The sequence below is a fragment of the Actinoplanes sp. NPDC051537 genome (assembly GCF_055586105.1).
The window spans coordinates 279,743-337,413 of the sequence record NZ_JBVJIU010000003.1; the positions used below are offsets into that span (position 1 = coordinate 279,743).

A 57,671-nucleotide genomic window follows, 5' to 3' on the forward strand; every position below is an offset into this window, starting at 1 on the left:
ACGGGATGTCGCGCAGGGCCGGGTCGAGGCGCACCCGGCGGATCACGGTGGCGCCGTCGATGCCGGGCATCACGCCGTCCACGATGATCGCCTGCGGCCGCCGGTCGGCCGCCGTGCGCAGGCCCTCCTCGCCCGAGGGCGCGGTCAGCACGGCGTAGCCCTCGCTCTCCAGCAGCTCGCGCAGCTCCTCCCGGAACGTCATGCTGTCGTCGATCACCAGGATCATGGTGCGGTCGGCGCCGGCCGGGCCCTCGCCGAGCAGCTGCCGCACCCGGGCCACCACGTAGCCGGCGTCGTACGGCTTGCCCACGTACTCGTCGGCGCCGGTGCGCAGCCCGGCCAGGCGGTCGGCGACATCGTCCTCACTGGACAGCAGCACGGTGACCACGCCGTCCCGGCCCGGCGTCCGGCGCAGCTCGGTGAGCAGCTCGAGCCCGTCGGCGTCGGGCAGCATCACGTCGAGCACGGCGGCGTCGAAGCTCGCGCCCGCGAACGCCTCGCGCGCCTCGTCGCCGGTCGCGCAGAGCAGCGTGACGAAGCCGTCCGCGGTGAACGCGTCGTGCAGGTCCATCCGCACGGTCAGGCTGTCGTCGACGATCAGCACCCGGTAGCTCATCGGCGGCTCCCGGCCGGGTGCAGCTCGGCCAGGCGGGCCGCGATCCGGGCCGGCGGCAGCACGTAGGCGGCCGCCCCGAGCAGCGCCGCCTCCCGCGGCATGCCGTAGACCACGCAGCTCGCCTCGTCCTGGGCGAACGTCACGCCGCCGTGGCCGCGCATCTTGAGCAGCCCGTCGGCGCCGTCCCGGCCCATCCCGGTGAGCAGGCAGCCGGCCGCGAGCGGGCCGAACTCGGTGGCCACCGACTCGAACAGCACGTCCACCGACGGGCGGCAGGAATATCGCGGCGGCTCGTCGGAGAGCCGCAGCACCCCGTCGCGGACGAGCAGGTGCCGGTCCGGCGGCGCGAGCACCACCCGGCCGGTCAGGGTCTCGATCGGCGTCCAGTCGCGGGCGTAGGAGACGTCGCGGCCGGTCTGCCCGGCCAGCCAGTCGGAGAAGGCCTCGGCGAACGGCTCGCTGGCCGCGATGTGCTGCACGCACAGCACCGGCGGGCGGAACCCGGCCGGCAGCGTGCGCAGCAGGTCGGTCAGCGCCCGCGGCCCGCCGGTCGAGGCGCCGACCGCGACCAGCCGCAGCGTGTCGGCGGGCGGCAGGTGACCGACGAGGGCCGGGACCTCGGCCGCGCGGCGGCCGTCGAGCCGGGCCCGCGGGTGCGTGATCACCCGGATGCGGGAGACCATCCGCACGGCCGAGCGCAGCCGGCGTCCCCAGTCGGCGTCCGAGGCGTCGCCGCGCGGCTTCTCCAGCACGTCGACCGCGCCCGCGGCCAGCGCGTTGTAGGTGCTGAACAGCTCCTGCCGGTCGGCCGAGGAGACCACCAGGATCGGGGTCGGGTGCTCGGCCATGATGTGCTCGGTCGCGACCAGGCCGCTCATCGTCGGCAGCATCATGTCCATGGTCACGACGTCGGGGCGCAGCCGCCCGACCATCTCGACCGCCGGGCCCCCGTCGGTCGCCTCGCCGACGACCTCCAGCTCCGGGTCGGCGGCCAGGGACTCGCGCAGGTGGCCGCGCATCGTCGCCGAGTCCTCGACCAGCAGCACGCGAATCATCGGACGACCAGCCTCCGGATGTGCGCGAGCAGGTCCTCCTGGTTGAACTCGCCCTTGACCACGTACGCCGAGGCGCCGGCCTCCTCGCCGCGGCGTCGGTCCTCGGCCGAGGACCGGGAGCTGACCAGGATCGCGGGGACGGACGCGAGCGCCGGGTCGGCCCGGGTGGCGGCCACGAACTCGAAGCCGTTCATGCCCGGCATGTCGATGTCGGTGAGGAACAGCCCGTACTCGCGGGCGGCCGCCTTCTCCAGGCCCTCCTCGGCCGAGGCGGCCAGGTCGACCTCGTAGCCGGCCGACTCGAGGATGCTGCGCTCGAGCATCCGGGTGGTGAGCGAGTCGTCGACGACCAGGATCGGCCGGCGCGGCCCGGGCGGCTCGGGCGGCGCGGCGATGGTCACCGGGTCGTGGCCGGTCGCGGCGACCAGGCCGTGCGCGTCCAGCACCAGGCGCGGGTTGCCGTCCAGGTCGATGGCGACCCCGCCGATCACCGCGGCGGCCGGGGCCAGGTCGGGCAGCGGGCGGGCGACCAGCGTGGCGGTGCCGGCCAGCCGGTCCACGCCGATCGCGACCGTGCGCTCGTCGGCGGTGACCACCACCGCCACCCGGGCGGTCTGGTTGTCGCCGGCCGACTCCAGGGTGCGGGCCAGCGGCAGAAACGGCACGACCTGGCCCTCGTGGGCGAGCCGGCCGCTGGCGACGGCCGCGGCGGCGTCCTCCCCGGCCAGTCGCACGCAGCGCCGGACGGCTTCCATCGGCATCGTCACCACCGCGCCACCCGCCTCCACGACCAGCCCGTTCATGCTGAGCAGGGTCAGCGGCAGGATCAGCTCCACGGTCGCGCCCCGGCCCGGCCGGTTGCGGATCAGCACCTCGCCGCCGTTGGTGGCGGCCACGTCCCGGGCCACGTCCATGCCGATGCCCCGGCCGGCGACCTCGGTGACCGCGCCCGAGGTGCTGATCCCGCCGTGCAGCACGAGCTGGATCAGCTCGTCCGGGTCGGGCTCGCGGCCGGGCGGGAGCAGGCCGCGCGCCTCGGCGACCCGCCGCAGCGCCGTCAGGTCGAAGCCGCGGCCGTCGTCCGTACAGCGGAAATGGGCGAACCGGCCGCGCCGCTCGACCTCGACGGTGACCGTTCCCTCGGCCGGCTTGCCGGCCGCGGCCCGCGCGGCCGCCGGCTCGATGCCGTGCACCACCGCGTTCCGCACCACGTGCAGCAGCGCGTTGTTGGCCTGGTTGAGCCGGCCCGGGCCCATCCGCACCTCGGCGCCCCGGGAGACGAACCGGATCCGCTTGCCCTCGGCGTCGGCGGCGTCGTGCACGGCCCGGTGCAGGCCGGTGAAGATGGTTCCGGCCGGCACCAGGCGCAGACCCTCGGCCCGGCCGCGCACCTCGTCCATCTCCCGCTCGACCTGGTCGACGGCGTCGCCGAAGCGGCGGCCGAGCGCGCCGAGCTCGGCCGCCAGGCGCTGCACCGAGGCGCGGGTGTCGGCGGGACCCTGCTGGGTGGTGCGCAGCCGGTCGGCGAGGGTCTCGACGCCGCGCTGCAGGCGGGTCAGGGTGCGGGTGCCGTCGCGCAGCGGGGCGATCCGGGCGTTGGCCTCGCCGATCGCGTCGAGCAGCTCGTCGAGGTCGGCGGTCGCCGCGCGCGGGGGCGGATCGTCCCCCGGCGCCTGGTGCGCCGTCCCGGCCGGCGGCCCGTCCTCCGCCACCGGCCCGGGCGGCCCGGCCGGTCCGGGCGGTCCGGGTGGGCCGGCCGGTCCGGGCGGCCCCGCCGATCCGGTCTCGCCCACCGGCCCGGCCTGTCCCACGGGTCCGGTCGGTCCCGCCGCCGGCGGGCGCTCCAGGATCTCGACGAACCCGGCGATCTCGTCGTTCAGCCGCAGCAGCTCGCGCATCTCGCCGGCCGCGATCGGGCCCGGCTCGCCGCGGTACGGGACCAGGACCTCCTCGAACTCGTGGGCGCGGTCGGCGATGTCGGTCTGCTTCACCACCCGGGCCGCGCCCTTGAGCGTGTGCGCGAACCGCAGCAGCCGCGCCACCAGCTCGGGGCCCGGCTGCTGATCCAGGTCGAGGACGGCGGCGCTGATCTGGTCGACCAGCTCGCGCGCCTCGATCCGGAAGTAGCGCAGCGGGTCCCGGGCCTCGCTCATCAATGCTTCCCGGTCCCCACCAGGTCGAGCAGGTCGCCGGAGAGCGTGCTCAGGTGCGCGGCCGTCTGCTTGGTCTGCACCGCGCTGGCCTCGGTCTCGCGGCTGGCCCGGGCCGTGTCCGAGGCGGCCGAGTTGACCTGCTCCACGGCCGTGGTCTGCTGCTTGGTGGAGAGCTCGATCTCCCGGGTGGCGTCGCTGGTGGTCGCCACGAGCTGGGCGATCCGGCGGAACGAGCTGGTGGCGTCGTCGAACTGCCGGGAGCCGGTGTCGACCGCCTTGGCCCCGATCTCGGTCGCCATCACGGTGGTGTTCACCGCTCCGCGCACATCGTCGATGAGCGCCCTGATCTCCTTGGCCGACCCGGCCGTCCGGTCGGCGAGCTTGCGGATCTCCTCGGCCACCACCGCGAACCGCCGGCCCCACTCGCCGGCGCCGCTCGCCTCGATGGTCGCGTTGATCGCCAGGATGTTGGTCTGCTCGGCCAGCTCCGACACCAGGTCGACGACCACGCCGATCTGCTGCGACTTCTCGCCGAGCGCCAGCATGTGCTGGACGATCTGGTCGACCTGGGTGCGGATCGCCGTGATCGAGGCCCGGGTCTGGTCGATCGTGGCGTCGCCGGTGCGGGCCGCGTCGGCGGTGTCCTCGGCGACCTTCGACACCCGCTGGGCGCTGTCCGCGATCTGCCGCGAGGTGATCAGCAGCTCGCTGATCGTCGTGGTTATCTCGTTCATCGCGCTGGCCTGGTCGCGCCCGCCCGACGCCTGCTGGGCCGCCGCCGCCTCGAGCTGGGCCGACGAGCTCTGGATGTGCCCGACCGCGGCGCCCACCTCGCGGCGCAGGTCGCGGCTGAGCCGCCAGGCCACCGCGGCGGCGCCGAAGATCAGCACGAAGCCGATGCCGATGATGAAGATGATCGCGGCCGTCGCCCGGGCCGAGGACGCCTTGCGCGCGCTGTCGACCCGCTTGCTCACCTGGGCGATCAGCGCGTCGATCGAGGCCAGCAGGGCGTCGCGGGTCGGCTTGATCTTGGCGTTGCTGAGCTGCGCCACGTCGGTCAGGCTGGTGATCTTCTGGCGCTGGGCGATCAGATCCTCGAGGGCGGCCGAGTTCGCGGCCTGGTTCTGTGCCACCGTCTCCAGCAGCTTCAGGGCGGTCGGATCGTCGAGTGTGGACCGCAGCTGGACGACCCGGGCGTTGAACTCGTCGCGGTCGGCATTGGTCGCGTTCAGCCATTCGGGCGACTTGGTCAGCATGTACGCGCGGTAGTCGCCGATCCGCCGCTCCATGGTCTTGCTGAGCTGCTCGGACCCGACCAGCGCCAGGGATGCCGACTTGATCACGGAGTCCTTGGAGGTCAGCACGTAGCGCAACGCCCCGACCGAGGTCGCGGTCATCAGCAGCGTCAGCAGCAGGGTCAGCCCGAACCCGGCCGCCAGCTTGAAGCCGAACGTCCGTCCCGTCATCATCGTGCCGCCTCCTCGTGTGCTTGGGCGTGTCCGGCCAGCGCATGCACGGCGGCGCGGGTCGCGGGCACGTCGATGATGGGCCGGTTGAGGCCGTCGAGCTCGACCATGCCGCGCAGGACGCCGCGCCGGCCGTCCGTCGCGCCCTCGGCCACGATCACCCCGGCCGCCACCCGCACGTGCCCGTCCAGCTCGTGGAAGGCGAGCCCGAGGTGCGGCGTGCCGGCGGCGAGCACCAGCCATCGTGGACGCTCGGCCACCGGGTGGCCGAGCAGCGCGGCGAGGTCGTAGACCGGGACCACGGTCCCGGCGAAGGCGGAGAGGCCGAGCAGCGCCGGGAGCGGTCCGGGCAGGGGGGTGACCGGGCGGTCGGGGTGCAGGCCGGCGGTCTGGGCGAGCCTTATCGCGTACGGGCGCCCGCCGGCCCGGATCGAGAGCAGCTCGGCGTGCGGCTCGTCGTGGTCGCGGACCGGCTCGGTGAAGGACCGGTCGAACTCGGAGCGCAGCTGCTCGATCCGCGCCTCGACGCCGGGCCCTCTGGTGTTCCAGAGCTCGATCCGGGGCAGTCCCGTGAGCTCCTCCACCGGCGCCGTCACGGCCGCACCTCGCAGGCGTCCAGCTCCGCGCGGCACAGCACGGTCAGCGCGATCCGGCCGAAGCCGCCGCCGAACAGCAGGATCCGGGTGTCGTCCTCGCCGGCCAGCAGTTGCAGGGCCCGGTCGAGCTCGCCGGCCGCGGCCCGCCCGTCGCCGTGCCGCCGGGCGAGCTGACCCAGCCGCAGCCGGGGGAGCGCGAACCCGTGGTCGAGGAAGGCGGCCAGCCGGTACTGGGCAAGGGCCTCCTCGGTCGACGAGAGGCCCTCGAGACAGAGCCCGAGCAGCTGGTGCGCGTCGGCGTTGAGCCCGTCGTCGTCGATCAGCCGGCGGGCCGCGTCGGCGGCCTCGGCCAGCCGGCCGGACTGGGCCAGCAGCACCCCGCGCAGCAGCCGGTCGCGGCTCAGCTCCGGGCCCGGCGCGCGGATCAGCAGGTCCAGCCCGTCGGCGAAACGCTCCTGGCCGAGCAGCACCAGGGCCTTGTGGTAGAAGTCGTCCTGCAGCTCGCGGGTGTCCCGGGCCTCCTGGGCGAGGCGTTCCGCCGCCGGGGGCCGCTGCGCCGGGGCGGCGCCGGTCACCGGCCGCCGGTAGTAGAACGCCTGGTGGGTCTGCCGCAGCTCGAGCCCGGCCGGGGTGGCGCCGAGCGAGTCGGTGTGCCCGAGGAAGAGGTAGCCGCCCGGGGCGAGCGCCGCGGTCATCCGCTCCACCAGCGACGACGCGACGGGCGGGGTCAGGTACATCAGCAGGTTCCGGCAGAAGATCACGTCGTACTGCTCGGGGCGCCAGAGGTCGGGGTCCTGGTCGGCGACGTTGTAGCGGCGGAACTGCGTCAGGCGTACGGCCTCCTCGGTGATCTGATAGCCACCGGTCTCCTGATGGAACCATCTGCGGCGTACGGCGTCCGAAGTCTCCCGGAGCGACCAGCCGGAGTAGCAACCCGCGGCAGCCTGCGCGAGCATCGCCGGGTTGGCGTCCAGCCCGATCACGCTGACCAGCCAGTCCCGGCTCACCGCCTCGCGCGCCGTGATCGCCAGGCTGTACGCCTCCTCGCCCGACGAACAGGCCACCGACAGCAGCCGCAGCGCGCGCTGCACCGACCGGGCCGCGACCCGCTCCGGCAGCGCCACCTCGCGCAGGGCCCGGAACTGCTCGCCGTGCCGGAAGAAGTAGGTCTCGGTGATGCTCAGCCGCTCGATCAGCGTGGTGATCTCGTCCGCCCACGGGCGCGCGGCCAGCCGGTGCAGATAGTCGTCCCGGCTCATCCGCTGGGCCCGGGCCCGCTCGTCCAGCAGCGGGCCGAGCTGACCCGCGTCGCGGTCGCTGAAGGTCCAGCCCAGCAGGCGGGCGAGCTGGTCGCGGAACCGGCCGAGCTCCTCGCCCGGCGTCACGGAACGCCCGCCGCGGCGGCGGCTTCCCAGACCTCGTCCGGGACCGCGCGCATGCTCTGCAACAGCAGCAGCGGCTCGGACCCGATGGTGCCCACGCCCGCCACGAGCCGGCTGGACCGGGTGCCGAGGAGGGCCGGGTGGCCGCCGGTGGCGCTCGCGTCGACGTTGCGGATGCCGATGACGAGCCCGGTGGCCAGCGCGACGACGCCGCGTTCGGTGCGGACCGCGAGGTAGCGGTGGACCTTCCCGCCGTCGGTGGTCCCACCGAGCAGCCGCGCCACGTCGATCACCGGGGTCGGCACGCCGCGCAGCACACTGATGCCGAGAACGAACGAGGGCGTCCCGGCCAGCGGCTGCGTCTCGAGCGGGCGCATGGTCTCGACGACCTCCTCCAGCCGCAGCGCGCAGAGCAGCGGACCGGCACGGAAGACGAGCGCCGCCATGGCAGCGCCGATCTCCGGTGCCAGTCCGTATTGCCGCACAAGCACAGATTAGCGAGACTTCATGGTATTTCCTCGTGTTTCGGGGGATCGACCGGGGCCACTAAAGTGACCGCTGGTACGGGGGGAGTGCTTGGTACATGAAACGCAGACTGATCGGGATCGCCGGCGGCCTGATCGTGCTGGCGCTGCTCGTCGTGGGCGTCGCGGGCGCGACCGGAGCCTGGAGCTTCCGGGCGGCGGCCGACCCCGGCCCGATCGTGGTCGACCCGTCGGCGCCCGAGCACGACCTGCTGCAGGACGCGCTGCGCATCGACGCCGAGTGGCAGAGGGGCGGCATCCGCCACTTCGCCTACCTGCCCGAGTCCCGGCCGCCCGACCTGCGCCGCCTGATCGCGCTGGACGACCTCGAGGACCTCTACCAGCTGGGCGACCCGACGGTCCGCACGGTCGTCACGTTCACGACGGAGAAGACCGGCGACTGCGCCACCCCGCTCTGCGTCTTCGACGGCACCCCCGACGGCTCGGCGCCGTCGATCCCGAGCTTCCGCTACGCAAAGGCCCGCCTGACCGCCGGTGCGAAGCCCGGAACACCGGTGACCGACCGGGCGATCGCCTTCTGGCAGACCACCGGTCTGGTCCCGATCGAGCGCGCCGCGTGGTTCCACGAGCTGGTGGCCGAGGCAAAGATCGCGGCGGGCCGCTTCTGACCCTGATCGCGGCCGCGGTCGCCTGATCGGGCTTTGTTGGCGGCCGATCCGCCGAGCCCGTGGTGCGGGCCGGTGCGGAAGTGTCGGGGCATGTCGTTCGAGAATCTGCCGCCCGCGGAGCAGGCGCGGTACTGCCGGGAGAAGCTGGCGCGCATCGATCAGCTCGAGGCGCAGGTGCGGCGCATGCCGAGTACCCGGCAGAACCGGGAGACGCTGCGCGACCTCGGGAACGCCCGCCGCGACTACAGCAAGGCCCTCGAGCGCCTGGAGAGGCCGACGCTCTGGCAGCGCACGAACCGCTGGGTCAACGATTGGGCGGCGGCCGACCGGGCCAAGGAGGAGGAGCGCAAGCGGCGGCGGGGGTGCCCGGTCTGCCACGGGTACGGGAAGGTGCAGGGGGCGGGAAACTACTTCGTGGCCTGCGGGTCCTGCAACGGGAGCGGCCGGTACACCTAGGGTCACTCGGTGCGGAGGGCCACCACGGGGTCGAGACGGCCGGCGCGCTGGGCCGGGATCACGCCGAAGATGATGCCGACCGCGGCCGAGACGCCGAAGGCCAGGGCCAGGGACCACCACGTGATGGCGGCGGGCACGGGAGTGAGGCGGTCGACCAGGAGGGCCGCCGTGATGCCCAGGGCCATGCCGAGCACGCCGCCGATGGTGGTGAGCAGGACGGCCTCGAGCAGGAACTGGGTGCCGATGTCGCGCGGGCGGGCGCCCACCGCCTTGCGCAGGCCGATCTCCTTCGTGCGTTCGCGGACCGAGACCAGCATGATGTTGGAGACGCCCACGCCGCCGACCAGCAGGCTGATGCCGGCGATGGCGGCCAGCACGCCGGTCAGGACGCCGAGGATGTCGCCGAGGACGCCGAGGATCTGTTCCTGGGTCACCGCGCTGAAGTCGGTCTCGGGGTGGCGCTTGACCAGCGTGGCGACGACCGAGGCGCCGAGCTTGTCGATCGTCTCGCGGTCCGGGGCGCGGATGGCCAGGCCGTCGATGCGGTCGGTGCCGAGCAGGCGCTGGGCCGCGGTCACCGGGATGTGGACCTCGCTGTCCCGGTCCACGCCCAGGCTCTGGCCCAGGCGCTCGAAGGTGCCGATCACCCGGAACCGGACGCCGCCGATGGTGATCTGACGGCCGATCGGGTCGCGGTCGCCGAACAGCTGGGTGGCGACGCCGGCGCCGAGCACCGCCACGCGGCGGCCGGTGGTCACGTCCGTACGCGTGAGGTATGACCCGCGGTCGAGATGGCGCACGAAGACGCTGGGCGTGGTCTCGAGGACGCCCTGCATGCTGGCGTAGGCCGAGCGCGACCCGGCCCGGATCGTCTCGCCCGAGCTGATCGTGACGGCCACCCGCGAGCGGTCGCCGACCACGCGGGTGACGGCGTCGACGTCGTCGAGCGTCATCGTGGAGGCGGTCGGCGCGGCGCCGGGGTCGAGGCGGCCGGGCACGACGATCAGCAGGTTGGAGCCGAGGCCCTCGACCTGCTGCTCGATCTGGCGCTTGGTGCCGGTGCCGATGGAGACCAGCGCGACCACGGCGCCGACGCCGATCACGACGCCGAGCATGGTGAGGATGCTGCGCAGGCGGTTGGCGCGCAGGGCGTCGATGGCGACCCGCCAGGCCTCGGCGATCCTCATGCGCCCGACAAATCGGAAATGTCCGGCGAGGGGGAGCTGAGGGTGGGTGAGGGCTCGGCGGAGACGATCAGGCCGTCCTTCATGACGATCTGGCGATGGGCGCGGGCGGCCACGTCCCGGTCGTGGGTGACCAGCACGATGGCGACCCCGTCGCCGTTCAGGGACTCCAGCAGCGTCAGGACCGACTCGCCGGTGGTGGAGTCGAGGTTTCCGGTCGGTTCGTCGGCCAGCAGCACCGATGGGTCGGTGACCAGGGCCCGGGCGATCGCCACCCGCTGCTGCTCGCCGCCGGACATCTGGTTGGGCTTGTGGTGCAGGCGATGGCCGAGGCCGACGCGGGTGAGCATCGCGTCGGCCCGGGCCCGGCGCTCCCGGCGGCCGACGCCGCGGTAGACCAGCGGCAACGCCACGTTGTCGCGGGCCGAGGTGCGCGCCAGCAGGTGGAACGACTGGAAGACGAAACCGATCGTCTCGTTGCGCAGCTTGGCCATCTCGGCCGGGCCGAGCGTCGCCACGTCGCGGCCGCCGATCAGCAGGGTGCCGCTCGTCGGGCGGTCCAGGGCGCCGAGCAGGTGCATCAGCGTCGACTTGCCCGAGCCCGACGTCCCGACGATCGCGACGTAGTCGGTCGGCGCCACGGTCAGCGACACCCCGCGCAGCGCCTGCACCGACACCCCATCCAGCTCATAGGTACGGGTGACGTCCGTCGCCACGATCGCATCGGTCATGAAGACGCTTTGTCGCCCGCGTGCACCACGTCCGCCCCGCCCACGACGACCCGCTCGCCGGCCGTCAGGCCGTCCGTCACCTGCACCACGTCCTCGCCCTGCACGCCGAGCGTCACGGCGGTCCGCTGATAGCGCCCGTCCCGCACCGCCCAGACCGTGTCCTTGCCGTCCACGTTGACGATCGCCGACGCCGGCACGGTCACGGCGCCGGACGCCTGGCGCACCTGCAACCGCACGACCGCGCTCATGCCGGGCCGGGGTGCGGGACTTCCGGCGGTCAGGTCGAGGCGCACCCGGTAGGACACGCCGCCGCGCGCCGACGTCGTCGGGAGCAGATCTATCGCGCGTACGGCCGCCTTGTATGTCACGCCGGGGGCGGCATCCAGCTCGACCGTCGCCGCGACGCCCGGCTTGACCAGCAGCACGTCCGTCTCGTCGACCTCGGCCACCAGCCCGAGCCGGCTCACGTCCACGATCGTCACGATCGGCGTGCCGGCCGCCACGTAGGCGCCCTCGGGCAGCGCCGAGTCGACGCCCGGGAGCGACGACGAGTCGCCGGCGGCCGCGGTCGGCACCGTTCCCGAGGAGAGCAGCGAGCTCAGCGACGACGTGCTCCCGCCGCCGGACGGCCCGCCGAGCTGCACGATCCCGGCGACCGGCGCCCGCAGGGTCAGCGCGTCCACGGCGGCATCGGCCAGCTCGTACGCCTGCTGGGCCTGAAGCCGCTGCGCGGCCGACAGCTGGCCGACCGCGTCGGAGAGCGAGGCCACCCCGCGCTGCACCGAGCGAAGGGCCGCGGCCGCGGCCGACGAGGCCGCCTCGTACTGCTTCTCGGCCGAGTCGACCTGTTTGAGCAGCACGGCCCGCAGCTGGGCGTCGGTGACCTTGGCGGCGGCGTCGCGGGCGTCGTCGAACGCCGTGGCCGCCTGCTTGTCGGTGCGCCGCCGCACCGCGTTGTAACCGGAGAGCCCGACCGACGGCGTGCCGCCGCCCCGGGACGCCTGGTCGAGGGCCTCGGCCGCCGAGTCGCGCCGGGCGGTGACGTCGGGGGCGTCGATGATCGCCACGACGTCGCCCTTGCGCACCTGGTCGCCGGCCTCGACCCGCAGGTCGGCCAGGGTGCCGGTGGCGGGGGCGCTGAGCGTGGCCGCGGCCCGGGCCGACACCGAGCCGGGCGCCTCGACGATCTCGTCGACCGTGCCGCGGGCCGCCGTGCCCACGGTGACGCCCTTGTCGTCGTCGTCGCAGGAGGCGGCGGTGAGCGAGACCAGCATGACGATCCCGAGCGCGAGAACGCCCGGCCGGAGCCGGGCGCGGACGGGCCGGGTGGTGGAGCGGTGCACGGACGCCACTCTATGCCCGCGATCGATGCGAGGGTCGGACCCCCGACACGCCGGGTGGACATAACGGTCATGTCGGTATCCCGCCTTGACCACCTGGCACACCCTGAGTGAACCGTCCCCACGGCCCCCTCCGTATCTCTCGAGGCAAGTCGAAGCGTGAAGGACGTGAGTAGCGATGCAGCGAGCCGACGAGCTGACCGTGGTGCACCACGACGACACCGAGAGCCGGTTCCTCGACGTGACCTACACCCTGGGCCGGGAGGGTCTCCGCCTGGTCACCGCGGGTGGCCGCGAGCGCTGTTTCTCCCGGCACGAGGTGCTGACGACGCACGCGCGGCGCCGGGCATAGACAAAAGAAACGGCGCCCGAGGGCGCCGTTTCCAAGAAACCGGGGATCAGGTTCCCGGGCGACGCCCGAACACCTTCACCGTCGAGCCGATCTTGCCGATGCCGTAGTACGCCTTCGCGTCCTGCGGCAGCAGGTTGACGCAGCCGTGCGAACCACGCCACTTGTCGTGGATGTAGGTGGTGGTCTGGTGGAAGCCGCGCCCACCGATGAACCGCTGCCAGTAGGGCAGCCAGACCTTGTACGGGTCCGACCATTCCTTCTTGGTCCGCTTGTTGATCTTGAAGGTGCCGGCCGGCGTGCGGTAGCCCTTCATGCCGGTCCGGGTGACCGTCGGCTTGACGTAGACCTTGCCGTTCTTCATCACCCACGTCGTCTGGTGGGTGAGGTCGACGCAGAAGGTGATCCCGGACTTCTTCGCCTTGCAGGCCGCCGTGTTCGTCGCCGCGAGCCGCTGGGCCACGTCGTTCGTCGTCGGACCGGCCAGCCCCTGGGCCGGCTTGATGCCGAACCGGGTCTGGAACTTCTTGATCGCCGCGCAGTCGGCGGCGGACTGCTTGCCGTCGACCGTGACGGCGCCGAAGCCACCGATCTTCTTGAGGTAACCCTCGACCTGTTTCTGATATTTACCCGTGGCGCAGCCCGCGGCCGCCGCCTTCGTGACCACCGTGGTGGTCACGACCTTGGCAACCGGGGTGGTGCGCGCCGCGGCGCCGGCGCCCGCAGGCGACAGCGCCAACGCGCCGAGACCGCCGCCCACCAGGGTCGCCAAAGCGGCCCCGGCGAGGCGGGCGGAAACCCGTCTCACTCGCAACTTGGTCCTCCCCAGGACATGTGTTCGCACATCGAAGCACAACCGCGCTCGCCGCGGTGCAAGGGGAACGACCGTGGCGCGAATCCGGGAGGAGAATCGGCTCGCGCCCTATGAAGTTGAGAGAGAGTAGTGGTGCAAATCAGGTCATCGGCGTGGCGAAGTCCTGAACCCAGTACGGAGTGTCGTCGGAGATGGCCAGCCCGACGCCCATCTGGTGCAGCCGGCAATCCATGATGTTCTCCCGGTGCTCGGGGCTGTGCATCCAGCCGTCGACCACCTCATAGGGGCTGTCGGCGCCTCGCGCGATGTTCTCGCCGTAGCGCTTCCATCGATAACCATTTTCCCGTACGCGGTCCCCGGCCCGATCTCCGTTGGGCGACTCGTGGGCGAAGTAGTGGCGCCGGGCCATGTCGGCGGCGTGCTCGTTGGCGGCGTCGATCAACCGGCGGTCCAGCGACACCGAGTCGCAGCCGCCGTCGCGCCGGTTCTGGTTGATCAGCGCGAGGATCTGCTGCTGGAAGCGCGCGCCCGGGCTCTCCGAGACATCGGCCGAGGTCACGTCCCGCTTGGCCGCGGTGACCAGGCCGGCGCCGGGGCGCTGGGCGGAGAAGCCGGGGGAGTCCTGCGCGTCGTCGGCGACCAGGGCCGGGCGGCGCACGGGCGCCGGCCGCTCCTGAGCCGGGCCGGCGGCGTGAGCCGGGGCGGCTGGGTCGGCGGCCTGAGCCGGGTCGGCGGCCTGGGCCGGGTCGGCCACTTGAGCCGGGTCGGCTACGTGGGCCGGGTCGACGGCATGGGCCGGGGCCTCGTGGGCAGTCGCGGCGGGATCCCCGTGCCCGGCGGCCGCCGGGCGAGCGCCGTCATCACCGGTGACCGGCTTTTCCGCCGTACCGGAAATGTCGCTTGAATCGTCCCCGGAATCTCCGTCCGCCCAGGCCGAGCCGTCGTCCGCGGAATCGCCGGAAGCGGAATCCCCGGAAGGGGAGTCCGCCGACCCCCACCCGAAGAACGGAAGCGAAAAACCCGGAAAACCGGGAATGTCGGGTGTCTCCTCGGCATCGGCCGTCGTGGCCGCCAGACCTCCCGCGAGCAACAGGGCCGACGCCGCCGCCCCGACCACCACCCACCGCTTCCGCATACCCCTCATCCCTGTCCGTCGCCGACGCCGTCCCGTTCGGTTCGCCTCCATGCCAGGGGTCAACGTCACAGACCGGCCACGGTCACCATGGAAGTCGCACAACCGCACAGACAAAACGGACAGTTCATCCCTTCGGGGTAAGCCTGCGAGGCGTTCTTGCCGACCGCCCGGACGGTCCCGCCGGGGCGGAAGCCGCCGCTACCGTTCCCCGGTGCGAAACCGATACCTGGACATGCTCCGTGCCGCGGCGATCGTCCGGGTGATCGTCTACCACCTGTTCGGATGGCCCTGGCTGTCCATCGTGCTGCCCGCGATGGGCATCATGTTCGCGCTGGCCGGCTCCCTCACCGCCGCCTCGCTCGAGAAGCGCGCCGCGACCAAGGTGGTCACCTCCCGCCTGCGCCGGCTGCTGCCTCCCCTGTGGCTGCTCGGCCTCGTCGCCGTGCCGGTCATGCTGGTCGCCGGCTGGCAGCACGAGGTGGACGGCGAGCACCCGTTCAGCCTGCCGCGGCTGGCGTTCTGGCTCTTCCCGATCGGCGACCCGCCGGGCAGCGACGCCGGCGTCGACGCGTGGGAGCCGCTCTGGTACATCCGGGCGTACCTCTGGTTCATCCTGCTTTCGCCGCTGATGTACGCGTTCTACCGCCGCCTCGGCTGGGTCGCGGTGGCCGCGCCGCTCGCGCTGCTGGCCGTCCTCGACGTGACCGGGCTGACCCTGCCCGACACCGCCGACGCCGCGGTGTGGGACTTCGTCACCTACGGCGCGTGCTGGATCGCCGGCTTCGCCCACCACGACGGCCGCCTGCGCCGGCTCAAGGCCTGGATCGCCTGGCCGATCGCGATCGCGATGGGCGCCGCCGCGCTCTACTGGCTGCGCGGCCACCAGGGCGAGGACCCGTGGGACCTCAACGACGTCTCCGAGTCGCAGGCGCTGTGGTCGATCGCGTTCGTGCTGATCGTGCTGCGCTGGCAGCCGTCGATGGCCTGGCTGGCCCGGGTGCGGCCGCTGGACAAGCTGGTCACGGTGCTCAACGCCCGCGCGGTGACGGTCTATCTGTGGCACAACCTGGCGATCGCCGCGGTCTGGCCGGTGCTGACCGTGGTGGCGCTCGACGACCTGGCCGGCGACCTCGGCGCGGTGGCCGACCTGGCCACGGCGCTGGTGCTCACGCTGGTGGCGGTGCTGCTGTTCGGCTGGGTCGAAGACCTGGCGGCCCGGCGGGCGCCGCGGCTGTGGCCGACCGGGGAGCGCGCGCTGCGTCCCGAGGAGCCGGTCGCGCCGCCGCCCGCCGCGCCGATCGTGCCGGCCACGCGGACCGACGCCCGCTCCTACAGCGCCGCGGCCGCGATGAACCGGATGCCGACGTCGTGGCCGCCGCCGGCGCCGCGGGTCGCCGAGCCGTTCACCGGCCGGCACGCGGCGGCGCCCCCGGACGAGACGCTGCCGGGAGCGCCGATCAGCGGCGAGGTGCTGCCGCCGCACCGGGAGGCGCCCGACTGGTTCCAGTCCCGGCGGGGCGACGTCTAGTTTCCGGTCAGGTGGCGGGCCAGGCGCAGGCTGAGCGCGGCCAGCGTGAGCGTCGGGTTCGCCGCCGGCGACGTCGGGAAGACCGAGTTGTCGCAGGCATAGAGATTCTCGTACGCGAGGAACCGCAGATCGGAGTCGACCACCCCGCCACCGCCGGCCGTCATCCGCAGGGTGCCCACCTCGTGCGCGACCCCGCCCAGCTTGGCCGTGGTCAACTCCAGGTTCTCCCCGGTGATCGCCTCGGCGCCGAAGCCGTCGAGCACCTGCTTGCCGACGGCGCGCACCTCGTCCTGGACCGCGCCGCCGAGCGGGGCCGGCCGCACGTCGACGCCGACCGGCAGGTGCGGCGGCCCGGTCAGCTCGACCCGGTTGCCGTCGACCAGCGGCGTGTGGAAGAGGAACACCACCTCGCCCAGCGTGGCGTCGCGCTTCTCGGCCCGATGCCGGGCCAGGTTGTCCGGGTCGACGTACCGGCCCTGGTTGAAGTCCGCGCCGAGCTCGACCACCACGTTGTACGGATGCCGCTCCGCGCTCGTCTCCCGATGGCGCGACCAGACCTTGGCCGACGCCTGCGCGGCCGCCCACGGCGAGCCGGCCGGGATCGAGAAGTGGGTGTAGAGGATCGGGTGGTCGGTGATGCCGCGCCCGATCAGCCCGGACGGGTCGGTCAGTCCCGACTGGAGGGCGATCTTCGCCGACTCGATCGTGCCCGCCGACAGCACCACCTTGGCCGCCCGGTACTGCCGCTGCCGCCGGCCGAGCAGGTCGTAGCAGTCCACGCCGGTCGCCCGGCCGTTCTCGTGGAGGACCCGCTGCACGGCGTGGTTCAGGTTGATCTGCGGCATCCGGCCGCCGCCGCCGACCACGAGCCGGTCCTCGGCGAGCAGGTCGGCGGTCGAGAACATGCCGCCCGGGATCGACAGCGGCGTGTATCCCTCGTACTGCACGGCGACCGGCGCGTCCAGGTGGTCGTAGTCGGGCAGGATCTCGCCGAGCCGCTTCTTGGCCGCCTCCTGGTAGGGCGAGCCGAGCGGCCCGTTGCGGTTGAGCGCGTCCTCGGCCAGCCGGTACCCGGCGCTCAGCAGGTAGTCGCGCACCGGCTGCGGCCAGGTGGCCAGCTCCCACGCGCCCATCCGCGGGATCAGCCCGCCCCAGAACACCGAGCGGCCGCCGAGGTTGAACGCCTGCGCGCCGCCGAAGAACGAGCCCGGCACGTTGACGTAGTTGGCGAAGCTGAAGTCGGGGAACAGGCCCCAGACGTTCTTGTCGAACTTCCCGATCCGCAGCCGCCGCGGCAGGTTGGCCACGTGCGTCGGGAACAGATAGGACCCCGCCTCGAGGACGAGCACATCGGCGCCCGCGTCGCTGAGCTGATCGGCGAGCAGGCCGCCGCCCATGCCCGAGCCGACCACGATCACGTCGTAGACATGCTGCTCGTCATGATCGGGGCGGAAGAACAGCTGCTGCACCCGCCCGTTCTCGGTGAACACGGCGGGCATCGGGTTGAACCGCACGGCCGCGTCGTCGAAGTCGAACCGCCCGCCCGGCGCCGCCGGCACCACCAGGTTGGGACCGTCCATCCAGGTCCCGTCGAGCACGAACTTGAACTCGTACGCGCCCGGCTCGTCCTCGTCCAGGGTGAACAGCCAGGCGCCGTCGTCGAAAACGCCGGCCCGGTCCGCCGTCCAGCCGTCGCGGGCCGTGCGCAGCACCACCGACTCGTCCGGCGGGTGAATCTCCGTGCGGAAGCGAACCTCGAACATGTTCCTCACGCTAGGCCGCCCACCGTACCGGCCGCTGTCGTTGATTTGCTGCTTTAGGCTGTCCATCCCAGAGGCGAGCGGGAGACCAGAGGCGAACGGGAGTGTCGATGCCGGGGAGTCATCCGTTCTTCGACGCCGCGCGCTTCCCGTGGGATCGTCCCGACGCCCGCGAGTTCCACGAGGTCCTGACCACGCTGGCGGGAAGCCAGGCCGACATCACCCGCCTCTACGACTCCAGCGCGCCCGGCCTCGACCCGCTCGTCCCCGACGCCGCCCATCGCATGTGGCGGGAGGCGCTGGACCGGCTCGCGCCCGCCGGCGGCCTCGGCGCCCTCTGCGAGCTGCTGCTCACGCGGCCGCTCCACCCGGCCGTGCGGTCCCGGATCGAGGCCGTCCGGCAGGCCCGGCCCAGCGTCGACAGCATGGTCGGGCCGCCCGGCGGCGGCGTGGTCATCCTCGACCGGGCGGTGCTGCGCGGCCACATCCGTCAGCTGGCGCCCGAGGGCAACCCGCTCAAGGTGATCGTGGTGCGCGGCGAGCCGGACAGCGGCAAGAGCCACGGCCGCTACCTGTTCGAGCTGGCCGCCCGCGACCACGGCGCCGACGTGATCTACCTGAGCGCCGACATGGTCGCGACCGTCGACGAGGTCGTCGAGGAGCTGTTCGGCGCGCTCGACGCCTTCGACGAGATCCCGCCGCCGGGCGACACGACCACCAGCGCGTACTACCGCCAGGTCTGGCTCAAGCTGCGGGCGGTCGTGTCCCGCCGCCGGCGGCAGTTGTGGCTCGCCATCGACGACCTCGGCCTGGCCGAGGACGACGCCCCGCTGCTCGATCCCGAGGTGCGCGACCTCCTCGACCAGCTGGTGCTGCGGTTGCCCAACCCGGCCTACCGCCAGTGGTTCCGCCTCATGCTCATCCACTATCCCGAGGGCCGGCTGCCGACCAAGTGGAGCCGGGACGTGGTCGCCGAGGAGCGCACGGCCGCGGCCGACGTGACCGCCGAGCACGTGGTCGAGATGCTGCGCTCGTGGACGGCGCGCTCGGGCCGCACGATCCTCGACTCCGAGATCGAGGCCCTGGCCCAGCACATCGTGGCCGAGTCCGACGCGCCGGCCGACGACTGCCGCCTCCAGCGCCTGCACGACCTGGTCAGCGACACGCTGGAGAGCCTCGTGGGGGAGCGGCCATGAGCTTCTTCCCACTCGCCGGCGTGCTCGACGGCCTCCGCGACGCGGCGGCCGGCGTGGTCAAGATCTACGGTGGCGGGTGGCTGGTGGGCACCGGCTGGCTGATCACCGATGATCTCGTGGTGCTGCCGCAGGGATCGATCGGCGCTCGGACCGAATCGCGCTTCTTCTGTGAGCCGGACGGCCCCGACGCGCCGCGGGCCGAGGCGGACCTGGTGTTCATGCCGGCCGGCGAGACCGATCTCGGGCTCTCCGAGCCGGCCCTGTTGCGGCTGCGCGAGCCCCTGCCCGGCGGCCGGCCGTTGCCGATCGCCCAGGGCACCCCGCTCGGCGTCACGCTCTTCGTGCTGCACTATCCGTCCGGCTTCCTCGAGCAGCAGGTGAGCTTCGGGCGCGGGCAGAGAATCGACGCGGGTCTGCTCACGCACGACGCGGACACCACCTCCGGTTCCAGCGGTGGCGCCATCCTGCGGGCTGACGGTGCGATCGTGGGCATGACCACTCTCCGCATCGACGATCGATCCTGCGGGCCCACGATCGCGGTGATTCTCGAGATCCTCAGGGGCGCCGAGGCGTGGCCGGAGATCGGCGCGTACCACGAGCTCGCCGACGTCACCGCCGCCCGCGAGCGCCTGAGCGGTCCACAGTCGACGGCCGACGACGGCGGTCTGCTGTGGGCCGCCGTCCGCTGGAGCTTCGACCCCGCGCGCCTGAGCGACGACAACCGCGACCGCCTCGCCCGGCGCGTCCACGACACCCGGGCCGAGCGCTGGATCCTGCGGTCCCGCGAGCGCCGCGCCCTGATCGACGCCGCCTCCTTCGAGCAGCTGCGCGAGGCCCGCGGCGCCGAGCCCGAGGACGACCCGCGCCAGGCGGTGATCGACCGGATCCTGCAGGGGCCGCCCTTCGCGCTGGACGAGGCCGACCTCCCGCACTGGTTGCAGGCGGTCCGCTGGTTCGGCGGGGTCGTCGCGGACCTGCCCACCCCGGCCGAGATCACCGAGGCGCTCGAACGGCGACGCCTGCGCGGCCGCCTCACCGCGGTCGCCGGTCCCGATTTCCGGGGACGAAGCGAAGAACTTCAGGAGCTCCAGCGGTGGTACGGCGGGGAAGCGCCCCCGCCGCTGGTGGTGACCGGCATCGGCGGCATCGGCAAGTCCGCCCTGCTGGCCCGGTTCGCCCTGGCGCTGCCCGAGGAGACGCCGCTCTTCTGGCTCGACTTCGACCGGGCCGACCTGTCGCCCGACGACGCCGACTCGGTGCTGGCCCAGCTCACCCGCCAGGCGGCCGTCCAGTTCGACGGCTTCGCCCCCGAGCCCGCCGCCTTCGCCACCGCGTTCGCCGCGGCCGGCCGGGACCGGCCCGCCCCGCTGCTGGTCCTCGACGGCTTCGAGGTCGCCCAGCACGTCCGCCGGCACGGTGAGCTGTGGCTGCTGCTGGAGCAGATCCTCGGCGCGGCCGGCCGCCTGCGCGTGGTCGTCAGCGGCCGCGCCGCCGTCCCCGGCCTGCGCCTGCTCGGCCGCGACGCCGACCAGATGCCGCTGGCCGGCCTCGACCGGGCCGACGCCGCCGCCTGGCTGAGCCGGCACGGCATCACCGACGACCGGGTCCTCGACCTGGCCGCCGGCATCCCGCTGGCCCTGCACCTGGCCGTCCGCTTCGTCGCGAGCGGCGGCAGCGTCGAGGACCTGCCCGGCCACCTGCCGCAGGCGATGATCGAGGGCCTGCTCTACACCCGCATCCTCGAGCGCGTCATGGACGCCGAGCTGATGCCGCTCGCCCGGGACGCCCTGGTGCTGCGCCGCCTCACGGTCGAGATCGTCGCGTCGGTGCTGGCCGGGGCGATCCCCGCGGGCCTCGACGCCGCCGACGTCTTCGAGCGCCTGACCCGCGAGCTCTCCCTGGTCGACGACAACCTCGACCTGACCGTCGGTGACGGCCGGGAGGTGCTGCGCCTGCGTCCCGACGTGCGCGCCGCCGCCCTGACCCTGCTCGACCTGGACGACCCGGCCCGGGTCCGCGCCGTCGACCACGGCGCCGCGATGTGGTACGACCTGCAGGAGCCGACCCCGGCCAACACCGCCGAGCTGGTCTACCACCGGCTGCGGCTCGGCGACGTCACCCGGGCCGCCGCCGCCTGGCGGGACGAGTGCGCGCCCCTGCTGGCCGGCGCCGAGAACGAGATCCCGCCCGGCGCCCGGGTCTGGTTGCGCGCCCGCACCACCGGCGGCGCGGCGGAGCTCGCGCAGTGGGAGGACGACGCGCTCGGCCGCATCCGGTACGCGCTGGCCCGCGGGCGCGAGCAGAAGATCGGCGAGATCCTCGGCGAGCGGGCGAGCCGCAACCCCGGCGGCCCGCTGGTCTTCTACGACGCCTGGCTCCGATGGCAGCGCGGCGACGCGGCCGGCGCCCGGGAGATCCTGGCCGGGGCCGGCGACGTCGAACGCGATCACGCCCTGCTCTCCGCGCAACTGGCGGCCGAGGCCGGCGACGAGCCGTCGGCGGACCGGACGCTGGCCCGCGTGCAGGCGCCGGAGTTCTGGTCGGACTTCGCGAACCCGGACCTGATGAGCATGCTGGTGTGGGCCGCGCGGGTGCGCCTGACCGTCGATCTGCCGGCCGAGGTCGCGCTGATCGAGGCCCTGCGCGAGACACCCGGCCTGCGGCAGGTGCTCGAGGGCTACCTGCAGCCGACCGACGCCATGCTCGACGACCTGGCCGCCGTCGCCGGTCCGTTGTTCCAGTACGGGTCGCTGCGCGTCCCGGCGAGATCCTCCGAGGTGGCCGGCTTCGCCGCCGCCCTGAAGGCGCTTCAGCGATCCGAGCGCAGCTACGCCTGGCCGCGCAACCAGATCGAACAGTGGGCGATCGTCCCGTCCCGGTGGCGTGCCCCGCGCGGCGCCCGCATCGAGCTCGGGGCCCTGCACCTGCCGGACGAACCGATCCAGTGGGCGCTCGACCTGGCGGTGCTGAGTCAGCGGCGGCGAAACCTGATCACCGGCGATCTGTCGCTGCAGGACGCCTGTCACCTGGCCAAGCGGCGGGACCCGTCGTGGGCCTCGCTCAGCGTCTCGGTCGTCGGCTCGCTGGCGGCCTACCGCTGCCTGCCGATCTCGTACGAGGACGCGCCCAGCATCGACGAGCTCGTCGCCGGATACCTGCGCAGCCTGCCGTTCGCGCTGACCGATTCGACGGACGACTTCACCGACGGCCTGCTCGCCGGCCTCGCCGCCAAGCCGGATCTGAACGAGCGCCGCGCTCTCGGTCTCTACCTGCTCAGCCCCGACCCGCTCCGGCAGCTGGTGCGCCTCGCCGCGGGCGGCCCCACCCTCGGAGTGTGACCGTGCTCGACGACATCCGGTATCCGTGGACCCGGCCCTGGGCGCAGCAGTTGCACGCGACGCTCACCCAGCTCTACCCGAGCCGGCAGCGGCTGGCGGCGGTCGCGCAACGGGCCGGGATCGCGATGACCGACATCAACGGCGAGCAGGCCATCTCGTACGTCTGGGCCGAAGTCCTTGATCTTGCGGCTCCGCACGGCCTGCTCGAGGCCGTCGTGCGCGCCGCCCGCGATCTGCTCCCCGAGACCAGCCCGCGGCGGCCCTTCCTGGACGGCCTGCTCGGCGGTCTGACCCCGCCGGCCGACACCGGCGCGGTGCCGTTCCTGCGTGGCACCGACGAGGTGTACGAGCGGGAGGCCCTGCTCTACCACGACGACCTGACGATCCGGATCGGCGAGGTGCCGGCCCTGATCGCCACGCTCGGTCACCTGGTGCGGATCGCGCCCGGCGTCTGCAAGCTCACCGTGGCGCTGCCCGGGGCGATGCGGGTGGGCACCGGCTTCCGGATCGGCGGCGACCTGCTGCTGACCAACTGGCACGTGCTGGAGCGGGCGACCACGGTGACCGCCGAGTTCGACTACGAGGACGACGGGAACGGCGGCCTGCGCCCCGGCGCGGTCGTCGCGACCGACGTCGCCTCGATCGTCGCCGGCCGCGCGGACGACTGGGCGGTGATCCGCACGACCGGCGAGCTGCCCGGCCGCTGGCCGGTCGTCCGCCTCGCCCGGGACGCGACCCCGGTGCCCGGCGAGCGGGCGTTCATCATCCAGCACCCCGACGGCCAGCGGAAACGCCTCGGCTTCGTGCGCAACCAGATCGCCGACGCGGACGACCGGGTGGTGCACTACCTGACCGACACCGAGGCCGGCTCGTCCGGCTCCCCGGTCCTCGACGCCGGCGGCCGGCTGATCGCCCTGCACCACGCCGGCGGCCGCCCGCAGGAGGTCTTCGGCCGCCCGCCCACGGTGAAGAACGAGGGCATCCGGATCGAGAGGATCCTCGACGGGCTGGCCGCCGCCGGCCTCGAGTCCGAGATCTAGCACTTGATCCGGCCGTTGGGACGAGGCGACCGCGGGCGAACGGGGAGAAGGGTCGGCTCCGAAAGGAGTGACCAATGATCCGTCGTATTGTCGCAACAGCTGTTGCCGTGACCCTGGTGGTTCCCCTCGCCGGGACCGCGCACGCCGCATCGCGGGCCGAGTCCGGATCAGTGATCTCCGATTGGAACGCGCTGGCCGCGTCGACCCTGCTGGGCGACGCGAGCAAGGCGCCGCAGGAGATCTTCATCTACCTCGCGTTCACGAACGCCGCCATGTACGACGCCGTCGTCGGGGTGCACCCCCGCTACGAGCCGTACCGCCGGCACGCCCCGGCTCCACGCCACGCCTCGGCCACCGCCGCCGCGGCCGCCGCCGGGCACAAGATCCTGGCGACCTACTCGCCGTACGCGCAGGCCGCTCTCGACGCCGCGCTGGCCGCCACCCTGGCCACGGTGCCGGACGGCGCCGCCAAGACCGCCGGCGTGGCCTACGGCGAGCGCGTCGCCCGTGACCTCATCGACCTGCGCGCGAACGACGGGCGGTACGCGCCGGTCCAGTACACCCGGGCCCCGGCGCCGGGCGTGTGGCGGCCGACCCCGCCCGCGTACGCCCCGATGGCCGTCCCGTGGCTCGGCGGGGTGACCCCCCTGCTCGCCCGCAACGTGGCCCAGTTCGCCCCGCCGGCCCCGCCCGCGCTCACCTCGCGCCGCTACACCCGCGACTTCGCCGAGGTGAAGGCGCTCGGCTCGGCCACCTCGACCGTCCGCACCGCCGACCAGACCGCGACCGCCCTGTTCTTCTCCGGCAACGTCGCGGTGCAGGTCACCACGGCGCTGCGGGACCAGGTCGCGGTGCGCGGTCTCGACATCGCCGACGCCGCCCGGATGTTCGCGGCGGTCGACATGACCACGCTCGACGCCCTGATCGTGACCTGGCAGACCAAGCTCGTCCGCGGGTACTGGCGGCCGATCACCGCGATCCAGCTGGCGGACACCGACGGCAACCCGGCGACGGCCGCCGACCCGGCCTGGACCCCGCTGCTGACCACGCCGAACTATCCCGACTACATCAGCGGCTACAACGCCGTGATCGCCGCCTCGTCGCGGACACTCGAGCACGTCGTCGGGCGGCGGCTGAACCTCACGCTGACCTCGACCGCGGTGCCGGGCGCCGTCCGGCACTACGACAGCGGCACGGCCCTGCGCGGCGACGTGGTCGACGCGCGGGTGCTGCTCGGCATCCACTTCCGGACCGCCGACACGGAAGCCCGCACGATGGGCGTCGACCTCGCCGACTGGGTGAGCCGGCACTACTTCCGTGGCACGTCTCACAACCATTGATCGCTTGGCCAGAAGCCCGTCGGGTACATTCCTACTCATGAGTAACATGGCTCTGCAGGAGGTACTCGACGGGCGGTGGGGCCACGTCCGCCGGGCCGCGCGCGAGCAGCTCGCCGGCACGCACTTCGTCACCGTCCCGGGCGAGACCCTCGAGGAGGCCCGGGCCCGCGTCACCAAGCTGCTGACCGAGCTGCCCACCGAGCCGGGCGTGGCGGCGGGCTTCCCGATCGAGTACGGCGGCGGCGCCGACCCGGGCGGCTCGGTGGTGGCCGCCGAGATGCTCGCCCAGATCGACCTGTCGCTGATGGTGAAGGCCGGCGTGCAGTGGGGCCTGTTCGGCGGGGCCGTGACCGCGCTCGGCACGAAGCGGCACCACGACGCCTACCTGCGCGACATCATCGCGGCCGACCTTCTCGGCTGTTTCGCGATGACCGAGACGGGCCACGGCTCCGACGTGCAGCAACTGCGGACCACCTGCTCGTACGACCCGGCGACGCAGACGTTCGACCTGCACACCCCGCACGAGGCCGCCCGCAAGGACTACATCGGCAACGCGGCGCGCGACGGCCGGATGGCGGTGGTGTTCGCCCAGCTGATCACCGGCGGCAAGCGCTACGGCGTGCACGCGTGGCTGGTGCCGATCCGGGACGAGCACGGCGACCCGATGCCGGGCGTCACGATCGGCGACGACGGCCACAAGGCCGGCCTGCTCGGGGTCGACAACGGGCGGCTGTCGTTCGACCACGTGACGGTCCCGCGGGACATGCTGCTCGACCGGTACGGCACGGTCAGCCCCGAGGGCGTCTACGCGAGCGAGATCGAGAACGACACCCGCCGGTTCTTCACGATGCTCGGCACGCTGGTCCGCGGCCGGGTCGTGGTCGGCGGCTCGGCCTCGGCCGCGACCCGCAGCGCGCTGACCGTCGCGGTCCGGTACGGCGACATCCGCCGCCAGTTCGGCGCGCCGGGCCTCGACCGCGAGGTCGCGCTCAACGACTACCTCGCCCATCAGCGGATCCTGCTCACGGCGCTGGCCACCACGTACGCGCTGAGTTTCGCCCAGGAAGAGCTGGTCGCCGCCCTGCACGAGGTCCAGACGGCGCCGGCCGGAACGACGGACGAGCACCGGCAGCGGGAGCTCGAGTCGCGCGCGGCCGGCTTGAAGGCGGCGCAGACCTGGCACGCGACCCGGACCATCCAGGCCTGCCGGGAGGCGCTCGGCGGCGCCGGCTACCTGGCCGAGAACCGCCTGGCCGGGCTCAAGGCCGACACCGACGTCTTCACCACGTTCGAGGGCGACAACAAGGTCCTGCTCCAGCTGGTCGCGAAGGGGCTGCTCACCGGCTACCGGGACGCGTTCGGCTCGCTCGACGGCTGGGGCCGGGCGACGTTCGTGGTCGAGCAGGTGCGCGAGATGGTCCTCGAGCGCACCGCCGCCCGCGCGCTCATCCAGCGGCTGGTCGAGGCCGTGCCCGGCCGCGACGAGGAGGTCGCTCTGACCGACCGCGGCTGGCACCTGTCGATGTTCGAGGAGCGCGAGAAGCACCTGCTCGACGGCGTGATCCGGCGGCTGCGCAAGGGCGCCGCGCAGAAGAAGGACCGGCCGTTCGAGATCTTCAACGACGTCCAGGACCACGTGCTCGCGGTCGCCGCCGCGCACATCGACCGGGTGGTGCTCGAGGCCTTCGTCGCCGGCGTCGAGCGGGCTGCGGACCCGGAGGCCAAGGCGCTGCTCACCAAGATGTGCGACCTGTACGCGCTGACCACGATCGAGGGCAACAACGGCTGGTTCCTCGAGCACCAGCGGCTGACCCCGGCCCGGTCGAAGGCGGTCACCGGCATGGTCAACGACCTGCTCCGGCAGCTCCGCCCGCACATGCGCGCACTGGTCGACGCGTTCGCCGTACCGGATGAGTGGCTGAATTGCGCGGTTCTTCGCGAGGAGCCGGGCCGTCAGGAGGCCATGGCAGCCCATGACCTCCTGAGCGATTCCAGCTAACTTCCCCGGGCCCAGCGGGTGGCGGAGCCGGCCAGGTCCGCCGCGCCGCCAGCCGCGCCGCGCAGCAGCTTCACCAGCGGGTCGGGGGAGTTGGTGAACGTGTCCTTGTACGACGAGGCGGCCGCCTTGATGTCCTCGGTGACCGAGGCGTCGCGGTCGTCGTCGCGGCGCGGGTAGTCGCCGCCCAGGATCCGGGCGTAGTCGCCGGCGTCGACCCACCGGTTCAGCTCGGCCGCCCGGGCCACCGGGAACGGCTCGGCGTTGAACGCGGTCATGCCGATCTTGTGGATGCTGTCCCGCAGGTCGCCGCCGCCCTCGTACTCGGCCGCCTGCTCGAGGAACGCGGTCGTGTCGATCTGCGACAGGTCCCCGCCGCCGGCCGTCTTCATGAACAGCCGCAGCGACGCGGCCGGGTCCTGGGCGGCGAGCAGCCCGGCCCGGTCGGCGGAGAGCTCGGCCTTGCGCCACCACTCGTACATGCCGGCGATGACCGCCCGCAGCGCGATCGCGCCCACCGGGATCCAGGCCACGTTCGTCACCCAGCGGGTCAGGATCGTCATGATCGTCTGGTAGACGGCGTGCCCGCTGCGGACGTGGCCGATCTCCCGGCCGAGCATCGTGCGCAGCTCGTCGTCGTCCAGCTTCTCGACCGAGCCGGTGCTGATCACGATGAACGGGCGGTCCATGCCGATCGCCTTGCCGCCGATCAAGGGCGACTGGTGCACGTACAGCTCGGGCAGCTCGGGCACGTCGAGCGTGCGCGCGGCCTCGGCGAACAGCCGGTGCACCCGGGGGTACTGCCGGTGGTCGACCCGGATCGCCCCGGCCAGGTACGACAGGCGGAACCCCCGCTCGTTCCACATGCCGAACAGCGCCCGCACCACGTCGTCGAAGCCACGCAGCTCGCGCAGCGCGGTCAGCGCGCCCCGGTCGGCGGGGTGCTCCCAGGCCCGGGAGCTGATGCCGGTGAGGGTCACCCGCTGCCGTTCCGGCCGGTTCTCGTCGTCGATGGTCATAGCTCTCCTTCTCGTCGAGGACCGAGCTTCGCGGATCTTCGGCCGCGGCACATCCGCTCGGGGCCGGAAAGCCGCAAACCCGGACTGCGACTTTTGGCCGATGTCAGGCGACCCTCCCGAGTTTGTGCCATGTCATAGGCAACTCACAGGAATCTCACAAGTGTCCGCATTGGATGGTCCCGCCACGGCCGGGCCGCACCGGCCGACCGACGGGAAGGATCTCATGACAGACCCGAAGAACCGCCGAAACCGCCTGATCGCCCGGGGCGCCGCGGCCGGCGTGCTGGCGCTGACCGCGGGCGGCGTCGGTGTCGCCCAGGCGGCGGCCAACCCGCCGCCGCCGCTTTCGTTCGTGGCCGCCACCCAGAGCGTGACCGCCACCCGGTACGTCTACGGCGACGAGGTGTGGCTCGACTTCGACCTGGGCCTGCACGTGATCGCGGGCAACGACCCGTTCGAGATCTGGGCGAAGCGCACCGGCTACGACAAGCCGATCGCCGCCGAGCAGCTGGTGACCAGGAAGGGCAAGACCAAGAAGGTCCCGCTGCCGGCCGGGGTCGTCCCCGACTTCAACGGCCTCAAGGACTTCACCAAGTTCACGATCGCCGACGCCGCGGGCGCCACGATCAAGCAGTACTCGACCCCGTTCTGCGCCAACTCCTGGTCGTCGGCCCGCACCCGGCCCGACGCCCCGGCCACCACGCCGTACCCGACCCAGTGCGGCGGATACAACCCGTTCACACTCGGCGCGGTCTGGGGCATCCAGGCCGGCTGGGACGCGGCCGTGCAGACCACGCCGACCACCGAGAACCTCGACCTCGCGCCCGGCAAGTACCAGGTGACCGCCGTGCTGAACCCGGCGTACCAGCAGCTGTTCGGCATCCCGGCGGCCCAGGGCACGGTCAAGCTCGACGTCACCGTGGTCGACGGCGACCTCGGCAAGGCCGGCCTCGCCAAGATCAAGGCGGCCAAGGCGGAGGACCAGGCCGCGCCCGGCGCGCTCCAGGCCGATCGCCAGGGCGGGCAGCAGGTGTCCGAGTTCGTGCCCGGGCTGCGTGCCCCCGGCAAGCGGCCGGCCACGCTCAAGGCCGCCCCGAAGTCCGGCCCGCGTCCCGACCTGCGCTCGCTCCCGGCGTGGGGCATCTCGCTGTCGCAGGGTCAGGACGAGGAGACCGGCGAGACCGACGGCAAGTGGTACATCAACTTCGGCGCCACCGTCTGGAACGGCGGCACGTCCCCGCTGCTCGTCGACGGGTTCCGCCGCAGCGGCACCGAGTTGATGGACGCGTACCAGTACTTCTTCGACGCCAAGGGCAACCAGGTCGGATCCCAGCAGGCCGGCACCATGGAGTGGGACGACCGGGTCGGCCACAAGCACTGGCACTTCACCGACTTCGCGCAGTACAACCTGCTCGGCGCCGACAAGAAGCTCGCGGTGCGCAGCGGCAAGGAGGCGTTCTGCCTGGCGAACACCGACGCCGTCGACTACACCCTGGCCGGCGCGAAGTGGCGGCCGGAGAACACCGACCTCTCCACCTCGTGCGGCGCCAACACCGTCGTCGCCGTCCGTGAGGTGCTCGACATCGGCAACGGCGACACCTACAGCCAGGACCGGCCCGGCCAGTCCTTCGAGGTGACCGACCTGCCGAACGGCACCTACTACATCCAGGTGCTGGCGAACCCGGTCAATAAGCTGGCCGAGCTCGACACCACCAACAACTCGGCGCTGCGCGAGGTCATCCTCGGCGGCACCCCGGGCAACCGCACGCTGACCGTGCCGCCCGTGAACGGCATCGAAGGCTAGTCGGTCGTGACCCGGCCCACCCGGGCGGCACGCGCCGCCCGGGTGGGCCACCAGGGCTTGAACACTGGGTCCATGAGACGTCCCGAGGTGCCCGCGCCGCTGCTGGTGATGACGTCGATCGCCTCGGTGCAGTTCGGCAGCGCGGTCGCCCGGACGCTCTTCGACGACCTCGGCGCGGCCGGCGTCACGCTGCTCCGGCTGTCGATCGCCGCGGTGATCTTCGCGGTCGCCACCCGGCCCCGCCTGCGGTCGTGGTCGGGCGCGGCCTGGCGGGCGGCCGCGGTCCTCGGCGTCGTCATGGCCGGGATGAACCTGATCTTCTATCTGGCGCTGCGCACGGTGCCGCTCGGCATCGCCGTCACGGTCGAGTTCCTCGGGCCGCTGCTGCTCGCGCTCGTGCAGACCCGCAAGCTGGTCGACCTGCTGTGGGCGCTGCTGGCCGGGGCCGGGGTGGTGCTGCTCGGCGCCGCCCACGGTGGTTCGGCCCCGATCGGCGGCCTCGTGCTCGCCTTCGTGGCCGGGCTCTGCTGGGCCGGCTACATCGTGTTCAGCGCCAAGCTCGGCGGCCTGGTCCCGGGGACCGGCGGTCTCGCCGTGTCGCTGGCCGTGGCCGCGTTGCTGGTGCTGCCCTTCGGGGCGGGTGGTGCTTCGGCCGTACGGGATGACTGGTCGCTCTTGATCGGTGGAACCGCCGTGGCGCTGCTCTCCTCGGTCCTCTCCTACGGCCTCGAGATCAACGCCCTGCGCCGGATACCGACCCGGGTCTTCGGCATCCTGATGAGCCTCGAGCCGGCCGCCGCCGCGCTGGCCGGCCTGCTGGTGCTCGGCCAGCGCCTCGACGCCGTGGAGATCGTCGCCCTCGTGCTGGTCATGCTCGCGAGCGCCGGCGTCACCCTGACCGCGCGTTCCCGGGAGCCGATCCTGGCCTGAAACCCTCAGATGGTTGTCGCCTCAACCGAAGGTTCATACCGACACGAGGAGGCGGCAGATGATCTATCAGCTACGTGACGAGGCGGGCGCGTCCCGGTCCGTCGCGTACCTGCTGATGGGCGCCGGCGCCTTCATGTTCGTCACCGGCGTGATCATCCCCGAACAGCGCACCGTGGTCGGTGTGTCGGTCTTCCTGATGTTCACGGTCGTTCTGGGCGGTCTCGGCGCGCTCTGCCGCTGGCGTCCGGATCGGGTGCCGCACGTGTTCTGGCTGCTCGCGCCGTTCCTCGGGATCGCCCTGATCACGTCGATGAACTCGGCGACGTGGGACGCGAGCACCGGCGCGCAGCTGTTCTATCTCTGGCCGGTGCTCTACACCGCGAACTTCCTGAGCCGTCTGATCAACTACGTGGTGCTCGCGCTGGTCTCGGCCGGCAACGCCGCGGTGGTGTTCCCGATCCTGGGTGCGACCCGCGCCGTCTCCGACTGGGCATCGCTCACCGTGGCCATGATGCTGACCGCGGTGGTCGTCTGGTCACTCCGGGGGCGCAACGAGCGCTTGCGGGAGGTGCTCGAGACGCAGGCGTACGCCGATCCGCTCACCGGCGTCGCGAACCGCCGATCGTTCGACGGCGAGCTGGCCCGCGCGGTCGCCTGGGCGCAACGCCACCACGGGTCGATCGCGCTGATGACCCTGGACATCGACTACTTCAAGAAGATCAACGACACGTGGGGTCACGGCATCGGCGACCAGGCGCTGCAACTGGTGGCCGACGCCCTGCGCGCGGTGGCCACCGGCGACGACGACGTCGTGGGCCGGCTCGGCGGCGACGAGTTCGTGCTGCTGCTGCGCACCGACCGGATGGGCGCCCGGCGCGCCGCCGACCAGGTGCGCGACGCGGTCGCCGAGCGGGGCGGCACGCTGCCCTGCGGCGCGCCCGGGCTGAGCATCGGCGTGGCGCTGCTGCCGGACCACGCGCTGACCGCCGTCGAGCTGGGCGCGGCGTCGGACGCGGCGCTCTACGAGGCCAAGGGCGGCGGGCGCGGCCGTACGGCGATCGCCCATCCCGCGGCGCACCGGCAGAACGTGGATCAGGTCCCGTCGCCTACCGTGGTGTGACGATCCGCTGCTCGGCGGTGGTCTCGTCGAGCGCTTTCGTCTTCTCCGGTCCGACGATCTCCGTGCGCTCCCGCGGGTACGGCCCCCAGCCGTCGCGCAGGACGTGGATGTAGACGGCCTCGAGGCAGACCCCGATCCGCTGGGCCAGCTCCTGATCGTCGGGCTTCCCCAGCCGTACGGCCCGGGCGAAGTGATCGAGAGCCTCCATGTGCCGCCCCTGGTCGAAGCAGCACCGTCCCGCGTTCTCGTGCACCACGCTGCGCATCGCCTGCGGCACCGGCGAGGCCGCGGCCTTGGCGAAGAGCCGGTCGGCTTCCTGGAAGTCCCCGCGCAGCCGCAGAATGTGCGCCAGCTCGGCCTGCGCGATAACCGTCGACTGCGTGTCCCTCGCCGACTCCGCGTGCGCCAGCGCCAGCCGGCTCGCGGCCGCCGCCATGCCCAGCTCGCCGAGCAGCCGATACACCTCGGCCCGCACGCTCAGAAGCCCCGCCTTGGCGACGTTGTCGACCTCGTCGGCCAGTGGCCCGTCGAGCTTCTCGCCCAGCTCCCGCAGAGCCTCTTTGTCGTCGACGACTTCGCGCAGCGTCCCGCCGTCCAGCCGCCACCGGATGGCGTCGAGGTCCGCCGCCTTGGGCCGGTCGGGCCCTTCAGCCTTGGGCGCGGCCACCGCGTCCTTGTCGAAGACCGGCTCGGGTCCCGGAATGAGCGAGGCGCTCCGCTCCGCCGTGTTCCCTTCGGGCTTCGTCCCCGCCGCGGCCCCCGCGGGCTCGTTCGGTTCCGGCTCGTCCTGTTCCGGCTCGTTCTGTTCCGGCTCGTTCGTGATCGCCACGCCGTTGAGCAGCCCCGCGAGGTCGAGGTCGAGCACCAGGCCGTCGCCGCTCTCCTCGTCGGCAGCGGCTTCGTCCTCGGGCTTCTTGACGAACCACATGCCCCCGAACTCGGTGTCGGCCACACGCCGAGGCTCTTGATCGGGCCCGGAGACCTCGAGCCGCCCGATCGGCTTGAGGTTGTGCAGAGTCCCATCGGCATCCATGTAGGGCGCCGCATGGGCGCCTTGCCGCCGCCCACCCTCGGCGGCCGGCGTTTCGTCGCCGGGCTGCTCGGGCGCCCCGTGACGCCCGCCCTGCCCACCCACCCGGGCCGGGCCGTCGTGGCCGGCCGCCGGTGCTGGTCCGCTCTGCCCGGCATCTGGCGCGGGGCCGCGCTGCCCGGCTACTGGCGCGGGGCCGCCTTGCCCGGCTACCGGCGCGGGCGCGCTGTGCCCCGCCACTGGCGCCGGGGCGCCATGTCCAGCCACCGGCGTGTGCGCGCTCTGCCCGGCCCCTGGCGTGTGCGAGCCCTGCCCGGCCCCTGGCGCGGGCTCGCCCGTCGGCGTGTGCGAGCCCCGTCCGGCCCCTGGCGCGGGCTCGCCCGCCGGCGCGGTCGGCTCGGTCGCCGTGGTGGCAGCCGGAGCCGGCGCGTCAACCGGAGGCCGCTGCGTCGGCACGCTGCCCACGCGGGGTTGCTGGGCGTCGCCACCGCGACCCGCCTCGGCGGGTTGCTGGGGGCGCGCCAGCGGTTGGGTCCGAGCGTCCGGCCGACCGGGAGGCGCCACCGGTTGGGCGGGCACGTCCTGCCGCCACGGACCCGCCTCCTGCTGCTGCGCGGCGTGCTGTTGCGGCGCGGCGTGCTGTTGCGGCGCGGCGTGCTGTTGCGGCGCGGCGTGCTGTTGCGGCGCGGCGTGCTGTTGCCGAGCGGCCTGCTGCTGCGGCGCCGCAGGTTGGGCCGGCTCGCCGTGTCGCGGCGGCGCCGGCCAAGGCGGCGTCTGCTGCTGCGGCACGTGGTGCGACGGAGGTTGGGCCGGCCCCGGTTGCACCGGAACCGCGGGCTGCGACGTCGAGGGCGAGCCCACCGGCGCGGAAGCCAGCGATGTAGGCCGAACGCCCGGCTGAATCGGCGCCTTCTCGCCCGGCCGAACCCCGTGCGCAGCCGCTTCCGCACCGTGCGCCGTCCCACCCGGCGCCGTCCCACCCGGCGCCGTCTCACCCGGAGCCAGCGGCCACGAGCCCGGCGCCTGCGGAGCCGAGGCGGGAGGCGTAGCCAGCGGTCCACTCGGCCGCGCTCCCGTCGCCGGAGCGGGCATGGGCGTGGTCGGACGACCCGCCGACGGTGCCCCCTCGGGCCGCCCGCTCGGCTGACCCGGCGCATAGGGAGCCGTCGGCTGCCCACCACGCGTCGGGGCCGGCGGCGCGGCAGCATGCGCGGCCGCGGGAGGCATCGTGGAGGGCCGCATCTGCTGCGGAACCGAGGCGGAACCTCGCTGCACTCCACTCCCGTGCGCGCCAGCCGGCGGCATCCCGCCGGGCGGAACCGAACCCGCCGGCGCCGCCCCGGGCGGGACAGCACCCGGAGGCACCGAACCCGGGCGAACTGCCGCAGGCGGAATGACGGGCGGCGGAACCGCCGCAGCCGGAACGGCGGCGGGCGGCATGGTGGTGGGCGACCCGGCGGCGGGCCGCCCGGCGGCGGGCGGCATGGCGGCGGGCGGCATGGCAGCGGGCTGTCCGGCGGCAGGCGGCATGGCGGCAGGCGGCATGGCGGCGGGCGGCATGGCGGCGGGCGGCATGGCGGCGGGCGGCATGGCGGCGGGCTGTCCGGCGGCGGGCGGCATAGCGGCGGGTGGCATCGCCGGGGGCGGCATGGCGCCGGGTGGGATCTGGCCCGGGGTCTGCGGGTGGCCGGCGGCGGGCGGAACCGAGGTCGGGCGCGCCTCGCCGGGGTGGGCCGGGCCGGTCGGGCGGTGCTGCTCCGCGCCGGGGCGGGGCAGGTTGGGGGACATGGGGCGGGAGAGGCCTACCGGCTCGGCGGCGGGTGGCGCGTCGTCCGGGACCATCGACCACGGGCCGTCGCCGTCGTTGAACATGACGTGCGCGGTGCGGGGCGAGCGCCGCGACCGGGGGGAACCGTCGGGATAGGCGCCGAGCCGCGAACCGGAGTCCGACGGCTGCTGGGGCACACCGAGCCGGCTGCCGCTCTCGGAGGGCGAACCGGGCATGCCGAGGCGGCTACCGGTCTCCTTGGGTGAACCGGGCATGCCAAGGCGGCTGCCGGTCTCCGTGTGTGAACCGGGCATGCCGAGGCGGCTGCCGGTCTCCGAGGGTGAGCCGGGCCGGCCGAGGCGGGTGCCGGTGTCGCCGGGAGAGCCGGGCATCCCGAGGCGGGTTCCGGTTTCCGTGGGGGAGCCGGGAGCCCCGAGGCGGGTGCCGGTGTCGGAGGGCGCGCCGGTGGGGCGGTGCTGGGCGGCGGGGTCCAAGCGGTCGGGGGCCGGTGCGGGCGGGCGCTGGGCCGGAGGGTCGGTCGGTGGGGTCTGCGGGCCGGCGGCGGCGGGCGTCACCGGTGTCGGGGGTGGGGTGACCACGCGCGCGGCGGGGGTCGTGGGGCTGCTGCCGACCACGCGGGGGGTGGCGGTGGGCTCGGCCTTCTTGACCACGCGAGGGACCGGCGGGGGCTCCTCGCGGCTGATCACCCGGGGCGGGGTGGGCTGCGGGGCCTTGCTGATGACGCGGGGGGTGCCTTCGGACTCGGTGCGAGAGTCCTCGTCGGCCTGGCGCTCGGGGCGCGACCGGGCCGCCTCCCGATCGTCGCGTCGGTCGCGGTCGGCGTCGGGCCGGCCTTCCCGCCGGTCGGCATCGATCCGGTCGGCATCGCGGCGGCCTTCCCGCCGGTCGGCGTCGATGCGGTCGCCATCGCGGCGGTCGGTGTCGGGCCGGGAGGCATCGCGACGGTCGGCGTCGCGGCGGTCGGCGTCGCGGCGGTCGGTGTCGGGCCGGGAGGCATCCCAACGGTCGGCGTCGCGGCGGTCGGTGTCGGGCCGGGAGGCATCGCGACGGTCGGCGTCGCGGCGGTCGGTGTCGGCTCGGGCGGCGTGCTGCGCGGGCTCGGCCGGCTCGTCGGTCCAGGTGGCCTCGCCCTCGATGTCCCAGGACGTGACGCGCTCGCGGTTGTCGGTCCAGCCGCTGTTGTCGGACCACGTGCGCTCGTCGGGGCGGGGCTCGCGCGGACGCTGGTCCTCGGTGGCCCAGCCGGCGCCGCCGACCGGGCGGAAGCCCTGGTCGTAGTCGCCGATCGCGGTGACGGGGGGAGTGTCGGGGCGGCGGTCGCGAGGGGGCTGGTCCTCGCGGTGACCGCGGCGCGCGGCCACGTCGTCGGCCTCGGCCGGGTCCCAGAACGCGGTTCGCTCGCCCATCCGGCCCGCGGGGCGCCGGCGCTGGTCCTGGTCGGACCACGCCGCGGGCTCGCCGCGCCTCGTGCGTGGGTCGCCGACCGGGCGCTGCATGCGCGAGTCGGTGCCCTCGAGGTCGGGCCGGGAGCGGCGCGGTCCGCGGTCGTCGGCGGGACGCCGCATGCGCGGGTCGGTGATGTCGAGCTCGGCGTCGATCGGGCGCCTCGACCGGGGATCGTGGCGACCGTCGGTCCACCGTTCGTCCTCGGGACGCCGGTACAGGTCCATCGGCTCGCCGGGCCGGGCCTCCGGCACCCGGGCCCGCCCGCTGGCGGCCGGATCGATGTCGCGAGGCTGTGGCCCGCGACGGGGGTCGGCGCCGCGTGAAGGCTGACGCGGGTCCGCGCGGCGCGGATCGGCCCCGCCCCGGCGCGCGGCCTCCCGTGGATCAACCGTTCTCGGGTCCATCTCACGACCAGGGCGGCGACCTCGCGGGTCAGCGGGCGGCGCCGCACCCCGGCGCTGCCCACCACGCGGATCCGCCTGCTCGGTGGGCTGGGCGGCCGGACCACCGGGATAGGCGGCGGGACCACCGGGATAAGCGGCGGGACCGGCGGGACCGGCTGGACGCGCGGCAGGACCGGCGGGACGCGCGGCCGGACCGGCATCACCGGCGGCGGGACCGGCGGGACCGGCGGGACCGGCAACCTGCTCGGGGGCCGGAGCGGCGGGCCGAGCGGCCTGCTTCCGCCGGCCGAGCCACCCCTTCTTGGCCGGCTTGGCGGGTGCTTCCTCGACCGAGCCGGCATGCGTGGTCGTCTGCGGCCCGTGCCCGTACGCCTCGAGGTCGCGATGGTCGAAAGGCTCGTCGATGTCGTCGGCGAAGTTGCCGAACCGCTCGTCCCGGCGGGCCCCGTCACCGTTGCTGCTGATCGGGAAGTCGGGCGCGTCGAAGTCGACGCCGAGCTCGGGCCGGTTGAAGTCGACGTCGGCGAACGCGGAGCCCGCGAGGTTGGGCTGCGACGTGTCCACGGGCGAAAAGTCCGGATCGTCCAACCAGCTGGGTCGTTCGGCGTCGAACGCGGCCTGCGGCTGCCGGGTCGCGGCGCGGCGCTGGCGGCGCGCGGCCAGCTCGTCGACGGGCTCGTCCGGCGAACCGGGAGCGCCGCCGGGCCGCTTCGTGGGAATCACCGGATCGGGCGCGGAACGCTTCGTGTATTGCCGTTCCTGAGCGACCGCCGAATTCGGCATGATGGAATACTCAGAGTATTCGTCGTCCCAGTATTCGTCGTCCTCGAAGCTCATGCGGCGGCCCCGCGGGCGGGCAGGCGGCGGCCCGGGGTTGGTGGTTCGCCCCTGTGCCGCATCGTACCCCCGTCTCCCTGGATCAGGCCCGGTGGGTGACCCCTCCCACCGGTGGATGTGGAAGGTTAACCACGCTTTTGCGACGTACGCCAGCACCCTCGTGAGCGCGTCACCGGCCCGTGGGGCGAGCCGGTGACCGAGAGTCGGCGCGACCGTCACCCGGGCCGCGTGCGTTTCCTCACCGGACAGTACGTGTGGCCCCGCCGAACAGTTCAAACGCTGCCCGAACCGCCACCGATCGCAGGCACGAATTGACACCACGTCACGACGTGCCGGAATTTCGACTTAAGCAATTCTTAAACCTGTTCTGAGGATCCCCACGGATAGACGGCGGTCCCGATCGGGTGACCGGGGGATGGCGGACAGGTGTCCGCATGGTGGCAAACACCACTCTCGCTTTATGCGGATCAAGGTGCTAGGGCATGTCACGGTGGATGAGCGCCCAGGACAGCGTGGTCCCAGGGCCTCCGGATGGAAACCACACCGGAACGAACGACACCGACGCGAAAGGAGCGGACTATGCCGCGCCTCGAACTCGGCGCCGTACGCGCCACCTGGCGGGTGGCCTTGCGCCGCCTCGACCACTGGACTCTGGAGACCCTCAATCCCCCGGCCGGCGGCCGCCGCCCCCGTTACTAGCGGCCGCCACCCGCGTCACACCCCAGGGACGACCACACCGCTCTGCCCCCCATTGCCGGTGTGGAGGTCATGGCGACGCGGGCCGGGAAAGGAACGGCGGCGGGGTGCACACCGCCGCCGTTTCGAAACAAGCAAGTTCGCAACAAGCAAGTTCGCAACAAGCAGGTTCGCAACAAACAAGTTCGCAACAAGCAAGGTCGCAACAACAAGCAAGACGAACTACAGCCGCCCGTCCGACGTGAACGGCCCGACCTTGGCCGGAAGCACGAGCCCCGCCCGCGACAACCGCCGCAGCAGCGACAGCAACTCGTCCCGGCGCAGCGCGCCCGGCGTCTCCGGCTCGCGGTGCGGGATGTCCAGCGCCCGGGCCGCCTCGGTGGCCCGGACCGCGATCGCCGCCTCCACCGCCCACAGCCGATGCGCCCGCATGGCGACCGCCGCCGACTCGGTGAGCTCGCCGTGCAGCCGCAGCAACCGCCGCAGGTCGGCGGCGAGCTGCTCGATCGGCGGCCCGATGGGCTGGGGCGGTTTGGGCCGATGAGCTTCCCAGTACGTGGACGTCATGTCCCACCACCGAGGCGCGTAGACGATCGCCGCGCCGAGCAGGGTGGGCGTGGCCACGATCAGGGCTAGTTTCCCCACATCCCAGAAGTTCACGACTGGACTCCCCGCGACCGAGATGACGGCCGTCACATTCGACGATCCGCCCGGCGGGGGTGGTCGTCAAGTGCGTATTCGTCCCCTGGGGACCAACCTCGTCAACGGCATCGGCGGCGCGGGCAGCGCGGGCCCGTCGTAGCCGTGCACCTCGCCGAACCGCGGGGTCCGCGATTCCCAGTCGGCGCGCATCTGGACGATCTCGTCGTGGTCGCGGGCCACGAAGTTCCACCACATCACGAGCCGCTCCTCGAACGGCTCCCCGCCGAGCAGCAGCACGCGCGCGGGGGACGAGGCGCCGAGCCGTACGGACGAGCGCCCCGACCCCAGATAGAGCAGCGGTCCCGGCTTGACCTCCACGTCGTCGACCGATGTCGCGCCGTCGAGCGCCAAGATCGCGTACTCGAACCCGGTGTCGAGGGGAATCGGCGCCGACGCCCCGGAAGCGAGGGTGAGCTCGGCGCCCACCAGGGGCGTGTGGGTCCGCGCGGGCGAGGTCGCGTCGCCCAGCGTGCCCATCAGGACGGTGGCGGAAATGTCGCCGAGGGCGACGACCGGAAGATCGGCGTGGTGGGCGAAGGCCGGGGGCATGTCACGGTCGGCGTGCGGCAGAGCAACCCACAGTTGTACGCCGTGCAGCACCCCCGAGTTGACCCGCGGGCTCTCCTCGGCATGGCTGATCCCGCGGCCGGCCGTCATCAGGTTGAGCTGCCCGGGCCGGATCTCCTGCTCGTTGCCGAGGCTGTCGCGGTGCAGCACCTCGCCGGCGACCAGCCAGGTCACCGTCTGCAGTCCCGTGTGCGGATGGGGCCCGACCCGCATACCGGTCGAATCACCAAGATCATGCGGCCCGTACGCGTCGAGAAAGCACCACGCGCCGACCATGCGCCGCTGCCGGTTCGGCAGGGTCCGCGTCACGGCGAAGCCGCGCGGCCCGCCCAGCGCGACCGGCGCGCCCTCGAGCAACTCCATCGTGGCCGGAAGCTCGGGCCCGACGAGCGGGTCCGCCTCGAAACTGCTCACCCGGATGACGCTACGCGGTGAACGCGCTGGAGCCGAGCACCTTCGTCACGCCGATCTCGACGACGACGCGCAGGGGGTTCGGGCGCGGTGTTCGATAGCGCGCGGCATAGAGCTTCTCCCCGAGCTGGACCGAGGAGGGGTCGTCCCGCACTACGGCCAGTCCCTCGACCGTCGTCCACCGAGCGCCGTCAACTTGGCAGATCGCCACGCGCTGTTCGCCATTACGGATATGTCGGATATGTGCCGAGGTAGACGACGAAATCACGCGGCACACGCCGTCGGAGAGCGTCGCACCCACGGCCACCACATGCGGGGAGCCGTCCCTACGGAGAGTGGTCAGCGTGCAGAGGTGGCGTTCGGTCCAGAAGGCGAGCAGCGCCGGGTGGGAGAGGGAGACGAGACCGCTCATGCGACCCGCTCCGCCGGCAGCACGCCCCGCCGGACGGCCGCCACCAGGGCGGCGTGATCGCGCTCGACCTGATCGGCGTACGCCCGCGCGAACCGGCACAAGGAGTCCGCGAGCTTGTCGCTCCCGCCGATGTATCCCGCGATCATCGACGCGCCGCTGGTGCGCGCGTGCGATTTCGCCAGCAGGAACCCGCAGATGCCGGCGTAGTCGCCGAGCGCGCCGGCGTCGATGTCCTCGACCACGACCGCGCCCTTCATGTCGCGGAACTGGCGCACGTAGAACTGCGTGTCACCGACCGTGGTCCAGCCGAGCAGCGGGTCGCTCACCGTCTGCAGCGCCTGCTGGTACTCCACGACGCGCTGCCCCTGATGGCGGTGCCAGGCCGCCTCGCCGTGCTGGTGCACCGCGATCACCGACCGGCGGGCCTGCTTGAGCTGGAGGAACACCACGTCGTCCGGGCTGCTGCCCTCACAGAGCGCGACGTACGCCCGGAGCCCGACCGACCCGACACCCACCACCTTGTGCGCGATGTCGACGATCCGGTACCCGGCCAGGATCCGGGCCCAGTGCGGCGGCAGCGTGTTGAGGTAGCCGTCGAGCGACTCGGCCAGCGCGTCCCATTCCGCATCGCTCGGCCGCGTGATCACCGGCGGCTCCTCGACCAGCTTGAACGTGCCGTCCCGCCGCTCGGTGAAGCGGGGCAGCGCGCGGTCGCTGGTGCGCCGCCGGGCCCGCCGGGCGGCCCGCTCGATCTCGTCGCGGAAGCTGGCCCGGGACGCCGCCGAGCGCAGCCGGTCGACGTCGAGCCGGTCGAACGAGCGGCCCAGCAGCGGCCGCTCGGCGAGATGGGCGAGCTGCTCCTTGTACTCGTCGAGGCAGTGCTGCACCGCGTCGGCGCAGGCGCCCTCCCGGAACCCGTTCTGCCGGCCGGCCACGTAGACGCTGACCGTGAGCCGCCGCAGGTCCCATTCCCAGGCCCCGGGGTGCGCCTCGTCGAAGTCGTTGAGGTCGAAGACCAGCTCCCGCTCGGGGGAGGCGTAGAAGCCGAAGTTCCCGAGGTGGGCGTCGCCGCAGATGACCGGGGTGATGCCGGTGGACGGCAGGGCCGCGAAGTCGTCGGCCATGACGTTGGCCGAGCCGCGCAGGAACGCGTACGGCGAGGAGATCATGCGGCCGATCCGGATCGGGATCAGCCACTGCTGACGGCCCGAGTTCTGGTCGATCACCTGCTGGACCGGGTCGGCCCGGTCGTCCGGCGGCGTCCAGTGGGCCATGTCCGACCGGTGGGCGCGCTCCCGCAGGGACCGGCCCAGCTCATAGCGCTCGGCCCGCGGCCGGGCTGGGCGCCGCAGCGACGTGAAGCCACCGTCCTCGACGATGTCGAGGACGGTGTGATTGCTGGCCTGTTCCATCACCGGCCAGCCTAAACGCCCTTCATGAACGTACGGTGGCCAGCCCGAACGCGGACGGCTTGACGCCCGGGAAGACGCCGTCGAGGGCGCCGAACCGGCATCGCTTCTGCAGGACCTCGCCGATCACCGAGCGGTAGTCGGTGGGGGCCGCGAGGTCGCCGTCCAGGAGCGCCGCCGGCGACAGGCCGGGCCAGTTCGCGTACACCCGGCCGCCCTTGATCCCCCCGCCCAGCAGCAGCATCGCGTTGCCGTGCCCGTGGTCGGCGCCGTGCGAGGCGTTCTCGGCCACCCGCCGGCCGAACTCGCTGATGGTCAGCACGGTCACCGACTTCATCGCCTCTCCGCCGAGGTCGGCGGCGAACGCGGCGAGGCAACTGGCCAGGTCGGTGAGGTTGTCGAACATCCGCTGGCCCTTGACCGCGGTGCCGAGCGCGTCGTGCATGTCCCAGTCGCCGCTGTCGACCGCGGCCGTGACGAGGCCGGCCTTCGCCTTGATCAGGCGGGCCACGTCGCGCAGCGCGGCGCCGAGGTCGCTCGCGGGGTAGGCGGCGCCGTTGGCGGCCTTGTAGGTGGCCGATCGCAGCGAGGCGCTCGCGGTCAGCGCCTTGTCGGCGGCCAGGGCCGGTCCCGCCTGCAGGAGGGGCGCGTCCGCGTACATCCTCCGGAGTGCGGCGGCGATGGGCCGCTTGTCCGATTCCCCGGCCAGCGTGAACTTGTCGATGGCGGCCATCGAGACGGCCGGCGCCGGCCCGGCGAACAGCCGCGCGGGCATGGCGTGGCCGAGCGAGACGCCGGCGAGCGGGCCGGACCCGCCGGTGACGCCGAGCATCCGGTCGAGCCAGCCGCTGCGGATCGAGGTGCCGGGCGCCGCGTTCTCCATGGCGTCCATGGCCGCGAAGTGTGAGCGGGTCGGGTTGCCCTGGCCGACCGCGTGCACGGCGGCGAGCTGGCCGGCCTTCCACTGCGGCAGCAGCGGCGCGAGCGCCGGATGCAGGCCGAACGTGCCGTCCCCGGCGATGACCTGGCTCTTCGGCAGGCCGATGTTCGGCCGCGCCTTGTAGTAGTCGGGGTCGCCGATCGGGGCGATCGCGGAGAGCCCGTCGAAGCCGCCGCGCAACGAGACGACCACCAGCGTGTCGCCCGAGTAGCCGCCTTCCGCGTGACCCGGCTCGGCAAAGACGAGACTCGTGGCCACCCCGGCGGCGCCCGCGGCACCCAGAAGCGTCCGCCGGCTGATGGCCGCGTGCTCGGAACATCCCGGGAACTTCATGATCACCTCAGCTGGAAGGTCGGCGAGTCGAGAACGAGCGCGATCAGATACGGCGCGCTCCCGGCCAGGGACTTGTCGGAGCTGGTCAGAGGACTCGTCGGCAGCTTTCCGGCGACGCTGAGCACGGCGGCGGTGTGGGCGGCCGGCAGCTTCGCGCCGGTCAGCCGTACGGCGAGAGCGTCGACCAGTGCCCCGTAGGTGCCCGGCAGCGCCGGAACGAGCGACTTGAGCAGATCGGCGGGACGGGTGAGCTGGCTGGGGTACCAGCCGGTAGCCAGGTTGAGGTGCAGGTTGCAGCGCAGCAGGAACGAGGACGGCGACGCCCAGGCGACGGCCACGTCCGGGAAGCCATTCGGCGGGGCCCAGCGGAACGGCGCGTTCCCGGCGTCGACCATCGCGTTGTAGAGCGCGTCGAGCGCCTTGATGCCCGACGACTCGGGGCCGAGGCCGAGCGCGCGGACGGTGGCGATCATGTCCTCGAACGGGGTGCGGACCTTCTGCCCGTGGGAGCTGGCGAACTCCGCCGACGTGAACAGCGCCCGCAGCACCGGCACGATGGCGGTGTCGTTGTCCAGGTAGATCTGGGCGAGGCGGGTCACCAGCGACGCCGGCGGCTCGTCGGCCACAAACCGCTGGCACAGCCGGCCGGCGATCCGCTGGGCGGTGGCCGGGTGCCGGGCCAGGTGGTCGGCCAGCGCCATCGAGCCGGCCTCGCCGTCGGCGGCGGAGGCGTTCGGGTGGGTGAAGCTCAGGACCTTCACCGCGCCGGTGGCGTGCTTCGAGGCGTCGTACGCGTAGGCGCCGTCCTTGGTCACGGTCAGCCCGGTGAGCAGCCGCGCCGCCTGCTGCACGTCGTCCTCGCCGTAGATCAGGCCGACCGTGTGCAGCTCCATGAGCTCGCGGGCGTAGTTCTCGTTGGGGTGGGTCCTGGTGGACGAGCGGTTGTCGAGGTAGGTGAGCATCGCCGGGTGCTTGACCGACGCCTTGAGCATGTCGGCGAACTTCCCGAACGTGTGCTTGCGGATCACCTGGGTCTCGTAGTCCGGCCGGCTGTCCCACACGCCGCTGGAGGGCGCGGTGATGTGCAGCAGGTTGCCCCAGAACTGGGCGACGACCTCGAACAGCTGACGGTTGCTCCACGCGGCGCGGGCCACGGTCGCGCGGCCGAGCTGGCCGAACGCCTCGTACGAGTGCACCTTGATCGCCGACCGGACGGCGGCGACGCCGGCGTACGCCAGGGGCAGCCGGGTCAGCAGCGCGTCGACCTGCGAGTCGTCGATCTTGGCCGGGGCCAGCTGCCGGTCGAGCCAGCCGGTGACGCCGAGCTTGGCGGCCTCGGCCAGGGTCGCCGGGGTCGCTCCGAACGTGGCGCGGCGCAGCAGGTGCGCGATCGGGTCGGCGCCGATGAGCTTGGCGGGATCGAGCGCCGCGGGCGGGGCGGCCTCGGCCGGGGCGGCCGTGGCCAGGACGGCGAGACCGGCGGTGGCGGCGATCAGCGTACGGCGCTTCGTCATGCCTCACCGTTCGACCCGATCGCCGGTGGGCGTCGCCGCTGCAACCGTGACTAACCGACCCGCAATCCGCTCGCACCCGTATCACCCGGGGCGGAACCGGACGTACGCTCACCCTTGTGGATCAGCCAGAACCGGTACGCACCCCTGCCTCCTGGGTCGTCGTCGGCCTCGACAACGGCGGCACCTGCAACAACGCCACCGTGCTCGACGCCACGGGACAGTTCCTCGTCGATCACCTGGTGGAGAACCCGAGCCTCGTGCAGGACGGCCCCGAGTCGGCGGTCGAGGCCCTGGCCGAGGCGTTCGCGAACATCATCGAGCTGACCAGCACGCCGCTGACCCTGGTGCGCGCCGTCGGCCTCGACACGCCGGGCCCGGCCAGCGCCACCGGCGTGATCTCGTCGAAGGGCTCGACCAACTTCAACCAGGTGTCGTGGCGCGGGTTCGACATCCGGGGCGCCCTGGAGGCCCGGCTCGGCCTGCCGGTGATCTACAACAACGACGCCAACGCGGCCGCCCTGTACGCCCATCACCGGCATTTCGGCGAGCAGGCGATGACCCGCTCGTCGGTCGCCGCGATCGTCGGCACCGGGCTCGGCGGGGGAGTGGTCGAGAAGGGCAAGGTCGTCAGCGGCGCGGCCGGGATGGCGGGCGAGCTCGGCCACGTGCAGATCCCGCTGCACGGCGTGCTCGAGGACGGCCAGCCGGTGCCGATGTGCAACTGCGGCTTCGAGGGCGACGTGGAGAGCATCGCGTCGCTGACCGGCATCAAGAACAACCTGCTGCCGTACTGGCTCTCGAAGTTCCCGGACCACCCGCTCGCCGGCGAGCCGATCGGGAAGGCCGCCAAGCTGCTGCGCGGCTACGGCGAGAAGGACGACCCGCTGGCGCTCGCGGTGTTCGGGCAGCAGGCCAAGGCGATCGGGAAGCTGTTCACCATCGCCGCGAACTTCACCGACCCCGACGTCTACCTGCTCGGTGGCGGCGTGGTCGAGGCCGCGCCGCGCTTCCGGCAGTGGTTCCTCAACTCCGTGCGCGAGTCCACCCAGCTGCGGCAGGAGCAGCAGGCCGTCGCCGCGTTCGCGCTCTGCGCCGATCTCGACATGGCCGGCGCCCGCGGGGCCGCCGTCGCCGCCCTGGAGCGCGTCCAGACGGCATAAGCGGATTGTTACGGCGTATCGACAACTCTAGATATTGATGTTCGTCGTCGGTAACGTCCCCTCTACCATCCGTGACCGGGGGGTCCGGATGAGCCGAAGGGGGACCCCTGATGCGACGAAGCATCGCAACCATCTCGGCGGCCGCGCTCGGCCTGGCGCTGATCACGCCAGGCGCCGCGCACGCCGCTCCCACCGCAGGCACACCCACCCGGGACGGCGGCCTCAGTCCCGCCGACAAGGCCTCGCTGGCCGCCGGTGTCGGTGTGGCGCCCAAGGCCCCGTACGGGGCGAAGCCCAAGGGACCGAACCCGCTGCTGGCCGAGGTGCCGGACGCCTCCAAGGTCGACTACGCGGGCTGGGCCAACTACATGAAGGTGCAGGCCAAGGCCAAGTCGGCGGCGCGTTTGAAAGCGCTCTCGTCCGTGTCGAAGGCCGCCGCCGCCACGCCGGCCGTCGTCGTCGACGAGGACGAGATCGACGGCACGTACGGCGGCAACGACACCCCGGCCAACGCCCAGCGGGTGGCCGGCTTCGGCACCGGGTCCGGCCAGTTCTCGAAGATCCGGGTGCTCGGCAGCCTCGACAACGAGGCGGTCAGCGCGCCCAGCGTCCCGGCCCCGGCCGAGGACAACGGCTCGATCACGCTGGCCGGCGACACCGGCATCGGCGACATCCGCAGCGGCGCGACGATCACCGCGCAGATCGGCGACGGGCCGCACGGCCACACGACCGGCGACGGCAGCAACGACTTCGACTTCTACAAGATCAGCGCGGTGGCCGGGAAGGTCCTCAAGCTCACCACCGCCACCCCGACCGGCGCGCTGGACACCGTGATCGAGCTGTTCGCCCCGGACGGCACGCTGCTCGCCGTCAACGACGACTTCAGCGGGCTGGACAGCCAGATCACGTACCGGGTGACCACCGGCGGCGACTTCTACCTGGCCGTGGCCGCGTACGGCGGCCTGCCCGCCGACCCGTTCGACTCCGGCTCCGGCGGCGGGATCGGCGACCCGACCCCGCCCAGCGAGGGCCCGTACACGCTGACGCTCACCTCGGGCGGCGTGGACCAGGACTTCTTCGCCATCAAGCTCAAGCCCGGCGACGTGCTCGGCGCCTCGGTGAAGGGCTCGCCGACCTACCTGACCGTCTACGACACGACCCCGCGCGAGGTGCACGGCTCCGAGCAGGACGCGTCGTTCATCTACCCGATGGCCTCGCCGCTGCCCGGCGGCGGCAACGCGGTCACCGACTACGTGGCGACGAAGGCCGGCTGGCACTACGTCGGCGTGGAGGCGGGCTCGGGCGCGTACGACATCACCGTCGAGGCGTACCGGCCGGCGCTGCAGGGCGCGACCCCCGCGCAGACGCTGTTCCTCGACTTCGACGGGGCGCGGGTCAACACCGGCGTCTTCGGCGGCTCCGGCCAGCGTGACCTCAGCCCGTTCGCGGCGTTCCTGGCCAGCTGGGGCCTGACCCGGGCGGACGAGGACGCACTGATCGACGCCGTCACCGCCGGCGTCACCGAGAACCTGAAGAAGGACCTGGTGGCGAGCGGCCTCAACCCGAAGTTCAAGCTGAAGATCAAGAACAGCAAGGACGACGCCGACCCGTTCGGCGGCGCCAACGTGAGCCGGATCATCGTGGGCGGCACGATCGACGAGTCCGGCGTCGACACCATCGGCATCGCCCAGAGCATCGACCCCGGCAACTTCGAGACCTCGGAGACGGCCCTGGTCCTGCTCGACGTGCTGAGCGCCCCCGCCGGCGACTCGGAGGCGTCGCTCAACACGTACCTGACCCCGCAGAGCAACCGCATCCAGTTCCTCGGCCAGGCCCTGAGCAACGTGATCTCGCACGAGGCGGGCCACTTCTTCGGCGACTTCCACACCGACAACGAGGACGCCCAGGCAAACTTGATGGACGCCGGCGGCACCGGTTTCGCCACCCTCTTCGGCGTCGGCCCGGATGGCGTCGGAGGCACCGCCGACGACGCCGACGTCGACTTCGGCGACAGCCAGTTCCTCCCGTCCGAGGGCTTCACCGGCACCGAGGACACGCTCGGCCGCGTCGTCTTCGGCGTGACCAGCTAGATCTGCCCGTACGCCGAGCCGGCCGCTCCCGCCCAGCGGGGGCGGCCGCTCCGGCGTTGTGGCCGCGCGTTGTCGCAGTTGGACCGCTGTTGTGGCCGCGTCGCTGTTGTGGCCGCGTCGCTGTTGTGGGCGCGCCGCTGTTGTGGGCGCGCCGCTGTTGTGGGAGCGGCGCTGTTGTGGGCGCGGCGCTGTTGTGGCCGCGCCGCCGCCGTTGTGGCTGCGGCGCCCTGCCGCCCGCGCGTGGTGGCCCACCCCCACCCTCTTCTCGGGTGGGGGTGAGTAAAGCAGCCGCCTACGACATTTTTCGGCCGTCCTCCACAGCCTCAGTCCTTGATGGCGGTCGCCACGTCCGGGAAGAGCGCCAGGTACTCGGTGAGGCCGAGTGTGTCGAACAGCCGGCGCAGGAAGCCGGACGGCGCGGCCAGGCGCACCCAGCCGCCCCGCTCCATGGCCCGGCCGTGGGCGGTGACCAGCACGCCGACGCCCATCGAGTCGCAGAAGTCGAGCCCCGACACGTCCACGACGACGCGCGGGCTGGGTCGTTCGACGAGCCGGTTGAGGTTCGCCTTGAGCGAGGCAGCGGTGTCGATGTCGAGGGAACCGCGCAGCACCAGCACGGCCGTGTTCGGCGGGTGGTGCGCGACCGAGACCTGCATGGCGGTGTCGCTTTCGGTGGAGAGCGGGGGTGCCGAACAGCCTATCGACCCCGTCTCCCGATCGCCCCCGGTGGATCTTCTCAGCCCAGCGTCACCGTGGTTGTAGCCTGTTTGCCGTCCCGGCTGTACTCGACGCGCACCTGGTCACCGGGCTTGCGCCCGACCGTCGCGAGGAAGACGCTCTCCGGCCCGCTCATCGGCCGTCCCTCGATCGCCGTGACGATGTCGCTCTCCTGCAGGCCCGCCTTCTCGGCCGGCCCGCCCGGCGTGACGGCCCGCAGATACATCCCGACCGGTACCCCGAACCGCTCGGCGACGGCCTGCGGAACGGGCGCGGTCTCCACCCCCATCGACGGCGGCGTGTACGTGCCATGGGCGATCAGTTGATCCGCGACAACCGTGGCCACGTCGACCGGGATCGCGAAGCCGATGCCCACGCTGCCGCCCCCGGCCTGGCCCGCCGCGTTGGGCACCGTGGCGATCGCCGTGTTGACCCCGACCAGATCACCCGCACAGTCGACCAGCGCCCCACCCGAGTTGCCCGGGTTGATCGACGCGTCGGTCTGCACCGCCCCCGGCAGCACCGCCGTGGTCCCGTTGTCGGCCGGCACCGGCACGTCCCGCCCGAGCGCACTGACGATGCCGGCGGTCACCGTCCCCGAGAGCCCGAGCGGCGCCCCGAGCGCGACGACCGGCTGCCCCACCCGCAGCGCCGACGACTTCCCGATGCCGATGGTGGAAATGCCATCGGGCGGGTCCACCTTGAGCACCGCGAGGTCCACCCTGGTCGCCCGCCCCACAATCGTCGCCGGCGCCGTCTGCCCCCCGCTGAACAGCACCTCGACCGACCCGGAAGTCCCGGCCGGCGAGATGACATGGTCGTTGGTGAGGATGTACCCGTCGTTCCGGATGACCTCGCCGCTGCCGTTCCCGCTGGACCCGCCGCTGGACACGGCCACCGTCACCACGGACGGCAGCACGTTGTCCGCGATCGTCGTCGCCACGCACGCGGCCGCCCCGCCGCCACCGCTCGTTCCGGCCGAGGCCTCCGCCGAGTTATCGGTATTTGTCGCCGCACTCCCGATAAGTCCGCCGATCAGGCCCGCCACCAGGGCGATCACCGCGCCAACCACGATGAGGGTGCCGGTGGAGAACCGCGAGCCGCCGGACGAGGCAGGGGATTGCGGCGCTGCGAGCGGTTGCGCGGGCGCTGCGGCGAGCGGTTGCGCGGGCGGCGCGGCGAGCGGTTGCCCGGGCGCCGCGGCGAGCGGTTGCGCGGACGGTTGCTCAGGCGGCGGGTCCTCCCGTTGCCCGGGCGGCGTGCTCTGCGGTTGCGCGGGCGGCACGCCCTGCGCTTCACCGGGCGGCACGCCCTGCGCTTCACCGGGCGGCGCGCCCTGCGCTTCACCGGGCGGCGCGCCCTGCGCTTCACCGGGCGGCGCGCCCTGCGCTTCACCGGGCGGCACGCCCTGCGCTTCACCGGGCGGCACGCCCTGCGCTTCACCGGGCGGCGTCGCCGGTGGCCGCGCCGGCGTTCCGCCCTGCGGCGTGCCCGGGGGCTGGGCGGACGGGGGCACGGAGTCTGGCATGCCGGTCATCGGTCAGCCCCTTCCGGCGCGGGCAAGCACGAGGTCGGTGAAGCCGTTGGTCAGAAGGATCACGGCGATGCAGGTGAGCAGGATCCCCGCGATCCGATCCAGGAACTTGCTCGCCGAGGGCGAGATGCGGCGTTCGACATGGCCGGCGGCGTAGAGCGTCACCCCGGTCACCAGCCCGTACGCCACCGCCGTGATCGACAGCAGCAGCCGGCCGTGGGTGTCGCCCATGTCCGCCGAGGCCGCCGCCGAGATGGCGAACGTCGCCCCGCCCACCGTCAGCGGGAACGTGATCGGCGTGAAGAGGACACTCCGCCCGCCAGAGCCAGAGCCAGAGCCAGAGCCGGAGCCGGAGCCGGAGCCAGAGCCCGAACCCGTGCCCGAGCCCGAGCCCGGCGCCGGCGAAGACGGCACCGCCGCCGCAACGCCATCCGAGCCACCGGCGCCCGCAACAGGCATGGCCCCGGCCGCAACGCCAGAGGGCGCGGCGGTCACAGCAGAGGGCGCGGCGGTCACAGCAGAGGGCGCGTCAGCAGGCGCAACGGTGGCAGCAGGCGAGGCAGGAGGCGCAACGGCCGGCGCCACCGCCTCCTCGACATCGGCCGCCGTCCCCCGCATCATCGGCACCGAGGCGAAGATCAGCGCGATCCCACCCGTAGCCGTCAGCGCCGCCGGTGAGATCCCCAGCAACTCCAGCAGCGGGTCGCCCACCCAGATCGCGGCCAGCACGAAGACGGCCACATTCACCACGAGCCCGACCGCGAGGCGCAACTGCCGCGCATGGTCGAACGGCCGCACCACCGGCAGATACGACGACAGTGCGGCTACCGGGCTATACAGGCCCACCAGCGCTAAAAACAGGGCCAGGGCCTCGTACGTGATCGACATGGTTTTGATCTAGAAGGTGACGGCGTCGCGGATGAGCGGGCACGTCATGCAGTGCCCGCCACCACGGCCCCGGCCCAGCTCGGCCCCGACGATCGTGATGACCTCGATGCCGGCCTTGCGCAGCAGCGTGTTGGTCAGCGTGTTCCGGTCGTAGGTGAAGACGACCCCGGGGGAGACGGCCACCGCGTTGTTCCCGCTGTCCCACTGCTGGCGCTCCGACGCGTACACGTCGCCTCCGGTTTCGATGACCCGCAGCTCCTTGAGCCCCAGCGAGGACGCGACCACCTCGACGAACGGCGTGGTCTCGTGGTCGATGACGTCCACGTTGCCGCGCTCGCCGGGCAGCAGCGAGAACGCGTGGACCCCGTCGACGATCGCCGGGTACAGCGTCACCACGTCGAGGTCGGCGAACGTGAACACCGTGTCCAGGTGCATGGCCGCGCGCAGCTTGGGCATGCCCGCCACGACGACCCGCTCGGCCGCGCCGTTCTCGAACAGCGCCGCGGCCACCTGGGTGATCGCCTGCCGGGACGTGCGCTCGCTCATGCCGACCAGCACGACGCCGTTGCCGACCGGCATGACGTCGCCGCCCTCGAACGTCGCCATGCCCCAGTCCTTCTCCGGGTCGCCCCACCACACGGTCGAGTCGGCGAAGTCCTCGTGGAACTTGTAGATCGCCTTCATGAGCAGCGTCTCGTCGTGCCGGGCCGGCCAGTAGAGGGGGTTCAGCGTCAGCCCGCCGTACAGCCAGCACGTCGTGTCCCGGGTGTAGAGCGTGTTCGGCAGTGGCGGCATCAGGTACTCGCGCACGCCGGTCGACTCGCGGGCCAGCGACACGTACCCGGAGCGGAAGTCGTCCGGCAGGTCCGAGGTGGCCAGGCCGCCGATCAGGAACTCGGCCAGCGGCCGCGGGTCGAGCGTCTCCAGGAAGCCGCGGGTGTCGTCGACCAGCCCGAGCCCGACCTCGTTGGGCACGATCTTGCGATCCAGCAACCAGGAGCGAGCGTCCGGGATCGCCATCGTCTGCGCCAGCAGCTCGTGCAGCTCGAGCACCTCGACGCCGCGCTGGCGCAGCTTGTTGACGAAGTCGGCGTGGTCACGCTGCGCGTTCTCCACCCACATGACGTCGTCGAAGAGCAGGTCGTCGGCGTTGGTCGGGGTGAGCCGGCGATGGGCGAGGCCCGGCGCGCAGACCAGGACCTTCCGCAGGGTGCCGACCTCGGAGTACACGCCGTGCGTGGCCATAACGGTCCTCTCAGATGGAGATCCAGCCCGCGGCGAGAGCGACGATCCCCACGATCGCGCCGGCCACGGAGATGATGAGGATGACGAGCTCACGCGGGGTGAACACCCGTCGGCCCTGCTCGCGCCGGGCCATCACGAACAGCACGGTCGCGGGGGCGTAGATGATGAACGACACCAGGACGAACTTCAGGCCGGCGGCGAACAGCAGGAAGATGGTGTACGCGGTGGCCAGCCCGGCGATCGCGAGGTACTTGCCGCGGGCCAGCCGCAGCGCGTAGGCGGCCGCGAGCAGGAACGGGATCAGCGTCAGCGCGCTGGTCAGGTCGAGCGCGAAGTTGAACGCGTCCTCGGAGAAGTACGTGACGACCAGGACGATCTGGATCAGGATCGTGCTCAGCAGCAGCGAGTTGAAGGGCACGTCCCCGCGCCGGGTCACGGCCAGGAACTTCGGCATGTCCTTGTCCTTGGCCGCCACGTAGAGCACTTCGGCCGCCATCAGCGACCAGGCCAGGTAGGCCCCGAGCACGGAAATGATCAGCCCGACGCTGACGAAGACATTCCCCCAGGTCCCGTACGCCGCTTCCAGCACTCCGCCCATCGACGGCTGGCGGAGCTGGGCGATCTCGGCGTACGGCAGGATCCCGTACGAGACGATGGTGACCGAGGCGAAGATCGCGAAGACGCTCAGGAAGCCCAGCACGGTCGCCCGCCCGACGTCCTCGCGCCGCTCGGCATGCCGGGAGTACACGCTCGCGCCCTCGACGCCGAGGAACACGAAGACCGTGACCAGCATGGTGCCGCGCACCTGGTCGAAGAGCGAGCCGACGTCGGCGTTGCCGGTGAAGTTGTCGGCGAACACCTTCGGGTCGAGCGCGAACAGCGCGAGGAAGACGAAGACGATGATCGGGACGAGCTTGGCGATGGTGACGATCCGGTTGATGACCGCCGCGTCCTTCACCCCGCGCTGCACCAGGTAGAAGAAGATCCACACGCAGACCGTGGAGAGCCCGACCGAGAGCAGCGTGTCGCCCTCGCCGAGCGCCGGGGCGATCGCGCCGATGGTGCTCATGATCAGCACCCAGTAGGTCACGTTCCCCACGCACGCGCTCGCCCAGTATCCGAAGGCCGAGAAGAAGCCCAGATACTCGCCAAAACCGGCTTTCGCGTACGCGTAGACGCCCGCGTCCAGATCGGGACGGCGCACCGCGAGGTACTGGAAGACGAACGCGAGCATGAGCATGCCGGCCCCGGCGACGACCCACGCGATGAGCGCGCCGGCCACGCCGGTCTCCTGGGCGAAGCGCCGCGGCAGGGAGAAGACTCCGGCGCCGACCATCGATCCGACCACCATCGCGGTCATGGTCATGAAGGTCAGGCGCTGCGGCGCGGTCACCTCGGCGGTGGCCGTGTCGGAACTCGCCATGATGTCCTCCCTCGGCCGGGGCGCCGAGAGCCAGGATCTTCGATGACCGCCTGTACCGGTTCATCCCGCAGGGATGACTGACGCCACTGTTACCAGCCGGTAGTACCGGGTAACTTGCTTGCCATGGCAAACAAGGGTGACGTGATCGAGGACTTCGAGCTCCCCGACCAGGACGGCGTGCCGCGACGGCTCACCGAGTACCTGGCCGGCGGGCCGGTCGTGCTGTTCTTCTACCCAGCGGCGATGAGCAGTGGCTGCACCGCCGAGGCGTGCAGCTTCCGCGACCTGGCCGCAGAGTTCCGCGAGGCCGGCGCCCAGCGGATCGGGATCAGCCGCGACAAGCCGGCCAAGCAGAAGCAGTGGGCCGAGCTCAACAGCTTCGACTACCCGTTGCTGAGCGACCCGGAGAGCAAGGTCGCCGCGAGCCTCGGCGTGAAGCGCAAGCTGCCCCTCGGCCCGCTCAGCACCAAGCGGATGACCTTCGTGATCGACACCGACCGGACCGTCCTCGAGGTGATCCACTCCGAGACCAACATGCAGGAGCACGCGGCTCAGGCCCTCGCGACGCTGGCCGCCCGGATCGAACCCGGAGCCGCGTAGATTTCTTTGACATGGGACTGCACAAACCGCGCCCGCGCGCCGTCTTAGGGGACGTGACCTTCGAGGAATTCGCGATGGCCCGGCTCAACAGTCTCCTGCGTTACGCGGTCGTCCTCACCGGCGACCGTGATCTCGCTCAGGACGTCGTCCAGGAGGTGCTGGCCCGGGCCCAGGTCCGGTGGCGGCGGATCAGCGGGTCGGACTCGCCGGAGGCGTACGTGCGGCGCATGGTGCTCAACGAGTACCTGTCGTGGCGGCGCAGCTGGCAGTTCCGGAACGTGCAGGCCGTGGGGGAGCGGCTGATCGATCTGGACGACGCCCGCGGCGGTGCGGTCGACCACGCCGACGGCGTCGTCGAGGCCGACGCGCTGTGGGCCCGGCTGTCGACACTGGGCCGCAAGCAGCGTGCCGTGCTCGTGCTGCGGTACTACGAGCAGCTCGACGACGACCAGATCGCGGATCTGCTCGGCTGCGCCCCCGCCACGGTGCGCAGTCATGCCTCGAGGGCTCTCAGGACGCTCCGCCTCTCGGAGCGGCAGGAACGGATCCATGCCGAGGAGAAGTCGTGACCGAGCACGCAGACCAGCTGCGCGAGGTTTTTGAGTCCCACGAGAACGAGGCCCCCGACGCCGCGGCGACCTTCGCGCGCGTCCAGGAGCTCTCCACCAAATACCAGCGCCGCCGCCGCAGCCTGCAGGTTGCCGGTGGTTCGGCGCTGGCCGCCATCGCCGTGGCCGGGGTGGTGTCCCTCCCCAATTTCCTCCCTGGCAACGCCCGCAACACGTCGACGACCCTGTTCCCGGCCGGCGCCGTTCCCACGTCCGTCGCGCCGTCGACCATCCCGTCGCTGAGCCCGGAAGACTTCCAGAAGGGCCTCGACGCCTACTTCAAGGCGGGCTACGACTACGACGACGCCGTGCGGCTCGCCGCCATGTGGCATGTCCAGGCGGTCCCCGCCAAGGTCAAGGCCGAGGCGGGCCTGCGTCTGCTGGCCGGTGAGCAGCTGCCCTTCCCGGCCACGCCGAACGCGCCGGACCCGACCACGCCGCCGGACGAGATCACGCAGAACCAGAAGCAGCTCGACGCCTACTTCAACGCCGGCTACACCTGGGACGAGGCGGTGAAGCTGGCCAAGATCTGGCACCTGTCCGACCCGTTCGACGCGAAGGTCAAGGGCGGCAAGAAGCTGCTCGCTCACCAGACGCTGCCGGTCAAGCCGAAGCCGGCCAACGTGGCGTCCGCCCTGGAGAACAAGCGGGCCGAGACCTTCTTCGCCCGGGGCTACGACATCGCGGACGCCGTCAAGCTGCAGAAGATCTGGCACCTGAAGGACGCGTGGGCCGCCAAGGTCGAGGGTGGAAAGCGCCTTCTCGCCGGTCAGACGCTGCCGATCAAGCCGTGACCCCAAGCCTGCGCCGGCGGATCGGCTTCGAGATCGAGCTGATGGCCCCACCGGGCCGCAGCCGGCGCAGCCTCGCCTACGACCTGGCCGGCCGCCTCGGCGGCCGCATCCGCCCGGTCTGGCATTCCGACAGTGAACCGTCCCTGGTCCCGGGCCTGGGGCGGTTCCTGCATCTCACCCAGGGCTTCGAGGTGCTGCGGGCCGACGGCTCGCCGCTGTGCACCCTGGTCGACGACATCACCCTGCTCGACGGCCTCGAGCCACGCACGCCCGCCCCGCCGGGCTGGTACCGCATCCTCAGCGACGACCCGCGCCTGCTCTCGCTGATGGCGGCCCGCTGTGACCCCGGCGCCCCGCTCGAGCGCGTGCTCGACCCGATCGCCGCCCTCTGGAACACCGAGCCCGAGCTGGTAGGCGACGTGGTCCGCCTGGACGACCCGTCCGGCGCCACGATCGCCCTGGTCTCCCCCCAGGGCGCCGAGCGCGACCGCCCGTGCGAGATCGTCACCCCGCCGCTGTCCGAGAACCACGCCGAGGCCCTCGAGGAACTGCTCGAGCCGGCCCGCGACCTGGGCTTCACGGTGCCCCACGAGGCCGCCGTGCACCTCCACCTGGACGGCGCCCCCTTCCGCACCCCCCGCACCCTGGCCAACGTGGTCCTGCTGTTCGCCCACTGGCGCGAGCCCTTGCGAGCGCTCCTGCGGACGAACCCCGCGTGCCGCCGCCTGGCCCCCTTGCCCGCGCCGCTGGTGACCGCCGCAAGCGCCGCCGCCCCCGACCTGGACTCGTTGCGCAAGGCCGCCAACGAGGGCGAGCTGACCAAGTACTTCGACGTGAACCTGACCCAGCTGCTGACCGACCACCCCCTGCGCGACACCCTCGAGATCCGCATCCTCCCCGGCGCGATCACCGCCCCCGACATCGTGAACCGCGCCGCCCTGGTCGAACTGCTGCTGGACCGTTGCGAAGACCCGGAGCCGTTCCCGGCCGCCCCCGCCGGGAACGTCTCCGCCCAGACCGAGCTCCTGATGGAGATCGCCGCCGAGTCCCTGTCCCGCTACGCCGACTGAGGCCTCCGCTCCGCTCACCCCAGACGCGTCCCCGCGACGAGCCCGCCTCAGCCCCGGTCCTGCGTCGCCGCCCGCCTCAGCCCCGGTCTTGCGTCGCCGCCCGCCTCAGCGCTGGTCTTGCGTCGCCGCCCGCCTCAAGCCCATCCGGGTATCGCGCCGCGCTCGCCTCATGCACCTCGCCGCAGTCGGCCGGCCCATGCCACGCCATGCCACGCCACCCCATGCCACGCCACGCCACCCCACCCCGTTCAGTGGGTGGGGTGAGTCAACCGGCCCGGTCTGACAGTTTCGGGGCGTTGTCCACAGCCGCACGCAGGAGTGAGCAGAGCGATTCGGTCGGCGCGGGTCCGACGGTGGGCGATGACCAGTTTGCGGTACCCGGGTGCGATTTCTCGCGATCAGGGGTGGGGGTCGAAGCGGTGGCGCGGCGCTCGGACGGGGGCCCGCGGGAAGAGTACGGGGGCGCGAAAGAGTACGGGGGCGCGCGAAAGAGTACGGCGCGCGAAGGAGTACGGGGGCGCGAGACCGGTGGCGGCGGGCTGGAACGGCCGCCTGCGCTGAGACGTGCCGCTCTGCTTACCCCGGCGCGCCAGGGCCGGTGGACTCGGGTGCGCGTATAGGTGAGCAGAGCAAAGGGCGCCTGGGCGACCCACCCCGGCCGGCGGGAACCGGGCGGGGTGGGGCGACGGAAGCGGGGTCAGATGCTGTTACGCCACTTGCGGCCGGAACGGCCGATCAGGCGATCGGCGTCCGTCGGCCCCCACGAGGCGGCCTCGTACGTCGGTATCGGCGACGGGTCATCGGCCCAGTGCTCGATGATCGGGTCGACGATGCGCCAGCACTGTTCGACCTCGTCGGTTCGGATGAAGAGCGTCGGGTCGCCCAGCAACGCGTCCAGCAGGAGACGCTCGTAGGCCTCCGGGGACTCCTCGGCGAACGTCTGCTCGTACGAGAAATCCATGCTTGCCGTGCGCACCCGGAAGGAGTGGCCGGGCACCTTGGCGCCGAAGCGCAGGGAAATTCCCTCGTTCGGCTGGATGCGCAGGATCAGGGCGTCCGCCTCGAGGCCGGTCAGCTGATCCTGCGGGATCGGCAGGTGCGGCGGCCGCTGGAACTGCAGCGCCACCTCGGTGACGCGGGCCGGCAACCGCTTGCCCGTGCGCACGTAGAACGGCACGCCGGCCCAGCGCCAGTTGTCGACGTTCAACCGCATCGCCGCGTACGTCTCGGTCCGCGACAGCGGGTCGACGCCGACCTCCTCGCGGTAGCCGGCCATCAGGTCCTCGCGGGTGCCGCCCCGGGTGTACTGGCCGCGGACCGCCAGGTCGGCGATGTCGCGGTTGGTGGGCAGCCGGATCGCCTGGAGCAGCTTCACCTTCTCGTTGCGCAGGCCCTCGGCGTCGAACGAGGCCGGCGGCTCCATCAGCGCGAGCGCGAGCACCTGGAGCACGTGGTTCTGCACGATGTCGCGCATCGCGCCGGCGTGCTCGTAGAAGCCGCCGCGGGTGCCGACGCCGAGCGTCTCGGCCACCGTGATCTGCACGTGGTCGA

Annotated in this window: 45 protein-coding genes (2 of these 45 running past the window's edge); 18 read left to right on the top strand and 27 right to left on the bottom strand. The window is 72.7% G+C overall.

What is annotated here, in order from left to right:
* The 7 genes in view from ACZ6TB_RS08200 to ACZ6TB_RS08230 are tightly spaced (each overlapping or abutting the next) and all read right to left on the bottom strand, a layout consistent with a single transcriptional unit that may run on beyond the window.
* Positions 1–616: the beginning of a response regulator gene (locus tag ACZ6TB_RS08200; RefSeq protein ID WP_465551957.1), read on the bottom strand. Its footprint begins 1,373 nt before the window's first position; the window shows 616 of its 1,989 coding nt (coding positions 1–616); the start codon lies at positions 614–616; its stop codon lies off the left edge, out of view.
* Positions 613–1,671 carry a chemotaxis-specific protein-glutamate methyltransferase CheB gene (gene cheB, locus ACZ6TB_RS08205; RefSeq protein ID WP_465551959.1) on the bottom strand — a complete coding sequence of 353 codons (1,059 nt, stop codon included), beginning with the start codon at positions 1,669–1,671 and terminating at the stop codon, positions 613–615. The genes ACZ6TB_RS08200 and cheB overlap by 4 nt, the downstream gene beginning before the upstream one ends.
* Entirely contained in the window at positions 1,668–3,824 is a 2,157-nt protein-coding gene (locus ACZ6TB_RS08210) for a hybrid sensor histidine kinase/response regulator (protein WP_465551961.1), read from the bottom strand. Before ACZ6TB_RS08210 ends, cheB begins: the two co-directional genes overlap by 4 nt.
* Positions 3,824–5,293 carry a methyl-accepting chemotaxis protein gene (locus ACZ6TB_RS08215; protein ID WP_465551964.1) on the bottom strand — a complete coding sequence of 490 codons (1,470 nt, stop codon included), beginning with the start codon at positions 5,291–5,293 and terminating at the stop codon, positions 3,824–3,826. Before ACZ6TB_RS08215 ends, ACZ6TB_RS08210 begins: the two co-directional genes overlap by 1 nt.
* Positions 5,290–5,886, bottom strand: a complete 597-nt coding sequence (locus ACZ6TB_RS08220) for a chemotaxis protein CheW (RefSeq protein WP_465551966.1) — start codon at positions 5,884–5,886, stop codon at positions 5,290–5,292. The genes ACZ6TB_RS08215 and ACZ6TB_RS08220 overlap by 4 nt, the downstream gene beginning before the upstream one ends.
* Positions 5,883–7,271 (bottom strand): CheR family methyltransferase, encoded by a 1,389-nt coding sequence (locus ACZ6TB_RS08225; protein WP_465551968.1) that lies wholly within the window; start codon positions 7,269–7,271, stop codon positions 5,883–5,885. Before ACZ6TB_RS08225 ends, ACZ6TB_RS08220 begins: the two co-directional genes overlap by 4 nt.
* Positions 7,268–7,753, bottom strand: coding sequence for a chemotaxis protein CheW (locus ACZ6TB_RS08230; protein ID WP_465551970.1), 486 nt, complete (start codon positions 7,751–7,753; stop codon positions 7,268–7,270). The genes ACZ6TB_RS08225 and ACZ6TB_RS08230 overlap by 4 nt, the downstream gene beginning before the upstream one ends.
* A gap of 98 nt (positions 7,754–7,851) precedes the next feature.
* Here ACZ6TB_RS08230 and ACZ6TB_RS08235 point away from each other — a divergent pair, with 98 nt between their 5' ends.
* Both ACZ6TB_RS08235 and ACZ6TB_RS08240 read left to right on the top strand, forming a co-directional pair.
* Positions 7,852–8,421 carry a hypothetical protein gene (locus ACZ6TB_RS08235; RefSeq protein WP_465551972.1) on the top strand — a complete coding sequence of 190 codons (570 nt, stop codon included), beginning with the start codon at positions 7,852–7,854 and terminating at the stop codon, positions 8,419–8,421.
* A gap of 90 nt (positions 8,422–8,511) precedes the next feature.
* Positions 8,512–8,877, top strand: a complete 366-nt coding sequence (locus ACZ6TB_RS08240) for a hypothetical protein (protein ID WP_465551974.1) — start codon at positions 8,512–8,514, stop codon at positions 8,875–8,877.
* 2 nt (positions 8,878–8,879) lie between these two features.
* On the opposite strand, the gene ACZ6TB_RS08245 is transcribed toward ACZ6TB_RS08240, so the two are convergent.
* Genes ACZ6TB_RS08245 through ACZ6TB_RS08255 form a run of 3 tightly spaced genes read right to left on the bottom strand, consistent with a single transcriptional unit; the run spans position 8,880 to position 12,144 of the window.
* Complete coding sequence (locus tag ACZ6TB_RS08245; RefSeq protein ID WP_465551975.1) at positions 8,880–10,064, bottom strand: ABC transporter permease; 1,185 nt, start codon at positions 10,062–10,064, stop codon at positions 8,880–8,882.
* Entirely contained in the window at positions 10,061–10,792 is a 732-nt protein-coding gene (locus ACZ6TB_RS08250) for an ABC transporter ATP-binding protein (protein WP_465551977.1), read from the bottom strand. The genes ACZ6TB_RS08245 and ACZ6TB_RS08250 overlap by 4 nt, the downstream gene beginning before the upstream one ends.
* Positions 10,789–12,144: an efflux RND transporter periplasmic adaptor subunit gene (locus ACZ6TB_RS08255; protein WP_465551979.1), complete on the bottom strand. Its 1,356-nt coding sequence runs from the start codon at positions 12,142–12,144 to the stop codon at positions 10,789–10,791. The genes ACZ6TB_RS08250 and ACZ6TB_RS08255 overlap by 4 nt, the downstream gene beginning before the upstream one ends.
* 166 nt (positions 12,145–12,310) lie before the next feature.
* On the opposite strand from ACZ6TB_RS08255, the gene ACZ6TB_RS08260 reads away from it, so the two are divergent.
* A complete protein-coding gene (locus ACZ6TB_RS08260; protein ID WP_465551981.1) occupies positions 12,311–12,484 on the top strand; it encodes a hypothetical protein in 174 nt (57 codons plus the stop codon).
* A 46-nt stretch (positions 12,485–12,530) separates the two neighbouring features.
* On the opposite strand, the gene ACZ6TB_RS08265 is transcribed toward ACZ6TB_RS08260, so the two are convergent.
* The gene (locus tag ACZ6TB_RS08265) at positions 12,531–13,289 is read right to left on the bottom strand and encodes a L,D-transpeptidase family protein (protein ID WP_465551983.1); all 759 of its coding nucleotides are present in this window, start codon (positions 13,287–13,289) and stop codon (positions 12,531–12,533) included.
* A gap of 145 nt (positions 13,290–13,434) precedes the next feature.
* On the bottom strand, positions 13,435–14,430 hold the full coding sequence (locus ACZ6TB_RS08270; protein WP_465551985.1) for a CAP domain-containing protein: 996 nt from the start codon (positions 14,428–14,430) through the stop codon (positions 13,435–13,437).
* 211 nt (positions 14,431–14,641) lie between these two features.
* Here ACZ6TB_RS08270 and ACZ6TB_RS08275 point away from each other — a divergent pair, with 211 nt between their 5' ends.
* The gene (locus ACZ6TB_RS08275; protein WP_465551987.1) at positions 14,642–15,958 is read left to right on the top strand and encodes an acyltransferase family protein; all 1,317 of its coding nucleotides are present in this window, start codon (positions 14,642–14,644) and stop codon (positions 15,956–15,958) included.
* Here the strand turns inward: ACZ6TB_RS08275 and ACZ6TB_RS08280 are convergent.
* Positions 15,955–17,721: a GMC oxidoreductase gene (locus tag ACZ6TB_RS08280; RefSeq protein ID WP_465551989.1), complete on the bottom strand. Its 1,767-nt coding sequence runs from the start codon at positions 17,719–17,721 to the stop codon at positions 15,955–15,957. The two genes, ACZ6TB_RS08275 and ACZ6TB_RS08280, sit on opposite strands and share 4 nt — an antisense overlap.
* A gap of 107 nt (positions 17,722–17,828) precedes the next feature.
* On the opposite strand from ACZ6TB_RS08280, the gene ACZ6TB_RS08285 reads away from it, so the two are divergent.
* From ACZ6TB_RS08285 to ACZ6TB_RS08305, 5 genes are all read left to right on the top strand, one after another.
* Complete coding sequence (locus ACZ6TB_RS08285) at positions 17,829–18,914, top strand: hypothetical protein (protein WP_465551991.1); 1,086 nt, start codon at positions 17,829–17,831, stop codon at positions 18,912–18,914.
* Positions 18,911–22,252, top strand: coding sequence for a trypsin-like peptidase domain-containing protein (locus tag ACZ6TB_RS08290; RefSeq protein ID WP_465551993.1), 3,342 nt, complete (start codon positions 18,911–18,913; stop codon positions 22,250–22,252). Before ACZ6TB_RS08285 ends, ACZ6TB_RS08290 begins: the two co-directional genes overlap by 4 nt.
* Positions 22,249–23,292 carry a trypsin-like peptidase domain-containing protein gene (locus tag ACZ6TB_RS08295; RefSeq protein WP_465551995.1) on the top strand — a complete coding sequence of 348 codons (1,044 nt, stop codon included), beginning with the start codon at positions 22,249–22,251 and terminating at the stop codon, positions 23,290–23,292. Before ACZ6TB_RS08290 ends, ACZ6TB_RS08295 begins: the two co-directional genes overlap by 4 nt.
* Before the next feature lie 74 nt (positions 23,293–23,366).
* Entirely contained in the window at positions 23,367–24,632 is a 1,266-nt protein-coding gene (locus ACZ6TB_RS08300; RefSeq protein WP_465551997.1) for a vanadium-dependent haloperoxidase, read from the top strand.
* A gap of 46 nt (positions 24,633–24,678) precedes the next feature.
* Complete coding sequence (locus tag ACZ6TB_RS08305; protein WP_465552527.1) at positions 24,679–26,631, top strand: acyl-CoA dehydrogenase family protein; 1,953 nt, start codon at positions 24,679–24,681, stop codon at positions 26,629–26,631.
* Here the strand turns inward: ACZ6TB_RS08305 and ACZ6TB_RS08310 are convergent.
* A complete protein-coding gene (locus ACZ6TB_RS08310; protein ID WP_465551999.1) occupies positions 26,628–27,647 on the bottom strand; it encodes a M48 family metallopeptidase in 1,020 nt (339 codons plus the stop codon). The genes ACZ6TB_RS08305 and ACZ6TB_RS08310 overlap by 4 nt on opposite strands.
* 223 nt (positions 27,648–27,870) lie before the next feature.
* On the opposite strand from ACZ6TB_RS08310, the gene ACZ6TB_RS08315 reads away from it, so the two are divergent.
* The 3 genes from ACZ6TB_RS08315 to ACZ6TB_RS08325 all read left to right on the top strand — a co-directional run bounded on the left by ACZ6TB_RS08315 (position 27,871) and on the right by ACZ6TB_RS08325 (position 31,501).
* Positions 27,871–29,451, top strand: coding sequence for a lysyl oxidase family protein (locus tag ACZ6TB_RS08315; protein WP_465552001.1), 1,581 nt, complete (start codon positions 27,871–27,873; stop codon positions 29,449–29,451).
* A 72-nt stretch (positions 29,452–29,523) separates the two neighbouring features.
* A complete protein-coding gene (locus ACZ6TB_RS08320; RefSeq protein WP_465552003.1) occupies positions 29,524–30,381 on the top strand; it encodes an EamA family transporter in 858 nt (285 codons plus the stop codon).
* 58 nt (positions 30,382–30,439) lie between these two features.
* Positions 30,440–31,501: a GGDEF domain-containing protein gene (locus ACZ6TB_RS08325; RefSeq protein ID WP_465552005.1), complete on the top strand. Its 1,062-nt coding sequence runs from the start codon at positions 30,440–30,442 to the stop codon at positions 31,499–31,501.
* On the opposite strand, the gene ACZ6TB_RS08330 is transcribed toward ACZ6TB_RS08325, so the two are convergent.
* The 7 genes from ACZ6TB_RS08330 to ACZ6TB_RS08360 form a co-directional block, all read right to left on the bottom strand.
* On the bottom strand, positions 31,488–36,953 hold the full coding sequence (locus tag ACZ6TB_RS08330; RefSeq protein WP_465552007.1) for a hypothetical protein: 5,466 nt from the start codon (positions 36,951–36,953) through the stop codon (positions 31,488–31,490). The two genes, ACZ6TB_RS08325 and ACZ6TB_RS08330, sit on opposite strands and share 14 nt — an antisense overlap.
* 972 nt (positions 36,954–37,925) lie before the next feature.
* On the bottom strand, positions 37,926–38,363 hold the full coding sequence (locus ACZ6TB_RS08335; protein WP_465552009.1) for a hypothetical protein: 438 nt from the start codon (positions 38,361–38,363) through the stop codon (positions 37,926–37,928).
* A 66-nt stretch (positions 38,364–38,429) separates the two neighbouring features.
* Positions 38,430–39,386, bottom strand: a complete 957-nt coding sequence (locus tag ACZ6TB_RS08340; protein WP_465552011.1) for a pirin family protein — start codon at positions 39,384–39,386, stop codon at positions 38,430–38,432.
* A gap of 10 nt (positions 39,387–39,396) precedes the next feature.
* Positions 39,397–39,795, bottom strand: a complete 399-nt coding sequence (locus tag ACZ6TB_RS08345) for a pyridoxamine 5'-phosphate oxidase family protein (protein WP_465552013.1) — start codon at positions 39,793–39,795, stop codon at positions 39,397–39,399.
* Positions 39,792–41,207 (bottom strand): DUF2252 domain-containing protein, encoded by a 1,416-nt coding sequence (locus tag ACZ6TB_RS08350; protein WP_465552015.1) that lies wholly within the window; start codon positions 41,205–41,207, stop codon positions 39,792–39,794. The genes ACZ6TB_RS08345 and ACZ6TB_RS08350 overlap by 4 nt, the downstream gene beginning before the upstream one ends.
* Positions 41,208–41,229: 22 nt before the next feature.
* Positions 41,230–42,477: a DUF1501 domain-containing protein gene (locus tag ACZ6TB_RS08355; RefSeq protein ID WP_465552017.1), complete on the bottom strand. Its 1,248-nt coding sequence runs from the start codon at positions 42,475–42,477 to the stop codon at positions 41,230–41,232.
* 2 nt (positions 42,478–42,479) lie between these two features.
* Positions 42,480–43,991, bottom strand: a complete 1,512-nt coding sequence (locus ACZ6TB_RS08360) for a DUF1800 domain-containing protein (RefSeq protein WP_465552019.1) — start codon at positions 43,989–43,991, stop codon at positions 42,480–42,482.
* A gap of 116 nt (positions 43,992–44,107) precedes the next feature.
* On the opposite strand from ACZ6TB_RS08360, the gene ACZ6TB_RS08365 reads away from it, so the two are divergent.
* Together ACZ6TB_RS08365 and ACZ6TB_RS08370 are read left to right on the top strand one after the other, a co-directional pair.
* A complete protein-coding gene (locus tag ACZ6TB_RS08365) occupies positions 44,108–45,151 on the top strand; it encodes an ROK family protein (protein ID WP_465552021.1) in 1,044 nt (347 codons plus the stop codon).
* Positions 45,152–45,261: 110 nt separating this feature from the next.
* Positions 45,262–47,241, top strand: a complete 1,980-nt coding sequence (locus ACZ6TB_RS08370) for a pre-peptidase C-terminal domain-containing protein (RefSeq protein WP_465552023.1) — start codon at positions 45,262–45,264, stop codon at positions 47,239–47,241.
* 323 nt (positions 47,242–47,564) lie between these two features.
* Here ACZ6TB_RS08370 and ACZ6TB_RS08375 read toward each other — a convergent pair whose 3' ends face one another.
* The 5 genes from ACZ6TB_RS08375 to ACZ6TB_RS08395 all read right to left on the bottom strand — a co-directional run bounded on the left by ACZ6TB_RS08375 (position 47,565) and on the right by ACZ6TB_RS08395 (position 53,048).
* Positions 47,565–47,897, bottom strand: a complete 333-nt coding sequence (locus ACZ6TB_RS08375) for an STAS domain-containing protein (protein WP_465552025.1) — start codon at positions 47,895–47,897, stop codon at positions 47,565–47,567.
* Between the two features lie 80 nt (positions 47,898–47,977).
* The gene (locus ACZ6TB_RS08380) at positions 47,978–49,495 is read right to left on the bottom strand and encodes a S1C family serine protease (RefSeq protein ID WP_465552027.1); all 1,518 of its coding nucleotides are present in this window, start codon (positions 49,493–49,495) and stop codon (positions 47,978–47,980) included.
* A 3-nt stretch (positions 49,496–49,498) separates the two neighbouring features.
* A complete protein-coding gene (locus ACZ6TB_RS08385; protein ID WP_465552029.1) occupies positions 49,499–50,380 on the bottom strand; it encodes a MarC family protein in 882 nt (293 codons plus the stop codon).
* A gap of 9 nt (positions 50,381–50,389) precedes the next feature.
* Positions 50,390–51,625 (bottom strand): arginine deiminase, encoded by a 1,236-nt coding sequence (locus tag ACZ6TB_RS08390; RefSeq protein ID WP_465552030.1) that lies wholly within the window; start codon positions 51,623–51,625, stop codon positions 50,390–50,392.
* Positions 51,626–51,635: 10 nt separating this feature from the next.
* Positions 51,636–53,048, bottom strand: coding sequence for a basic amino acid/polyamine antiporter (locus tag ACZ6TB_RS08395; protein WP_465552031.1), 1,413 nt, complete (start codon positions 53,046–53,048; stop codon positions 51,636–51,638).
* Between the two features lie 123 nt (positions 53,049–53,171).
* Between ACZ6TB_RS08395 and ACZ6TB_RS08400 the strand changes: the two genes are divergently transcribed.
* From ACZ6TB_RS08400 to ACZ6TB_RS08415, 4 genes are read left to right on the top strand one after another with little or no spacing between them, the layout of a single operon-like run.
* Positions 53,172–53,648, top strand: coding sequence for a peroxiredoxin (locus ACZ6TB_RS08400; protein ID WP_465552033.1), 477 nt, complete (start codon positions 53,172–53,174; stop codon positions 53,646–53,648).
* A 53-nt stretch (positions 53,649–53,701) separates the two neighbouring features.
* Positions 53,702–54,217, top strand: a complete 516-nt coding sequence (locus tag ACZ6TB_RS08405) for a SigE family RNA polymerase sigma factor (RefSeq protein ID WP_465552035.1) — start codon at positions 53,702–53,704, stop codon at positions 54,215–54,217.
* Complete coding sequence (locus ACZ6TB_RS08410) at positions 54,214–55,050, top strand: hypothetical protein (protein ID WP_465552037.1); 837 nt, start codon at positions 54,214–54,216, stop codon at positions 55,048–55,050. The genes ACZ6TB_RS08405 and ACZ6TB_RS08410 overlap by 4 nt, the downstream gene beginning before the upstream one ends.
* A complete protein-coding gene (locus tag ACZ6TB_RS08415; RefSeq protein ID WP_465552039.1) occupies positions 55,047–56,120 on the top strand; it encodes an amidoligase family protein in 1,074 nt (357 codons plus the stop codon). Before ACZ6TB_RS08410 ends, ACZ6TB_RS08415 begins: the two co-directional genes overlap by 4 nt.
* Positions 56,121–56,817: 697 nt before the next feature.
* On the opposite strand, the gene zwf is transcribed toward ACZ6TB_RS08415, so the two are convergent.
* Positions 56,818–57,671, bottom strand: partial view of a glucose-6-phosphate dehydrogenase gene (gene zwf, locus ACZ6TB_RS08420; protein ID WP_465552041.1) — the 3' portion only. It continues 640 nt past the right edge of the window; the window shows 854 of its 1,494 coding nt (coding positions 641–1,494); the start codon falls outside the window, past its right edge — the gene reads right to left on this strand; the stop codon is at positions 56,818–56,820.

Coding starts and splice junctions, on each gene's coding strand:
- cheB (WP_465551959.1), bottom strand. CDS start 1,671: ATGATTCGCGTGCTGCTGGTCGAGGACTCGGCGACGATGCGCGGCCAC.
- ACZ6TB_RS08210 (WP_465551961.1), bottom strand. CDS start 3,824: ATGAGCGAGGCCCGGGACCCGCTGCGCTACTTCCGGATCGAGGCGCGC.
- ACZ6TB_RS08215 (WP_465551964.1), bottom strand. CDS start 5,293: ATGATGACGGGACGGACGTTCGGCTTCAAGCTGGCGGCCGGGTTCGGG.
- ACZ6TB_RS08235 (WP_465551972.1), top strand. CDS start 7,852: ATGAAACGCAGACTGATCGGGATCGCCGGCGGCCTGATCGTGCTGGCG.
- ACZ6TB_RS08240 (WP_465551974.1), top strand. CDS start 8,512: ATGTCGTTCGAGAATCTGCCGCCCGCGGAGCAGGCGCGGTACTGCCGG.
- ACZ6TB_RS08245 (WP_465551975.1), bottom strand. CDS start 10,064: ATGAGGATCGCCGAGGCCTGGCGGGTCGCCATCGACGCCCTGCGCGCC.
- ACZ6TB_RS08250 (WP_465551977.1), bottom strand. CDS start 10,792: ATGACCGATGCGATCGTGGCGACGGACGTCACCCGTACCTATGAGCTG.
- ACZ6TB_RS08260 (WP_465551981.1), top strand. CDS start 12,311: ATGCAGCGAGCCGACGAGCTGACCGTGGTGCACCACGACGACACCGAG.
- ACZ6TB_RS08270 (WP_465551985.1), bottom strand. CDS start 14,430: ATGCGGAAGCGGTGGGTGGTGGTCGGGGCGGCGGCGTCGGCCCTGTTG.
- ACZ6TB_RS08280 (WP_465551989.1), bottom strand. CDS start 17,721: ATGTTCGAGGTTCGCTTCCGCACGGAGATTCACCCGCCGGACGAGTCG.
- ACZ6TB_RS08285 (WP_465551991.1), top strand. CDS start 17,829: ATGCCGGGGAGTCATCCGTTCTTCGACGCCGCGCGCTTCCCGTGGGAT.
- ACZ6TB_RS08290 (WP_465551993.1), top strand. CDS start 18,911: ATGAGCTTCTTCCCACTCGCCGGCGTGCTCGACGGCCTCCGCGACGCG.
- ACZ6TB_RS08300 (WP_465551997.1), top strand. CDS start 23,367: ATGATCCGTCGTATTGTCGCAACAGCTGTTGCCGTGACCCTGGTGGTT.
- ACZ6TB_RS08305 (WP_465552527.1), top strand. CDS start 24,679: ATGGCTCTGCAGGAGGTACTCGACGGGCGGTGGGGCCACGTCCGCCGG.
- ACZ6TB_RS08310 (WP_465551999.1), bottom strand. CDS start 27,647: ATGACCATCGACGACGAGAACCGGCCGGAACGGCAGCGGGTGACCCTC.
- ACZ6TB_RS08315 (WP_465552001.1), top strand. CDS start 27,871: ATGACAGACCCGAAGAACCGCCGAAACCGCCTGATCGCCCGGGGCGCC.
- ACZ6TB_RS08320 (WP_465552003.1), top strand. CDS start 29,524: ATGAGACGTCCCGAGGTGCCCGCGCCGCTGCTGGTGATGACGTCGATC.
- ACZ6TB_RS08325 (WP_465552005.1), top strand. CDS start 30,440: ATGATCTATCAGCTACGTGACGAGGCGGGCGCGTCCCGGTCCGTCGCG.
- ACZ6TB_RS08330 (WP_465552007.1), bottom strand. CDS start 36,953: ATGCCGAATTCGGCGGTCGCTCAGGAACGGCAATACACGAAGCGTTCC.
- ACZ6TB_RS08345 (WP_465552013.1), bottom strand. CDS start 39,795: ATGAGCGGTCTCGTCTCCCTCTCCCACCCGGCGCTGCTCGCCTTCTGG.
- ACZ6TB_RS08350 (WP_465552015.1), bottom strand. CDS start 41,207: ATGGAACAGGCCAGCAATCACACCGTCCTCGACATCGTCGAGGACGGT.
- ACZ6TB_RS08355 (WP_465552017.1), bottom strand. CDS start 42,477: ATGAAGTTCCCGGGATGTTCCGAGCACGCGGCCATCAGCCGGCGGACG.
- ACZ6TB_RS08360 (WP_465552019.1), bottom strand. CDS start 43,991: ATGACGAAGCGCCGTACGCTGATCGCCGCCACCGCCGGTCTCGCCGTC.
- ACZ6TB_RS08370 (WP_465552023.1), top strand. CDS start 45,262: ATGCGACGAAGCATCGCAACCATCTCGGCGGCCGCGCTCGGCCTGGCG.
- ACZ6TB_RS08375 (WP_465552025.1), bottom strand. CDS start 47,897: ATGCAGGTCTCGGTCGCGCACCACCCGCCGAACACGGCCGTGCTGGTG.
- ACZ6TB_RS08380 (WP_465552027.1), bottom strand. CDS start 49,495: ATGACCGGCATGCCAGACTCCGTGCCCCCGTCCGCCCAGCCCCCGGGC.
- ACZ6TB_RS08385 (WP_465552029.1), bottom strand. CDS start 50,380: ATGTCGATCACGTACGAGGCCCTGGCCCTGTTTTTAGCGCTGGTGGGC.
- ACZ6TB_RS08390 (WP_465552030.1), bottom strand. CDS start 51,625: ATGGCCACGCACGGCGTGTACTCCGAGGTCGGCACCCTGCGGAAGGTC.
- ACZ6TB_RS08395 (WP_465552031.1), bottom strand. CDS start 53,048: ATGGCGAGTTCCGACACGGCCACCGCCGAGGTGACCGCGCCGCAGCGC.
- ACZ6TB_RS08400 (WP_465552033.1), top strand. CDS start 53,172: ATGGCAAACAAGGGTGACGTGATCGAGGACTTCGAGCTCCCCGACCAG.